Source organism: Frankia umida (assembly GCF_023242945.1).
Taxonomy (GTDB): domain Bacteria; phylum Actinomycetota; class Actinomycetes; order Frankiales; family Frankiaceae; genus Frankia; species Frankia umida.
In genome coordinates this window covers 57,672-115,342 of sequence record NZ_JALKFT010000018.1, presented here as the reverse complement: position 1 = coordinate 115,342, position 57,671 = coordinate 57,672, and the positions used below count along the sequence as shown (strand labels likewise).

General features: G+C 72.1%; 43 protein-coding genes (1 of these 43 only partly in view). 19 read left to right on the top strand and 24 right to left on the bottom strand.

The window, feature by feature from the left end; genetic code table 11:
• The 4 genes from MXD59_RS17710 to MXD59_RS17695 all read right to left on the bottom strand — a co-directional run.
• A protein-coding gene (locus MXD59_RS17710; RefSeq protein WP_248825811.1) for a hypothetical protein crosses the window boundary here: on the bottom strand, positions 1 to 449 show its 5' portion. Its footprint begins 1,423 nt before the window's first position; 449 of the gene's 1,872 nt are visible here — the first part of the coding sequence; it begins with the start codon at positions 447 to 449; its stop codon lies beyond the left edge, outside the window.
• A gap of 3 nt (positions 450 to 452) precedes the next feature.
• On the bottom strand, positions 453 to 1,796 hold the full coding sequence (mshC, locus tag MXD59_RS17705) for a cysteine--1-D-myo-inosityl 2-amino-2-deoxy-alpha-D-glucopyranoside ligase (protein WP_248825798.1): 1,344 nt from the start codon (positions 1,794 to 1,796) through the stop codon (positions 453 to 455).
• Positions 1,797 to 1,889: 93 nt separating this feature from the next.
• On the bottom strand, positions 1,890 to 2,678 hold the full coding sequence (locus MXD59_RS17700; protein WP_248825797.1) for an SCO1664 family protein: 789 nt from the start codon (positions 2,676 to 2,678) through the stop codon (positions 1,890 to 1,892).
• A 61-nt stretch (positions 2,679 to 2,739) separates the two neighbouring features.
• Entirely contained in the window at positions 2,740 to 3,579 is an 840-nt protein-coding gene (locus MXD59_RS17695; protein ID WP_248825796.1) for an MSMEG_4193 family putative phosphomutase, read from the bottom strand.
• Positions 3,580 to 3,665: 86 nt separating this feature from the next.
• Here MXD59_RS17695 and MXD59_RS17690 point away from each other — a divergent pair, with 86 nt between their 5' ends.
• From MXD59_RS17690 to MXD59_RS17660, 7 genes are all read left to right on the top strand, one after another.
• Complete coding sequence (locus tag MXD59_RS17690) at positions 3,666 to 5,999, top strand: ATP-dependent DNA helicase (RefSeq protein WP_248825795.1); 2,334 nt, start codon at positions 3,666 to 3,668, stop codon at positions 5,997 to 5,999.
• Between the two features lie 129 nt (positions 6,000 to 6,128).
• On the top strand, positions 6,129 to 6,788 hold the full coding sequence (locus MXD59_RS17685) for a TetR/AcrR family transcriptional regulator (protein ID WP_248825794.1): 660 nt from the start codon (positions 6,129 to 6,131) through the stop codon (positions 6,786 to 6,788).
• A gap of 107 nt (positions 6,789 to 6,895) precedes the next feature.
• Positions 6,896 to 7,816 carry an SDR family NAD(P)-dependent oxidoreductase gene (locus tag MXD59_RS17680; protein WP_248825793.1) on the top strand — a complete coding sequence of 307 codons (921 nt, stop codon included), beginning with the start codon at positions 6,896 to 6,898 and terminating at the stop codon, positions 7,814 to 7,816.
• A 212-nt stretch (positions 7,817 to 8,028) separates the two neighbouring features.
• Positions 8,029 to 9,972 carry a glycosyltransferase family 39 protein gene (locus MXD59_RS17675; protein WP_248825792.1) on the top strand — a complete coding sequence of 648 codons (1,944 nt, stop codon included), beginning with the start codon at positions 8,029 to 8,031 and terminating at the stop codon, positions 9,970 to 9,972.
• 191 nt (positions 9,973 to 10,163) lie between these two features.
• Complete coding sequence (locus MXD59_RS17670; protein WP_248825791.1) at positions 10,164 to 10,811, top strand: TetR/AcrR family transcriptional regulator; 648 nt, start codon at positions 10,164 to 10,166, stop codon at positions 10,809 to 10,811.
• A gap of 54 nt (positions 10,812 to 10,865) precedes the next feature.
• Positions 10,866 to 11,639: an EthD domain-containing protein gene (locus MXD59_RS17665; RefSeq protein WP_248825790.1), complete on the top strand. Its 774-nt coding sequence runs from the start codon at positions 10,866 to 10,868 to the stop codon at positions 11,637 to 11,639.
• Between the two features lie 122 nt (positions 11,640 to 11,761).
• Complete coding sequence (locus MXD59_RS17660) at positions 11,762 to 12,679, top strand: SDR family NAD(P)-dependent oxidoreductase (RefSeq protein ID WP_248825789.1); 918 nt, start codon at positions 11,762 to 11,764, stop codon at positions 12,677 to 12,679.
• Positions 12,680 to 12,743: 64 nt separating this feature from the next.
• Here MXD59_RS17660 and MXD59_RS17655 read toward each other — a convergent pair whose 3' ends face one another.
• Positions 12,744 to 14,288 carry a glycosyltransferase gene (locus tag MXD59_RS17655; protein ID WP_308301735.1) on the bottom strand — a complete coding sequence of 515 codons (1,545 nt, stop codon included), beginning with the start codon at positions 14,286 to 14,288 and terminating at the stop codon, positions 12,744 to 12,746.
• Between the two features lie 260 nt (positions 14,289 to 14,548).
• Between MXD59_RS17655 and MXD59_RS17650 the strand changes: the two genes are divergently transcribed.
• The 4 genes from MXD59_RS17650 (at position 14,549) to MXD59_RS17635 (ending at position 23,079) form a co-directional block, all read left to right on the top strand.
• Complete coding sequence (locus MXD59_RS17650) at positions 14,549 to 16,030, top strand: NAD(P)/FAD-dependent oxidoreductase (protein ID WP_248815941.1); 1,482 nt, start codon at positions 14,549 to 14,551, stop codon at positions 16,028 to 16,030.
• A gap of 427 nt (positions 16,031 to 16,457) precedes the next feature.
• On the top strand, positions 16,458 to 18,236 hold the full coding sequence (locus MXD59_RS17645) for a glycosyltransferase family 39 protein (protein ID WP_248825788.1): 1,779 nt from the start codon (positions 16,458 to 16,460) through the stop codon (positions 18,234 to 18,236).
• Positions 18,237 to 18,238: 2 nt separating this feature from the next.
• Positions 18,239 to 19,696, top strand: a complete 1,458-nt coding sequence (locus MXD59_RS17640; RefSeq protein ID WP_248825787.1) for a putative hexosyltransferase — start codon at positions 18,239 to 18,241, stop codon at positions 19,694 to 19,696.
• 71 nt (positions 19,697 to 19,767) lie between these two features.
• Positions 19,768 to 23,079 carry a tetratricopeptide repeat protein gene (locus tag MXD59_RS17635; protein WP_248825786.1) on the top strand — a complete coding sequence of 1,104 codons (3,312 nt, stop codon included), beginning with the start codon at positions 19,768 to 19,770 and terminating at the stop codon, positions 23,077 to 23,079.
• A 36-nt stretch (positions 23,080 to 23,115) separates the two neighbouring features.
• On the opposite strand, the gene MXD59_RS17630 is transcribed toward MXD59_RS17635, so the two are convergent.
• Positions 23,116 to 23,619 carry a hypothetical protein gene (locus MXD59_RS17630; RefSeq protein ID WP_248825785.1) on the bottom strand — a complete coding sequence of 168 codons (504 nt, stop codon included), beginning with the start codon at positions 23,617 to 23,619 and terminating at the stop codon, positions 23,116 to 23,118.
• A 289-nt stretch (positions 23,620 to 23,908) separates the two neighbouring features.
• Here MXD59_RS17630 and MXD59_RS17625 point away from each other — a divergent pair, with 289 nt between their 5' ends.
• Positions 23,909 to 24,112, top strand: coding sequence for a DUF5703 family protein (locus MXD59_RS17625; protein ID WP_248815936.1), 204 nt, complete (start codon positions 23,909 to 23,911; stop codon positions 24,110 to 24,112).
• Positions 24,113 to 24,393: 281 nt separating this feature from the next.
• On the opposite strand, the gene MXD59_RS17620 is transcribed toward MXD59_RS17625, so the two are convergent.
• Together MXD59_RS17620 and MXD59_RS17615 are read right to left on the bottom strand one after the other, a co-directional pair.
• A complete protein-coding gene (locus MXD59_RS17620; protein ID WP_248825784.1) occupies positions 24,394 to 24,861 on the bottom strand; it encodes a hypothetical protein in 468 nt (155 codons plus the stop codon).
• A 126-nt stretch (positions 24,862 to 24,987) separates the two neighbouring features.
• Positions 24,988 to 26,400 carry a M20/M25/M40 family metallo-hydrolase gene (locus tag MXD59_RS17615; protein WP_283097069.1) on the bottom strand — a complete coding sequence of 471 codons (1,413 nt, stop codon included), beginning with the start codon at positions 26,398 to 26,400 and terminating at the stop codon, positions 24,988 to 24,990.
• A 264-nt stretch (positions 26,401 to 26,664) separates the two neighbouring features.
• Between MXD59_RS17615 and MXD59_RS17610 the strand changes: the two genes are divergently transcribed.
• Together MXD59_RS17610 and MXD59_RS17605 are read left to right on the top strand one after the other, a co-directional pair.
• Positions 26,665 to 27,015 (top strand): hypothetical protein, encoded by a 351-nt coding sequence (locus tag MXD59_RS17610; protein WP_248825783.1) that lies wholly within the window; start codon positions 26,665 to 26,667, stop codon positions 27,013 to 27,015.
• A 904-nt stretch (positions 27,016 to 27,919) separates the two neighbouring features.
• Complete coding sequence (locus MXD59_RS17605; RefSeq protein WP_248825782.1) at positions 27,920 to 29,032, top strand: enoyl-CoA hydratase/isomerase family protein; 1,113 nt, start codon at positions 27,920 to 27,922, stop codon at positions 29,030 to 29,032.
• Positions 29,033 to 29,166: 134 nt separating this feature from the next.
• Here MXD59_RS17605 and MXD59_RS17600 read toward each other — a convergent pair whose 3' ends face one another.
• From MXD59_RS17600 to MXD59_RS17565, 8 genes are all read right to left on the bottom strand, one after another.
• Positions 29,167 to 30,381 (bottom strand): hypothetical protein, encoded by a 1,215-nt coding sequence (locus MXD59_RS17600; protein ID WP_248825781.1) that lies wholly within the window; start codon positions 30,379 to 30,381, stop codon positions 29,167 to 29,169.
• A 387-nt stretch (positions 30,382 to 30,768) separates the two neighbouring features.
• Positions 30,769 to 31,632 (bottom strand): alpha/beta fold hydrolase, encoded by an 864-nt coding sequence (locus MXD59_RS17595; protein ID WP_248825780.1) that lies wholly within the window; start codon positions 31,630 to 31,632, stop codon positions 30,769 to 30,771.
• A 38-nt stretch (positions 31,633 to 31,670) separates the two neighbouring features.
• Positions 31,671 to 33,194, bottom strand: coding sequence for a CoA-acylating methylmalonate-semialdehyde dehydrogenase (locus tag MXD59_RS17590; RefSeq protein WP_248825779.1), 1,524 nt, complete (start codon positions 33,192 to 33,194; stop codon positions 31,671 to 31,673).
• A 47-nt stretch (positions 33,195 to 33,241) separates the two neighbouring features.
• Positions 33,242 to 34,408, bottom strand: a complete 1,167-nt coding sequence (locus tag MXD59_RS17585) for an amidohydrolase family protein (protein WP_248825778.1) — start codon at positions 34,406 to 34,408, stop codon at positions 33,242 to 33,244.
• Positions 34,409 to 34,629: 221 nt separating this feature from the next.
• Entirely contained in the window at positions 34,630 to 35,484 is an 855-nt protein-coding gene (cobF, locus tag MXD59_RS17580) for a precorrin-6A synthase (deacetylating) (RefSeq protein ID WP_248825777.1), read from the bottom strand.
• Positions 35,485 to 37,176, bottom strand: coding sequence for an FAD-binding oxidoreductase (locus tag MXD59_RS17575; protein ID WP_248825776.1), 1,692 nt, complete (start codon positions 37,174 to 37,176; stop codon positions 35,485 to 35,487). It lies immediately after the preceding gene.
• Positions 37,177 to 37,269: 93 nt separating this feature from the next.
• Positions 37,270 to 38,232, bottom strand: coding sequence for an LLM class F420-dependent oxidoreductase (locus tag MXD59_RS17570; protein ID WP_248816305.1), 963 nt, complete (start codon positions 38,230 to 38,232; stop codon positions 37,270 to 37,272).
• Between the two features lie 236 nt (positions 38,233 to 38,468).
• A complete protein-coding gene (locus MXD59_RS17565) occupies positions 38,469 to 39,236 on the bottom strand; it encodes a peptide deformylase (protein ID WP_248825775.1) in 768 nt (255 codons plus the stop codon).
• Between the two features lie 210 nt (positions 39,237 to 39,446).
• Here MXD59_RS17565 and MXD59_RS17560 point away from each other — a divergent pair, with 210 nt between their 5' ends.
• The 3 genes from MXD59_RS17560 to ureG all read left to right on the top strand — a co-directional run bounded on the left by MXD59_RS17560 (position 39,447) and on the right by ureG (position 41,840).
• Positions 39,447 to 39,917: a Fur family transcriptional regulator gene (locus tag MXD59_RS17560; RefSeq protein ID WP_225438314.1), complete on the top strand. Its 471-nt coding sequence runs from the start codon at positions 39,447 to 39,449 to the stop codon at positions 39,915 to 39,917.
• A 111-nt stretch (positions 39,918 to 40,028) separates the two neighbouring features.
• A complete protein-coding gene (tsaD, locus tag MXD59_RS17555; RefSeq protein ID WP_248816302.1) occupies positions 40,029 to 41,102 on the top strand; it encodes a tRNA (adenosine(37)-N6)-threonylcarbamoyltransferase complex transferase subunit TsaD in 1,074 nt (357 codons plus the stop codon).
• Between the two features lie 18 nt (positions 41,103 to 41,120).
• On the top strand, positions 41,121 to 41,840 hold the full coding sequence (gene ureG, locus MXD59_RS17550) for an urease accessory protein UreG (protein ID WP_283097067.1): 720 nt from the start codon (positions 41,121 to 41,123) through the stop codon (positions 41,838 to 41,840).
• A gap of 79 nt (positions 41,841 to 41,919) precedes the next feature.
• Here ureG and MXD59_RS17545 read toward each other — a convergent pair whose 3' ends face one another.
• The 7 genes from MXD59_RS17545 to MXD59_RS27015 form a co-directional block, all read right to left on the bottom strand.
• On the bottom strand, positions 41,920 to 43,482 hold the full coding sequence (locus MXD59_RS17545; RefSeq protein ID WP_248825774.1) for a lipopolysaccharide biosynthesis protein: 1,563 nt from the start codon (positions 43,480 to 43,482) through the stop codon (positions 41,920 to 41,922).
• A complete protein-coding gene (locus MXD59_RS17540; RefSeq protein ID WP_248825773.1) occupies positions 43,479 to 49,877 on the bottom strand; it encodes an alpha-(1->3)-arabinofuranosyltransferase domain-containing protein in 6,399 nt (2,132 codons plus the stop codon). Before MXD59_RS17540 ends, MXD59_RS17545 begins: the two co-directional genes overlap by 4 nt.
• A 168-nt stretch (positions 49,878 to 50,045) precedes the next feature.
• A complete protein-coding gene (gene folD / locus MXD59_RS17535; protein ID WP_248825772.1) occupies positions 50,046 to 50,912 on the bottom strand; it encodes a bifunctional methylenetetrahydrofolate dehydrogenase/methenyltetrahydrofolate cyclohydrolase FolD in 867 nt (288 codons plus the stop codon).
• 188 nt (positions 50,913 to 51,100) lie between these two features.
• The gene (locus tag MXD59_RS17530) at positions 51,101 to 51,670 is read right to left on the bottom strand and encodes a P-loop NTPase family protein (protein WP_225438549.1); all 570 of its coding nucleotides are present in this window, start codon (positions 51,668 to 51,670) and stop codon (positions 51,101 to 51,103) included.
• A 230-nt stretch (positions 51,671 to 51,900) separates the two neighbouring features.
• Positions 51,901 to 52,851 (bottom strand): LURP-one-related family protein, encoded by a 951-nt coding sequence (locus tag MXD59_RS17525; RefSeq protein WP_248825771.1) that lies wholly within the window; start codon positions 52,849 to 52,851, stop codon positions 51,901 to 51,903.
• A gap of 64 nt (positions 52,852 to 52,915) precedes the next feature.
• Entirely contained in the window at positions 52,916 to 54,559 is a 1,644-nt protein-coding gene (locus MXD59_RS17520; RefSeq protein WP_248825770.1) for an ABC-F family ATP-binding cassette domain-containing protein, read from the bottom strand.
• Between the two features lie 85 nt (positions 54,560 to 54,644).
• On the bottom strand, positions 54,645 to 55,385 hold the full coding sequence (locus tag MXD59_RS27015) for a ribonuclease FAU-1 family protein (protein ID WP_248825769.1): 741 nt from the start codon (positions 55,383 to 55,385) through the stop codon (positions 54,645 to 54,647).
• 284 nt (positions 55,386 to 55,669) lie between these two features.
• On the opposite strand from MXD59_RS27015, the gene MXD59_RS27410 reads away from it, so the two are divergent.
• Together MXD59_RS27410 and MXD59_RS17510 are read left to right on the top strand one after the other, a co-directional pair.
• Positions 55,670 to 55,876 carry a lasso RiPP family leader peptide-containing protein gene (locus tag MXD59_RS27410; RefSeq protein ID WP_372512121.1) on the top strand — a complete coding sequence of 69 codons (207 nt, stop codon included), beginning with the start codon at positions 55,670 to 55,672 and terminating at the stop codon, positions 55,874 to 55,876.
• Between the two features lie 198 nt (positions 55,877 to 56,074).
• Positions 56,075 to 56,386, top strand: a complete 312-nt coding sequence (locus MXD59_RS17510) for a protein kinase family protein (RefSeq protein WP_308301734.1) — start codon at positions 56,075 to 56,077, stop codon at positions 56,384 to 56,386.
• A gap of 64 nt (positions 56,387 to 56,450) precedes the next feature.
• Here MXD59_RS17510 and MXD59_RS17505 read toward each other — a convergent pair whose 3' ends face one another.
• A complete protein-coding gene (locus MXD59_RS17505; protein WP_248825768.1) occupies positions 56,451 to 57,581 on the bottom strand; it encodes an RNA-guided endonuclease TnpB family protein in 1,131 nt (376 codons plus the stop codon).
• Positions 57,582 to 57,671: the final 90 nt, after the last annotated feature.

The window sequence follows — 57,671 nt, the reverse complement described above, 5'->3', positions numbered from 1 at the left end:
ATCGGGTGGTTGGCGCCGGCGTCCTCGATGACCTCTTCGAGGGTCGACTCGGCGATCCGGCGGGCGCCTTCGATGATGTCCTCGGCCTCGCGCTGGGCGATCGCGAGCATCTGGCCGATACGGCTGCCGGCGGAGGAAGTATCCGTACCCGCGCCACCGGCCGCGTCCCCGGCCCCCGAACCAGCGGCACCCGAACCAGCGGCACCCGAACCGCCGGCCGCCGAACCGCCAGCGCCCGGGCCACCGGCGCTCGCCGTGGCCTGACGCTCCCGTTCGTGGCGCAGGGCGCTCTCGGCGGCCGCGGCGCGCGAGGTCACCGAGCTGGCGTAACGCCACAGCGTAAGGAGGTAGTCATCCACCTGACGCGGGTCGTAGCCGTGGGCGACCTCGTCGAAGGAGGGCCGTTCGTCGGCGGATCCGGGCCCGGTACCGCGGTGGTGCGACCCCATCCATCAGCTCCCTGTAGGTGGGACGGGTTCAAGGTCTACACCAAGCAGTGTGTCAACCAGCCGGGAGACCAGTGCGGGCGCCTCCCCTCCCACGCCCGTCATGTCACCAGAAGGCCAAGCGCGCGAGACCCCACCTGCGGCATCACCGCCAAAACGACTCATTTCGGCAACCACCCCGGACGCGGGCCGCCCGTCGGCCAGCGCGGCGTCCGCCCAGGCGTCGACGGCGGCGAGGGCACGGGGGGCGTCCAGGTCGTCGGCGAGCCGCGCACGGACGGCGGCGAGCACGCCCGTGGCGTCCGGGCCTGCGGGCAGGGCCACGGCGGCCCGCCACCGCGTCAGGCGGGCCGTGGCCGCGCTCAGACAGGCGGGGGTCCATTCCCATTCGCTGGTGTGCTGGTGGTCGAGCAGCGCCAGCCGGACGGCGGCCGGGTCCGCGCCCTCGTGTCGCAGACGGGAGACGAACTCCAGGTTGCCCCGCGATTTCGACATCTTGTGGCCGTCCAGGCTGACCAGGGCGGTGTGCACGTAGCTGCGGGCGAACGGACGGGCACCGGCCGCGACCTCGGCGTGGGCGGCGCTGCACTCGTGGTGCGGGAAGGTCAGGTCGGCACCGCCGCCCTGGAGGTCGACGACGCCGCCGAGGTGGTGGCGGGCGATGGCGGCGCACTCGATGTGCCAGCCGGGCCGGCCGGGGCCGAACGGTGAGGGCCACGACGGCTCGCCGGGACGGTGCGCCCGCCACAGCAGCGGGTCGAGCGGGTCCTTCTTGCCGGCACGGTCGGGGTCACCGCCGCGTTCGGCGCACAGGGCGAGCATCTGCGGGCGGGACAGCCGGGAGACCTCCCCGAACCCGGTGGCGGCGGCGACGGAGAAGTACACGTCGTCGTCCACCTGGTAGGCGGCTCCCAGCTCCACCAGTTCGGCGACCATCGTGACGATCAGCTCGATGGCCTCGACGACCCCGATGTAGGCGTCCGGTGCGAGGATGCGCAGGACGGCCATGTCCTCGCGGAACAGCGCGATCTCACGGCTGGCGAGATCACGCCAGTCGATCCCGTCCCGCTCGGCGCGCTCGAGCAGGGGATCGTCCACATCGGTGACGTTCTGCACATATCGGACGTCGTGGCCGGCGTCGCGCAGCACCCGCTGGGCCAGGTCGTAGGTCAGGTAGGTGAAGGCGTGGCCGAGATGCGTCGCGTCATAGGGCGTGATGCCGCAGACGTAGAGATGCGCGGTGGGCCCCGGCGCCAGGGGGCGGATCCGACCGGAGGCGGTATCAAGGATCCTCAACGGCCCGCCACGGCCGGGAAGGGGACGTACCGGGGGAGATGGCCACGCCTGCATGCGTGTCAGCGTAACCGCGAACGGTGGGTCCGGCGGCGGCAAGACGGGTAACCGCGACGTAATCGACCTGCGCAAACATGCCGCGCCGGGAGGTCAGAACGGCGGCCAGGGGATGGGAGGCCAGTCACCGGAGGGCAGCGGGAAGCGACCGGTGTCCAGCAGATCGTCCAGTCGGGCGTCCAGCGCGGTGAGCTCGGTGACGGTCAGCAACGGTTCGAGGCGGCGCCCGAGGTCCCCGGTGAGCTGCTCCGCGAGGCCGCGCAGCAGCGCCGTCTCCTCGGCGGACAGGCGCCGGCCACGCCACGTCCACAGCAGGGTGCGCAGCTTGCCCTCGGCGTGGAACGTCACGCCGTGATCGATGCCGTGGACACGCCCGGACGGCGCGGGCAGCAGGTGGCCGCCCTTGCGGTCGGCATTGTTGATCACCGCGTCGAACAGGGCGATGCGGCGCAGCTGCGGGTCGTCCGAGCGGGTGAGGGCGACGAGGTCGACGGTGACGTCGGTGTCGATCCACAGCTGGACCATGCCCGGGCCGAACGGGCCGTCCCGCATGATCGTCGGTGGCACGATGCCGAGGCCGAGCGCCGCGGACACCTCGTAGGCGGCGAGCTCGCGGGCGGCCAGGGTGCCGTCGGGGAAGTCCCACAGGGCGCGTTCGCCGCGGATCGGCTTGTAGACGCAGCGACCGGAGCTCTCCCCTGCGGCGATCTCGCAGTACAGGGTGGCGTTGCTGGCGTCGGTCATCCGCCCGGTCACGGTGAGTTCGCCCGCGGCCAGCAGGTCGAGGGCGCCGTCGAGTTCGAGACCGCCGCAGTCGAGCGGGTCGAGGGGCTGGCGTCGCCCCGGCCCGAGGTCGGTCGGACCCACCGCGGTATCGCCCATCAGCCCAGTGTGTCCGGCCGATACCCGGACTGTCCCCGACCGGACGATGTGAGCCAGCTCTCTATGCGGGCGGCGGAACCCATGCGCCCGCTCCGCCGCCGATCACCGCGTCCGGGTCCACCTCGTCCGCCCTGACCGGATGCCCGTCGCCCCCCTCGGACGTGCCCGGCCCACCGGCCCCCTCGGACGTCGACGTCCCGCGGGACGCACCGCCGTCCGTGGCCGCGTCGTCCCTGGCCGCGGCGGGGGGCGGGGGGAGCAGGTCGGTGACGTCGCCGCCGACGTCGTTGAGGCGGCGCACCAGCGGCAGCCGCTCCCCATAGCGGATCACCGTCAGTGAGCACGGGTCGATGGTGATCCGGTGGTAGAGATCGAGGTGGATACCGAGGGCGTCCGCGACGATGGTGCGGATGACGTCGCCGTGCGAGCACAGCAGCCAGGTGGCGTCCGGGCCGAGACGCTCGTTCCACTCCCGGACCGCGGCGACCCCGCGCGACTGCGTGTCCCGCAGCGCCTCCCCCTCGGGGCCGGGGAACACCACGGCGCTGGGATGGCTCTGCACCACCTTCCACAGCGGTTCCTTGACCAGTTCGCTGAGCTCCCGACCGGTCCAGTCGCCGTAGTGGACCTCACCGAAGCGTTCGTCGACGGTGACCTCCTGCCGCCCGCCGGGGGTGGCCGGCTCGTCGGGGCGGCGCGCGGCGATGGCCTGCGCGGTCTGGTGGCAGCGGTCCAGCGGGCTGGACACGACCGCCGCCAGCGGCACCGGGGACAGCCGTGTCCCCACCGCCGCGGCCTGCGCGGCGCCGCGCTCGTCCAGGCCCACGCCCGGCGTCCAACCCAGCAGGAGTTTGCCGGTGACGGCGGTCAGGCCGTGCCGGACCAGCAGAACCGTGGTCACGCGTCGTCCCTTTCGCCGGAGGTTGCGCTCACGCTACCGAGTGGGCATCGACCGGTGCCGGACGATCCGTGGTTACGCTTCCCGGCATGCCCGACGCGTACCCGAGCAGCACCGCCGTGGCCCCGGCCCCGCCCGGCGACGAGCAGAGCACCGATCCGCACGCGGTGTTCGCCGCCTTCCACGACGCCGGCCTGTGGCCGGGTCTGGGCCGCACCACCGGCGCCCGGCTGGCCGCCGCCGGCATCAGCCTGCCCGACCATGTCGACGTCGGACGCCTCGGCCAGGTGGAGGGGGTCTCCGGCCCACGGGCCCGCCGGCTGGTCGACAGCTTCCGCTCCGCCGCGGCCACCTACGCCGTCGTCGAGCTGCTCGTCGGGGCGAACCTGCCGGCGCGGCTGGCCCGCGCCGCCGTCGAACGGCTCGGCCCCACCGCCGCCGACGACCTGCGGGCCGACCCGTGGGCGCTGCTCACCGCGGACGCCGAGATCACCCAGGCCGACCGCTTCGCCCGGCTACGCGGCCGCCACCGCGACGATCCGCTGCGCGGCCCGGCGGTGCTCGCCTACCTGCTCAGCCGGGCCGCCGCCCGCTCCGGGGACACCGCCGCCCCCGTCGAGCCGGTGCTCGCCGCCGCCACCCGGGAGGGCGTCGCCGACCCGCGGATCGCCCTGGCCGCCGCCTTCGAGGACGGACGCATCCTCGCTGTCGGCGACCGCATCGCGCTCGAGCGCTACGCGATGGCCGAACAGTCCATCGCCGACGGCATCGAACGCCTCATCGCCACCGCCGAGCCCCTGCGCGCCGACCAGCCACGCGCCCGCCGCCGGCCCGACTCCACCGACGACGACGCGGTGACCCCGGCCGTCCCCGTCCCGCCGCCGGCGACCGAGCTGAGCTTCGACGAGGACAGCGACGACGACGACGCGGGTCTCGACGGCGGCGCGGACGACCAGGTGGGCGCGGACGACCGGGTGGGCGCGGACGACCGGGTGGGCGCGGCCGGCGGCGGTTCCGGCGCGGCCAGGGACGCCGACGACGCCGTGCACGGGCTGGACGAGGTGCAGCTGCGCGCCGCCCACGCGGCGCTGGAGGCGGGAGTGAGCGTGCTCACCGGCGGCCCGGGCACCGGCAAGAGCCGCACCGTCGCGGCCGTGGTCCGGCTGGCCGAGGCGGCCGGCGCCGAGGTGGCGCTCGCCGCACCCACGGGACGGGCCGCCAAGCGTCTCGAGGAGCTCTGCGACGCACCGGCGAGCACCCTGCACCGCCTGCTCGGCGCCCAGGGCCGCGGCGCCGGTTTCGCCCGCGGCGAACACAACCCGATCGACGCCGACCTGGTGGTCGTGGACGAGGCGTCCATGCTCGACGCCGAGCTCGCCGCCGCCCTGCTCGACGCCTGCGCCGACGGCACCCACCTGATGTTCGTCGGTGACCCCGCGCAGCTGCCGAGCATCGGCCCCGGCCAGGTCCTCACCGACCTGCTCGACTATGGCCTGGCCCGCGGCCCCGTCGAGGCCGGCCCGGACGGCCCCGGCCAGGACGGCACCGGCCAGGACGGCACCGACCCCGAGGACGACCCGGCCGACCCGTATCCGCGGGGCGAGGTACCGGTCACGGAACTGCGCCGGCTCTACCGCCAGGTGGACGGCGGGGGTATCGCGACCCTGGCGGCCGCGGTCCGCGGCGGTGAGCTGCCGCCGCCCGCGCCGGACGCCGGCCGGGAGGTCGTCGTCGTGCCCGCGAAGAGCTCCGGCGAGGCCGCCCACCGCACGGTGCAGCTCGTCACCGACTCCATTCCGCGGGCCCTGGGCATCCCGGTCGCCGACATCCAGGTCGTCACGCCCGTGCACGCCGGTCCCGCCGGCACCACGGCGCTGAACACGGCCCTCAAGCGCGTCCTCAATCCCGGTACGTCCGGCCCCGGAGCTGGGGGCGGCGGTGGCTCGACCTCGGCGTTCGACATCGGTGACCGGGTGGTGGCCACGGCGAACCACGTCGACATCGGGTTCGCCAACGGTGAGATCGGCACGGTCGTCGCACTCGGCGATCGCGGCGCGCTGCGGGTCGCCTTCCCCGGCGGGACGGTCGAGGTTCCCGCCGGTCTGCTCGCTGATCTGCGCCTGGGGTGGGCGGTGACGGTGCACCGGGCCCAGGGCAGCGAGTGGCCGGCCGTCGTCGCCGTCTTCCCCCCGGAGGCCGGGCGGATGCTCACCCGCCCGCTGATCTACACGGCCCTGACCCGGGCTGCGAGCCACCTGTCGATCGTGGCGGTCAACGGCCCGGCCGTCCGCCACGCCGTGCGCACCTCCGGCGGACGGCGGCGGGTGACGTCACTCGGCCCGCTGCTGGCCGGCCACGAGGCCGGTGAGTTCGAGGACGACTCCGACGACGACCTCGACGACGACCTCGACGACACCGTCTGACCCCCGCCACCTGCGCCGGGTCGACCTTCGGCAGAAGCCCGACCCGACCCGACCGGGCCGGTGGCCCCACGGCCAGCAGAACTGTACCGTTTCGTTCCCGGACGACAATGGTGACGGTGGGGTGAGGCCATGGCAGACAGTGGTGACGGGGCTCGTCCCGGGAGTACGGCGGCGACGCGGGTGCGGCCGGCGGGCAACCGGCGGCTGAGCGCCGACCGTGTCGGGGAGATCTACGCCGACGTGATCAAGATGCTGATCGAGGTCGGTTACGCAAGCCTGACCATGGACGGGATCGCCGCCCGGTCCCGGGTCAGCAAGGCCACGCTCTACCGGCAGTGGCAGGGCAAGGCCGATCTGGTCGCCGAGGCCCTGCGCCACGACAACCCCCCGCCCGCCCGCATCGACACCGGCAGCCTGCACGGCGACCTGCTGGCGATGACCACGGTCCTCGGTGACGTCGCCCCGACCGACGCACCGTTGCTCGCCAGCCTCGCGCACGCCAGCTATCTCGATCCGGACCTCGGTGCCGCATTACGCCGCCGGCTGTTCGCCCCGTTCCACGCCATCCTGCGCGACATCCTCAACCGCGCGGTGGAACGCGGCGAGATCCCACCCGGTAGCCCGGCCCTCGAGTTCAGCCCGCTCGTCTTCATGGCGATGATGCCCGGCCGGGCCCTGTTCGAGGGTGTCCAGGTCACCCCCGAGTACCTCGCCGGATTCGTCGATCACATCCTGCTGCCGGCGCTGGTCGGATCGTCGCCGACGGCGTCGCCACCGGCCGGGCCGTAGCCGGCACCCTGGACGCCGACGCGCCGCCCTCCCGAGATGCGGATCCCCGGGTCCGTCGACACCACACAGGTTAGCGACAACACACAGGTCAGAAGGGTGATCAGCTCATGGGTCAGCTCGCAGGCGAGGTCGCCGTCGTCACCGGCGGTGGCCGCAACATCGGACGCGCGATCGCGCTGCGCTTCGCCGAGGAGGGCGCGGCGGTCGTGGTCACCGCCCGCCACATCGCGGAGATCGAGGAGACGGTCGCCCTGATCCGGGCCGCCGGCGGGCGGGCCGCGGCCCGTCAGGCCGACGTGACCGACCTGGAGGCGCTCAAGGGCGTCCTGGACTTCGCCCGGTCGGAGTTCGGACCGGTCACCGTGCTGGTGAACAACGCCGGTGGTGGTGGCCGCGGTACGTCGGGCCGGTTCAGCCTGCTGGAGCCCGAGGGCATCCTGCGTGGGGTCAACCTGAACCTGCTCACCCCGATCTACGCCAGCCGTCTGGTGCTGCCCGACATGCTCGAGGCCGGGCACGGGCGGATCATCAACGTGGCCAGCGGCGCCGGCATGATCGGCATGGCCTACCAGGTGCCCTACGGTGTCTCGAAGACGGGCCTCATCCGGTTCTCCGAGATGCTCGCCCTGGAACTGCGGGAACACAACATCTCCGTCTTCTCGATCACGCCCGGCAATGTGCTCAGCAAGCTGACCCAACCCATGTGGCCCCACCGCGACGAGCTCATCAACAACCCGCCGGAGGACTTCCCGAAGGTCTTTCCCGCGGGTCATGCTCTGGAGGACGAGGGCTGGTATCCGGCGGAGCGCTCGGCCGAGCTGTGCCTGTTTCTCGCCTCCGGCAGGGCGGACGCGGCGACCGGACGGTTCTTCTCCGTCCACTACGACGAGCACGAGATCGTCGCGCAGGCCGAGCGGGTGGAACGCGAGGAGCTGTACGCGCTGCGCATTCCGACCCTGAACGGACTGGAGCCCTCGATCGACTACCGCAGGCCCAGCCCGCCGGACGAGGCCGCCGGCAACGGCTGACCGAGAGGTCGCCCACGTTGCCACCCTCGATGTGGCAGGGGTGTGTCCCCGTCTGGGACGGTGGGTCCCCGGGGACAGCCCGGTGGCCGTACGGTGACCGCCGGATGACAAGCTGAGGGTGCGGCGACGAGGGCCGACGTCGCCGCGGTTGGCGCGCCCTGCCCCGGGCGCGTGCGCGCCCCGGGCAGGAGGCAAGATCGTGCGGCGAGAGGATGGGTAGCGTTCCCATCGTGGATGCAGACGCGGCGGGCAGCAGCGAGGCCGCTCCGGGACCGGCGCTGCTGCCCGGCCCCCGCGATCCCGGGCGCCCTCGACCTCCTGAGGGCAGGCTGTCATCCCTGGAGGGCGGCCCACCACCTGCCCACGGCTCGTCGTCCGAGCCGAAGGTGGCCCAGCCGATCCCGGGGACCGGCCCCACCTCGGACACCGAACTGACCCCGAGCACCGGGCTGGCCGGCGAGGTCGCACCGTCCCATGGCACCGGATCGTCCCGTGACACCGGATCGTCCCGTGACACCGGATCGTCCCGTGACACCGGATCGTCCCGTGACACCGGGCCGGCCTGGCGGGGGCTGTGGGGGCTGTGGGGGCTGTGGGGGCTGGTCCGCGGGCATGCCCACGCGCTCCTGATGGTGGCGGTCGGGTTCGCCGTGGCCGTCGGTGCGGTGCTGCGGTTCGCGACACCGAGCCATCTGTGGCTGGACGAGTCGCTGACCGTGGCGATCGCATCACTGCCCGTGTCGGACCTGTTGCACGCGCTGCGCCACGACGGTTCACCGCCGTTGTACTACCTGCTGCTGCACGTCTGGATCGCGGTGTTCGGCGACGGCGATGTGGCGGTGCGGGCGCTGTCCGGTGTGCTGTCGCTGCTCACCCTGCCGCTGGCGTGGCTTGGCGGGCGCCGCGTCGGGCGGATCGCCTCCGGTGCGGGCAACGCCGGGTCGGACGCGCCGACCTGGGTGGCCGTCGCGACGCTGCTGCTGTTCTCCTGCTCGCCCTACGCCATCCGGTACGGCAGCGAGACGCGGATGTACTCGCTGGTCGTGCTGCTGGTGCTGGTGTTCGGGTTCACCGCCGTGCGGGCGCTGGAACGTTCGAGCCTGCCCCGGCTGGGCCTGCTCACGCTCACGACGACCGCGCTGGTCTACACGCACTACTGGACGTTCCTGCTGATCTTCACGGTGGCGGCGTTCCTGCTGTTGCAGGCCCGGCGGCGGCCGTACTACCGGCGGGTGACGCTGCGGGCGTTCGTGGCGATGGCGGCCTCGGCCGTCCTGTTCGCGCCGTGGATGCCGTCGTTCGCCTTCCAGATGCTGCACACCGGTACCCCCTGGGCGCCGAAGGTGCAGGCCCAGGTGCTGCTGGACACGGTGTTCGACTGGGCGGGGCCGCAGTCCACCGGGGCGCTGCTCGGCGTGGTGCTGCTCGGCGGGGCCCTGATCGGGTTCACCGCCCGCCCGGCGGGTGGCCGCGAACTCGCGGTCCGGGTCACCGGACGGGTACCGGGGCGCTATCTCGCGGCGATCTGGCTGGCCCCGCTGGTGCTCGCCTACTTCGTGAACGCGTTCGGCGGCAGTGCCTACGCCGAGCGGTACACCGGTATCGCGCTGCCGGCCTGTCTGATGCTCGCCTCGCTCGGTATCGCGGTGCTGCCCGGGACTCGGGTGCGGGCGATCGTGCTGGTACTGGCGGTGGGCAGCGGGCTGATCGGCGGCTGGCAGTTGGCCCGCACCGAACGCACCCAGGCCGGGGAGATCGCCGGTCGGATCGTGGCGCTGGCCCGCCCCGGCGACGTCGTCGCCTACTGCCCCGACCAGCTCGGCCCTGCGGTGCACCGGGCGCTGAGCCGACACGGCCCGCTGACCGTGCGCGAGATCGTCTACGCGGACTCCTCGGGCCCCTCGCTCGTGGACTGGGTCGACTACCCCGACCGGATGCGCCACGCCAACGGCACGGCGTTCGCCGCCGAGGTCAACGAGCTCGCCGGCCCCGACCACGCCGTGCTGCTGGTGCGCGCCGACGGCTACCGGTTCCTCGAGGGCGCGTGCGCGGTGCTCTCCGACCAGCTCGCCACCCTGCGCGACCGCACGGTGCAGGTCTACCAGCGCGACCTCTACGAGGGCGCCTCCCTGGAACGTTTCTCCACCCTGCGCTAGAAGCGGCCCCGGCCCGCCCTGGACCCCACCACCCGACACGACCTGGGTGGTGGGGTGCTCGAGTGGCGAGGGAGTGACCGGGTCACGCGGACGTCGATCCTCCGTAGTCCCACGAATCTCTTTCGCCCACGCCTTGGGTACAGTACCGTTTCGTTCCCAGGCGGAGCTCGGTGGAACGAAGGGGTGAGACCATGGCGGATGACGGCGATGGGCCTCCTCCCGCGGGGACGGCGCCGACGCGACCCCGGCCGGCGGGCAGCCGCCGGCTCAGCGCCGAACGGGTCGGTGAGATCTACACCAGCGTGATCGCGCTCCTGATCGAGTCCAGCTACGACGGCCTGACCATGGACGGGATCGCCGCCCGGTCCCACGTCAGCAAGGCCACGCTCTACCGGCAGTGGCAGAGCAAGGTCGACCTGGTCGTCGAGGCCCTGCACCACGACAACCCGGGGCCCACCCGGATCAACACCGGCAGCCTGCGCGGCGATCTGCTGGTGATGACCGAGGTCCTGGGCGATGTCGCCCCGACCGACGCCCCGCTGCTGGCCGGGCTCGCCCACGCCAGCCATCTCGATCCGGATCTCGGCGCCGCCCTGCGCCACCGGCTGTTCTCCCCGTTCTACGACACCCTGCGCGACATCCTCGACCAGGCCGTGACGCGCGGCGAGCTCGTCCCCGACACCGCCGCGCTCGAGTTCGGCCCGCTCGCCTTCCTCGCGATGATGCCCGGCCGGGCCCTGTTCGAGGGCATCCAGGTCACCCCCGACTACCTCGCCGGATTCGTCGATCACATCCTGCTGCCGGCGTTGACCTCGGTCCAGCCGGTGGCCACCGGCTAGGGGCCGGACAGCCCCATCCCCGCCAGATCCACTCCGGTATCGCAAGGGAGCGTCATGGAGAAGGTCGTCTTCGTCGCCCACCAGCCGGGGGACACCCCCTCGCCCAGCCCCGCCGACGTCGAGCAGCTCAACCAGCGTCTGCTGGGCGAACTGCCCGCCGAGCGCTATCTCGGGATCAGCCTGCAACTGGAGGACCGCGCGACGACCGACCGGTGGCAGCGTCGCACCGAGCCCGTCGCCCGTCGTTTCGCCGCCACGCTGTCGGTGTGGGTCGAGGCCGGCGAGGACACCGCGGATGCCGCCGCCCTCGTCGACGAGGTGTGGCCGGACCACGTGACCGGTGTGGTGACGGAGGCCGTCGTCAGATGGAACGGCCCCCGGCAGGTCAGCGCCACCCAGCCGCTGCCGGGCCACACCGTGACCGCGCTGCTCTACCGGCCGCCGTCGCTGACCCACGACCAGCTCGTGCGGCACTGGATCGACGTGCACCAGCCGATGTCCCTGCGCATCCACCCGGCGCGCAACTACGTGCGTAACGTGGTCGCCCGCGTGCTGCCGGCGGCGGGCAAGCCGGCCTCCGACGACCCGTTCTCCGACACCACGCAGTTCGACGCGATCAGCGACGAGTACTTCGCCTCGCTCGAGGACATTCTCGATCCGTCCCGTTTCTACGGGAGCGACGTCAGCCAGACGACCTGGCAGCAGAACGCCACCACGATCGGCGACGACGTCGGCCTTTTCCTCGACGGCACCCGCATGGCCGCCGCGATCATGGACGAGTACCTGCTGCGCGACTTCCGCGCCCCCCGCACACCCGGCGTCAGCTGACCCGGATTCGCCCGCGCCACGGGGCGGAGAAAGCCTGGCGGCCGTCCTCGACGGGCCGCCACACGGGAACCGGAATCCCCGGTTCCAGCAACAGCGTTCACATGACGAAAGGTGATTGACCCATGAGTCAGCTCACTGGTGAGGTGGCCGTTGTCACCGGTGCCGGACGTGGCATCGGACGCGCCATCGCCCTGCGCTACGCCGAGGAGGGCGCGGCCGTCGTGGTCTCGGCGCGCTCCACGGACGAGATCGAGGAGACGGCGTCCCTCATCCGGGCGGCGGGCGGGCGGGCGGCGGCGCACACGGCCAACGTGACCGACCTGGCCTCCGTCCAGGCGCTGCTGGACTTCACGACGACCGAGTTCGGTGCGCCGACCATCCTGGTGAACAACGCCGGTGGTGGCGTCCCCGGCACGTCGGGCAGGTTCGAGAACATGGACCCCGAGGCGATCGTCCGCGGTCTGAACCTGAACCTGATCGCCGCGATCCACCTCACCCGCCTGGCGCTGCCGGCCATGCTCGAGGCCGGGCACGGACACATCATCAACGTGGCCAGCGGCGCCGGCATGGTCGGCATGCCCTACCTGGTTCCCTACGGCGTCTCCAAGACGGGAATCATCCGTTTCTCGGAAATGCTCGCGCTCGAGCTGGAAGGCCGCGGCGTCGCGGTCTTCTCGTTCACTCCAGGCAATGTGCTCAGCAAGCTGACCGATCCGATGTGGCCCATCCGTGAGAGCCTCGCGGCGAACCCGCCGGAGAACTTCTCCTGGATCTTCCCGCCCGGCCACGAGCTGGAGGACAAGGGCTGGTACCCGCCGGAGCGGGCCGCGGAGATGGCCACGTTCCTCGCCTCCGGCAAGGCCGACGCGGTCTCCGGGAAGTTCTTCGCCGCCCACTACGACGAGCACGAGATCGTCGCCCAGGCCGAGCGGGTGGGGCGCGAGGAGCTGTACGCGCTGCGCGTCCCGACGCTGGACGGGCTCGAGCCCTCCATCCTCTACGGCGAGCGGGCCCGTAAGCAGGCCGACGCCACCAGCTGATCTCGCTGGACGACCGAGCCGGTGATCCCACCGGTCGATCTGACTGCCAGGGCGGTACCGCGGGTCAACGACGACCTCGTGGTGTCGCCCTGGTCGGCGTGGGCATGGGCGTGGCGAGCAGGACGGCGGTGAGCACGAGCAGACCCATCGGCAACGTGTAGTGATTGAAGAAGGTCTGTTTGTTCATCAGGCTCGCGCCGAGCAGGACGAGCGCGCCGCCGAGGCAGAACCCGCTCGCGTCGCCCCGGGCCCGCCAGGCCAGCGCGTAGGCCGCGACCAGCACGACCAGCGCCGGTCCGAAACCGAGCGTCACACCGAAATGGGACGCCCAGCCCGGCACCGACAGCGAGTGGCCGAGAACCTTGTAACGCAGGTTCGTGACCACCGCGTCGTCGACGAAGTCGCCCGGGCCGGCGAGCAGCCAGGGCGCGACCAGCAGCAGCGCCGTGCCCGCGCTCACCGCCGTGCGCCGCACCCCGAACGCCGGCCAGGCCGCCGCGAGCGGGACCAGCAGCGCCACATGCTGTTTGGACGCCAGCGCCAGCGCGAACGCGACCACCGCCAGCCGGAGATGCCCGTGGCGCACCGCCAGCACCATCCCGGCCAGGCAGGCGATCAGCAGCGGTTCGGTCCACGACTGCTGCAGCGCGTACATCGACTCGGGCAGGATCACCACCAGCAGCGGCAGCATCCCCACCGCCCCTGCGGTGGTGGTGCCCAGCCGGCGGGCGCAGATCGCCGCGACGGCGAGCGCGGCGAGCAGGCCGTAACGGACGTCGCCGAGCAGCAGCCGGGCCGGGGCGAGCAGCACCGACGTCCAGGGCAGGTACGGGTAGACGTCGAACAGGCCGTCGACGCCGTAGGACGCCCGGTCCGGCGCCCACTGCTGGCGGTACAGGTCGGCGCCGTGGACGAGCCCGACCGCGGAGACCTGCAACAGGTGGAACACGTCGATGCGCGGGGTGGGGGCGGCCCGGATGGTGGCCACCCCGGCCGCGCAGGCCAGCGTCAGCACCGTCCAGAACAGCGCCGTGGAGCCGCGGCCAGGACCGACCGGCCGCCATCGTGGCCGTCCACCCGACACGCCCCGACCGCCACCCGGCACGACGGCTTCGCTCTCCGGCGCCTGAGCACCGCCGTCCGGTGCCCGGCGGGGGCCGCCGAGGTGCAGCGCGATGGTGGCAGCGGCCAGCAGGCCGGCGCAGGCCGCGAGGATGTCGGCGACGGTGGCCGGCGTTCCGCTGGCGTAGTAACGGGGATGGCGCACCAGCGGACCGATCCCCACGGTGAGCGCGACGAGCGCCCACGCCAGACGCTGCCCGCCCCACCCGTCCGCGCCGAGCGGGCGGGGGCCGGGGTGGGGGACGGGGTGGGGGCGGGCCCACCAGGTGGCGCAGGTGGCGGCGGTGACGCCGACGCCGATGGCGGCCATCGCCCAGGCGCCGTAGCGGCCGTCCTTGGCCGCGATCCCCCAGGCCAGCGCGCACCAGCTGACCAGGACCGCGGCCAGCACCGGACGGGATCCGCCGGTCACCGGCCCGGCGGCGGGCACGGCCGGGGTGGGGCCCGCGTCCCGCGCCGCACCGCGACGGGGCGTCACGCGCCGCACCGGCGCACCGTACTCACCACCGCACGATCCCAGAGCGGCCGACCACCCCCGTCCCGGGGGATCGGTGCGGGGTCGGGCCGGACGACTCGCGTACCACGGTTGGCTGTCCTGGAACGGCGAGGGGGTGCGGGTGGATCACAGCCGTACACGTGCAACACTCACCCGGTAGCCGGCCCCAGGGTCCGGCGCCCCCATGGTCCGGTGCACCGGCGCCGGCGCGGGAGTGACCATGCAGGTGTGTTGAGGAGAGGTCCGGCACAGTGACCGAAAAGCCAGAGGTAGTCGTCATCGGGGCCGGGCCAGCTGGCCTGACCGCCGGCTGGGAGCTGGTGAAACGGGACGTGCCCGTGACGATTATCGAGGGTGACTCGGTCGTCGGTGGAATCAGTCGTACCGCGCAGCGCGACGGCTGGCGTTTCGACATCGGCGGCCACCGTTTCTTCACGAAGGTCCCCGAGGTCGAGAAGCTCTGGCACGAGATCCTCCCCGACGAGGACTTCCTGATGCGGCCGCGCTCGAGCCGCATCTACTACAACGGCAAGTTCTTCGACTACCCGTTGAAGCCGGCGAACGCGCTGGGCAACCTCGGTGTGGTCGAGGCGGCGCGCTGCATCGCCTCCTACGCCGCGGCCCGGGTGCGCCCGCCGAAGGACCAGAGCAACTACGAGAACTGGCTGGTCGCCCGCTTCGGCTGGCGGCTGTACCGCACCTTCTTCAAGACCTACACGGAGAAGGTCTGGGGAGTGCCGGTCAACGAGATGCCCTCGGACTGGGCGGCGCAGCGCATCAAGAGCCTGTCGATGTTCAACGCCATCGTCAACGCGGTGCTGCCGAAGAAGAACCAGAAGGACATCACGTCCCTCATCGAGGAGTTCCAGTACCCCAAGTACGGCCCCGGCATGATGTGGGAGACCGCCACCGACAAGATCGTCAAGCAGGGTGGGCGGGTCGTCTTCGAGGAGAAGGTCCGTAAGATCCACCACGAGAACGGCCGCGCCACCGGGCTGACCACCGAGGTCATCGGCGGGTACGGGCCGGGCGCGGGTGCGCCCGAGTCGTCGCGCACCGACCTCGGCAGCGAGTACCAGTACACCGGCGACGAGTTCATCTCGTCGATGTCGTTCTCGTCGCTGGTGAAGGTGATGGACCCGCCGGCACCGGCGCACGTGCTCGCCGCGGCGAACGCGCTGAAGTACCGCGACTTCCTCACCGTGGCGCTGGTCGTGCCGGAGTCCGCCGGATTCCCGGACAACTGGATCTACATCCACGCGCCCACGGTGAAGGTCGGCCGCATCCAGAACTTCGCGTCCTGGTCGCCGTATCTCGTCAAGGACGGCAAGACCTGCCTGGGCCTGGAGTACTTCGTCTTCGAGGGCGACGACACCTGGAGCAGCTCGGACGAGGACCTCATCGCACTCGGCACCCGGGAACTGGTCGAACTCGGCCTGATCCGGGCGAGCCAGGTCGAGACGGGCTACGTCGTCCGGATGCCGAAGGCGTACCCGTACTATGACACCGAGTACAAGAAGAACGTGGACATCATTCGGGCCTGGCTGGCCGAGAACACGCCGAACGTGCACCCGGTCGGGCGCAACGGCATGCACCGGTACAACAACCAGGACCATTCGATGCTGACCGCGCTGCTCACCGTCGAGAACATCGTCGACGGCACCCACCACGACGTGTGGGAGGTCAACGTCGACGAGGATTACCACGAAGAGGTCTCCTCCCCCAAGCGCTGACCCGACGTCGGGCACCTGACCCGGCGGCCGGCTCCGCGCCGACCGCCGCCGGTGATTCGACGGCGAACGCGACGAGACAGGGGTGCCGGCCCGCCCCGGAATAGCCGGGGCGGGCCGGCACCGCCAGACTAGGTGCCTGGGTCTGGTCTCCCACCGCTCGGTGATCACACGATCGCCGGACGGTCGGTGGCCCATGCCCGGCGGCACCCGCGGCCTGCCCCCCGCACCCGTCCGGACCCGCGGGCGCGTGGGCCCGCCAGACGTAACCAGCCCGTACGACGGGACCAGCCCGGATGCGGGGCGGCCCGTCCGAAGGGCCAGCCCGCACGATTCCAGCACTGCGGGTGCGGGCCTGCCCGGCCGGTCGAGGACACGCCGGCCTGGCTGACCCGCCGCACCGCGGACCACGTGGACGGAAGGAACTACCGTGACGGACGTCGCGGTGCGCCCGGCGGAGCGCAAGCCCGAACCGGTCGACCAGGTCGGCAACGCCTCCGACCGCGCGGGGCGGGCGTTCACCATCGTGGTGGGCGCGCTCGTCGCCGCCGCGGTGATCGTACGGTTCACCGCCACCCAGGCCCTGTGGCTGGACGAGGCGCAGAGCGTGGCGATCGCCCGCCTGCCCCTGTCCGGATCCGGTACCACCATGTGGGACGGCCTGCTTCAGGACGGTTCGCCGCCGCTCTACTACCTGTTGCTGCACGGCTGGATCGCCGTCGTCGGCGAGAGCACCCTGGCGGTGCGATCACTGTCGGCGTTGGTCAACATCGCGGCGGCCTGGCCGTTGTACCTGCTCGCGCGGCGGGTGATCGGTGAGCGTGGCGCGCGGGTCAGCGTGGTGCTGTACCTGACCTCGCCGTTCGCGTTGTACTTCGGCACCGAGACCCGCATGTACAGCCTGATCGTGCTGCTCACCGCGCTGGGCGGGGTGGCGCTCGAACGGGTGCTGCGGGCACCCTCGGCGAAGTCGGTGATCGGCCTGGCGCTGGCCGCCGGCGGCCTGGCCCTGACCCACTACTGGTGTCTGTACCTGCTGGTCACCGTCGGCGTGTGGCTGCTCGGGCTGCTGATCGTCCGCCCCTGGTATCGCGCCCGGCGCGCCCGTCGCGGTGACCCGGCCGGCACGCCGGTGCCACGGGCCGCGGGGGTTTCGGGCAGTACGTCCACCGGTTCGACGGGACGTTCGGGGGGCGGCAGCCACCGCTCGGGGGGGCGTGGCACCTCGGGCGCGACGTCCGCGTCCGCCGCGGGGGGCATGTCGTCGGCCGCGGCCGCGCGGCGGGGGCCGATCCACGCGCTGATCGGGCTGGTCGGCGGCGGGCTGGTGTTCGCGCCGTGGCTGCCGAGCTTCTTCGACCAGCTCGCCCACACCGGCACCCCGTGGGGTGAGCCGGCCAGCTACGCGGCGATCTCCCACGCCTACGGCCAGTGGGCCGGCGGTCCGACGACCCTCGGGCGGCTGCTGCTGTTCCTGATCACCGGTCTGGCCGCGGCCGGTCTCGCCGGGCAGTCCACCGGCGGCCGGTTCCTGCTCATCGACCTGCGCGGACGGGAACCCGGCCGCACCCTGTTCTTCCTGGCCACCGGCACCCTGTTCGTCGCGGTCACCGCCGGCAAGCTGGTCGGCAACGCCTGGGCTGACCGCTACACCGCGACCGCGTTCGTCCCGTTCCTGCTGGTCCTGGGCCTGGGCTCGACCGTCATCGGGGACCGCCGGATCTTCCAGGGCGTCATCGCCGTCGCCGCGGCCATCGGTCTGCTCGCGGGCACCACCGACCTGCACCGGGAACGGTCGCAGGCCGCCGAGGCCGCCGGTGTGCTGGAACGGCTGGCCCATCCCGGCGATGTGATGCTGATCTGCCCCGACCAGATCGGCCCGGGTCTGGCCCGCACCATCCCGCCGTGGCTGAAGGTGCACGTCGTCCCGACGTACGACGCACCGGACCGGGTCAACTGGGTCGACTACGAACAGCGCAACGAGAACGCCGACGGACGTGAGATCGCCCGGCGCGCCCTGGCCGAAGCCGGCCCCGAACACACCGTGTTCCTCGCCGGTTCCGGGGCGTACCGCACCTACGAGGAGCTGTGCACCGAGGTGCAGACCACGTTGGCGCAGGCCCGTCCGCACGCCGACCAGGTGATGAAGCAGGGCCTGCCGGCGAAGGTCTACGAGAACTACGCTCTGCTGCGCTTCCAGGCGTCCTGACGATGACCGCCGCCCCGCCGACCCCCGCGTCCGCCGTCGTCGTGGACGAACGACGCGGGACGCGGCGGGACGGCCGGCGCGACGGTGGACGCCACACCGGGGCACGCAGGCGGCCGGACCCGTGGCGCTGGCGTGAGGTGCTGCTCGCCTGGCTGGCCGCCCGGGTCGTCGTCGGCGCGGCCCTGGCCATGACCCGTTTCATCGCCGACCAGGCCCAGGGCGACCAGAACCTCACTCTCCGCACCACGGGCCTGCTCGGCTGGGACGCCGGCTGGTACCGCACGATCGCCGAGTCCGGTTACGGCGGCGCCGGGGCGGAAAGCCGCCGTTTCTTCCCGCTGCTGCCGATGGCGGTGCGGGGTCTGGCGCAGGTGCCGGGCGCGGCCGGGCGTGAGGGCCCGATCCTGCTGGTGATCGTCAACGTGTGCGCGTTGGGCCTGGCGCTGGCGCTGGTGCGCCTGGCCACCGTCGAGGGCCTCGGCGAGGATGCCACCTCCCGTCTGATCTGGTTCACCGCGCTCGCCCCGCCGGCGTTCGTGCTGGTCATGGGCTACGCCGAGGCCGTCGCCGGACTGCTCGCCGTCGCGGTGTTCCTCGGCGCCCGCACCCGCCGCTTCGAACTCGCCGCGCTCGCCGGCCTGCTCGGCGGGCTGTGCCGTCCACTCGGGGTGCTGCTCGTCGTCCCGCTCGCGATCGAGGCCACCCGCGGTTCCCGGCTCGCCGCGCTCCCGCTGCTCCGCCGTCTGGGCGCGCCGCCTCTGTCCACCGCGTCGGTGCCCCGCTCCCCCACGACCACACCCTCGTCCTCGCCCTCGCACCGCACCGCTGCCGCGGCGCTCACCGGCCCGTCGTCGCCGTCCGCGTTCTCGGACCCGTCCACGGCCGCGTCCGCCCTGCCGTCCGCGTCCCCGTCCCCGGTGACGGCCGGCCCGCCCGGCGATCTGTGGCGACCGGATGGACGCCGCCGCGGCGCGGCCCTGGGCTGGCGGGTGGTGGCGGTGTTCGCCCCGCTGGTCGGCGCCGGGATCTACGTGGCCTGGTCGGCGCACACCTACGGGGACGGCCTGGCGCCCTTCACGATGCAGCGGGACGCCGCCCGCCACGGCGCCACCAGCAACCCGCTCTCGGTGCTGTGGCAGGCCGCCACCGGCGCGTTCCACGGTGAACTCGGCACCGCCCTGCACGTCCCGTGGATTCTGCTGGCCGTCGTCGGCCTGATCGTGATGTACCGCCTGCTCCCGGTGTCGTACGCGCTGTGGAGCACCCTGGTGCTCGTCGCCGTCCTCACCGGCAGCAACCTCGACTCCGGCGAGCGCTACCTCTACGGCGCCTTCCCGTTCCTGCTGGTCGCGGCCCTGGTGACCACCCGCCGCGAGATCTTCACCGCGGCCCTGGTCGCCTCCACCGCCGCGATGACCCTCTACGCCACCCTCGCCTTCACCCTCGCCTACGTCCCCTGACCCCACCTCCACGGCCGGCGACGACTGCCCACGTGTGAGCATGTGGGCACGGTACGACATAATGGTGCATCGTGGAGCAGGGCCGTCACGATGGGTTCACCTGGGACTTCTTCGTGTCCTACACCAGCGCCGATGCGGCGTGGGCCACGTGGATCGCCTGGCATCTGGAGGAGAACGACTACACGGTCCTGATCCAGGCCTGGGACTCCACACCCGGCACGAACTGGCGCTACCAGATGGAACAGGGCATGATCCACGCCGCGCGCACGATCGCGGTGCTGTCCCCCGCGTACATGCGGTCCAGGTTCGGCCTGGAGGAGATGCGCAGCGCCTGGGCCGCGGACCCGCAGGGAACGCTGCGCAAGCTCATACCCGTTCGCGTCGAGGAGTTCCGCCCCGTCGGGGTGCTGAGCAGGATCGTCTCCCTCGACCTGTTCGGCCTGTCGGAGCCGGAGGCCCGTGAACGCCTGCGCACCGACATCAGGGCGACGTTGGACGGCCGGGAGAAGCCGCCAGCCTCACCGGACTTCCCCGCTCCGATCGTCGAGGCGCGGGCCGGTCAGGCACCTCCCCCCGGGCCGCGGTCCACGGATCGGCCGCTGCTGGTGGGCCAGCCCCGGCCCATGCCGATGTTCCCCACGGAACTGCCAAAAATCTGGAACGTGCCGGAGCCGACCGCGCGGTTCGTCGACCGCCCGGAGCTCGACCAGCTGACCGAGGCCATGGCCGGTGACCGCCCGCTGGTCGCCCTCACGGGAACCGCCGGGATCGGCAAGACCAGCCTGGCCCTGGAGTACGTCCGCGCGCACCGGGCCGACTTCGACGCGGTCTGGTGGGTCCCCGCCGGCCGCACCGATCAGATCGCCAACCAGGTCAGCGCGGCCGCACCCCTGCTGGGCCTGCCCGCCGAGACCTCGGCGGCCGCGGTCCTCGCCCAGTTGGACGCCGGCCACCGCCGCTGGCTGCTCGTCGTCGACGCCTCCACCAGCCGGGACGCCCTACCCGACTGGTTACCGACCACCTCCGGTGACGGCCGCATCCTCGTCACCTCCCGTGACGACCGCTGGGATGCCCACGGCCAGGTCATCCACGCCGAGGCGCTGGACCGCGCCCACGCCGTGGAGCTGCTCGCCGACCGCCTCCCCGCCATCGACCGGACCGCCGCCGGCGAGATCGCCGACCGCTTCGGCGGTCTCCCCCAGGCGCTGGACCAGGCGGCGCACCTGATGATCAGCGAAAGCCTCCAGGCCCGCCACTACCTCGACGAACTGCGCGCCGACCCGCTGGCCCTGCTCGCCGAAGGCGAAGCCCCGGGACGCCCCGGCATCACCGCCGTCACCCTGTCGGACGCGTCGATCCGCCTCGTCGACGCGAACGCCCCCACCGCCGGCGAACTGCTCCGCCTGGCCGCGCACGCCGACACCGCCACCCCCTTCCCCCTCTGGCTCCTACGCGACCACCCAGACGCCCTCAGCCTGGACGCCCCCAGCCCAGACGCCTCCAGCCCGGACGCACCCTGGTCGGCCGCACCCTGGTCGGCGGCCGCCGAGGGGCTACGCGCGGCGACGGCCAGACCCCGGGTTCTCGCCCGCGCCGTCAGCGACCTCCAAAGCCACGGCCTGGTCCGCTACCAGGGCGACGAGCTGCACCTACCGTCGGTCCTGGGCACCGTCCTACGTGGACGCACCACCCCGGACCACGCCGCCCACCTGAACGCGAGCATCGGCCGCCTCCTGCACGCCGCGCTGCCGGAGAACGTCGTCGGCGACCCGGAGACCTGGCAGGCCTGGCACACGCTGCTCCCCCACGCCCTGGCCGTGCTGGAGAACACCAGCCCCGACCGGGACACCCCCGAAACCGCCTGGCTCGCCGAACACGCCGCCGCCTACCGCCTCGAACGCGGCCAGCCCGCCGAAGCCGAACTGCTCGCGACCCGCGCCACCCAGGCCCGCGAACGCCTCGACGGCCCCGACCACCCCGACACGCTCGCCGCCCGCCACATCTACCTGCGCGCCGCCCTCAACAACGACAACTTCGCCGAGGCCGGCCCCCTGGCCGAACGCAACGCCGACGACCGCGAACGCCTCCTCGGCCCCGACCACCGCGACACCCTGGCCAGCCGCGAAACCCTCGCCCGCGTCTACCAGAAAGCCGGCCACCTCGACAACGCCGAGGCCCTGTTCACCCAGAACCTCGCCGACCGCCAAGCCACCCTCGGCGACCGAGACCCCGACACCCTCGAAAGCCGCCACAACCTCGGCGCCGTGATGGCTCAGGGCGGCCGCCGCCTGGAAGCGACCGAGATCCTGCTCCCCACCCACAGCGCCCAGGTCACCGTTCTCGGCCCCCAGCATCCGCACACCCTCGACACCGCTCACCGGATCGCCGTCACCTACCGCGGCATGGGCGCCACCACCGCCGCCCTCGGCTACGCCGAACCCGTAGCCGAGGCCCGCGAAGAGGTACTCGGCCCCCTGCACCCCGCGACCCTCGACAGCCACCACAGTCTCGGCCTCACCTACCGACAGGCCGGCCGCTACCACGACGCCATCCGCGAACTCGACCAGGCCTTCAACGGACGCGACAAAGCCCTCGGCCCCAACCATGTGCACACCCTCGAAAGCGCCCAGGCACTCGGACGGTCCTATCTCGACAGCGGCCAGCCCGAACGAGCGACCCCCGCCCTCGAACATGCTCTAACCGGCCGCGAAAAAACCCTCGGACCAGATCACCCAACCACCATCCAAAGCTGTAAAAGACTCGCCGACGCTTTCATCGAAAATGGATCACCAGGAAAAGCCACTCCACATCTTCATCGCAGCCTTCTCCACTACGAAAATTTCAATGGCGAAGCCCATCCACGCACCATGCAGGCACGAGAGGACCTCGTATCAAACTATGAAGAGGTTGACCATCTGGACGGAGCTTATCTTCACCTTGAGCGCCATCTGATAATCCAGGAAGGCGCAGCTGAAACTCCTCGCGAGAAAATTCTAACGACTGCGGACCAACTGGCCAGGGTGAGCTATCAGACTGGCCGTTTTCCACGAGCAGTCGAACTCGGCGAACGCGTGCATGCCGAGCGCGTGCGCACCCTCGGGCCCGACCACCCTGATACCCGGACCATCCATGCGCGCATGGAATCCTACCGGCAGGCAAGCCGCTCCGCCGAACCTGCACCTTCCGACCGATCCGTCCTAGTCGATCGTGAGGATGAAGGCTGGGACGAGCCTGGCCTCGGCGACGGCCTCAGCCCTGCGAGGCCCCTCGCCGATTCATCAAGACCCCACAGGACCGAGTCTTCACAACCGACAGAAATCGATCATTCCCGATCCCCTGACACCCCACCTCGCACACCCGAACGACACCACTTCAGCCCCTGACGCAGGGGGTCGAGGTGAGCCGCAACATAAAATTTCTCATTCCGCACCGGAAGACCCGTCACCGCCACTGCGCGGAGAAGCATCTTCGTCCTCAAACACGCGGCCAAGACCTTCCAGCTTAGCCCACAGGCGCGCCCTCGGATCATCTACTTCCTTCGCTCGCCTAGCCGCTTCCTTTTCCTTCGCGATCTGCGTATCAAACTCCGCGTCAGCACGTTCCCGCAGCCGCTCGACCCTTTCCACGCTTCGCCTGTCCAGATCCTCCTGTTCAGACTCGGCTTCGTACTGCGCGGAAAGCTCGTTCACGGCGTCACGCTCGTCGCGGGAGTTCCAGGTGCTGGAGAAGTCGCCGTTCCAGTCGACTGGGCGTAGCGAGGGGCGTTCATACGGGCGTGGGAGGTCCCGGGTCTCGTCGTCGGCCGCCGTCGTGGGTTCGGCGGCCGAACCCGGGTCGCGCTCTGGGTCAGGGTCGGACGGGGCGTGCGGCACGAGGCGTCCTCTCGTCGGATCGTGCTTGCCGTTGGTGCTGCCGGTAATCATCCCACTGCTCCGGGTTCGTCAACCAGGCACGGCCGGAAGCGGTTCCGCGGAACCGTCCGGGTGGGGTGGACGGCGGAGGTTCCGCGGAACCTCCAGGGTGGGACGGCCGGGGCCGCGGGGTGGATCGGCGGATATCTGGTTGGAAACGGGCCAGCATCCCTTGCGGCAGGTAGCGGGACGGTTAACGTGGTGGGACCGCACGGTGGTCGGCGGCGTCGCCGTACCGTCGGGCGCCTGCCGTGGTTCGCCGTCGTCCCGCCGTCCGCTCGTCGTACAAGGTCAGGTCGCGTTGGCTGGAGTCGAGCTCGAGTACCAGAAGCTGTACATGCCGCCGGGCACGGACCGCCGGGCCGCGGTGCAGATCCTCACGATGCACGCCGAGTTCGGGGACTGGGAGCTCGACCGACTCCGGCTGTTCCCGGACGGTTCCCGCCGAGCCGTCCTACGTCGCCGCCGACGTCCCGGTGGGCTGCCCGGTTACCTTCCCACCTAGGCGTTTCCTCGTGGATCCGCGGACGGGCGCCGACCAGGGTCCGAAGTGTGGCCGCTGGGCACCCCGCACTCGCCGGCGATCGACGGTCGATACGTCAGGCCGAGGCCGGATGCCGAGGGTTATGCGGCCGCATGCCGAGGGCTACTTGGAAAATCGGTACCGGAATCCTCGAACAACCCTCGGCGTCTCATGATCACAACCCTGAACGGGGCGGGAGCGGAGCGGAGCGGGACGGGAGCGGGGCGGGACGGGAGCGGGGCGGGAGCGGGGCGGGACGTGGGTCAGTGGGGGGTGCGGAGCGGGGTGGGGTCGCCGTCGATCTCGTGGCGGACCTGGGCGGGTGTGCGGATCTCGACGGCGTCGGGGGGGACGCCCCGGGAGAGCAGGTGGCGCCCGGACAAGGCGATCGCCGTCAGGTCGACGCTCCTCGTCGAGGGGTCGTGACCGTTGCGGGGCGCGGCGGTGTCGAGGGACCAGACATCGATGCGGAACCACATGCGGTGGCGGTGCGGGTCGCCGTCCGCGCGGACCTGGAGGAAGCGGCGTTGTAGCACGCGGCGGGCGACCTCCGTCGCGTTGGACGCGGCGGTGTCGGGCTCGAAGCCGCCGGAGGGTTCGGTCCAGTCGGCGTTCCAACGGGTGCCGTCCGCGCTGACCTGGACCAGATAGGCGTAGGTGCGGTTGGGGACGGCCCAGCGGTCCCCGGTCGGCCGGGCCAGGCCGAGGGCCGCCAGTGCGTCGTCCGTCACATATCCATGATGTCACAACGAGCCGACTATCCATCCACAGGCAGTGATGTTCCCGTGGTCGCCGTGTCCGACGGCGGGACCGTCCGCAGGCGCGGAGGAAACCGTCAGCGGACGTGGAGGAAACCGTCAGCAGGCGTGGAGGAAGCGGTCGAGGACGCGGACGCCGAAACGCAGCGATTCGAGCGGGACACGCTCGTCCACGCCGTGGAACATGCCGGAGAAGTCCAGGTCAGCGGGCAGAAGCAGCGGGGAGAAGCCGAAGCAGCGGATGCCCAGGCGGGAGAAGGACTTCGCGTCGGTGCCGCCGGAGAGCATGTAGGGGACGGGGCGGGCGATCGGGTCCTCGGCGCGCAGGGCACCGGCCATCGCGTCGACGAGCGGGCCGTCGAAGCTGGTCTCGACGGCGTCGTCGAGGACGACCCACTCCCGGCGGATGTCGGGGCCGAGGATCTCGTCGAGCTGGCGCAGGAACTCGTCGCGCTGGCCGGGCAGGTAGCGGCCGTCCACGTAGGCGACGGCCTCGCCGGGGATGACGTTGACCTTCTCCCCCGCGGCGAGCTGGGTGGGGTTGACGGTGTTGCGCAGCGTCGCGCCGATCATGCGGGCGACCGGGCCGAGCTTGGCGACGGTGGCGTCCAGATCGTCAAGGTCGAACTGCATGCCGATCGCGTCGCCGAGTTCACCGAGGAACCGGCGCACCGTGTCGGTGAGCACGAGGGGGAACTCGTGGCGGCCCAGGCGCGCCACCGCATCGCACAACGCCGTGACCGCGTTGTCGTCGCTGATCATCGAGCCGTGCCCGGCGCGGCCGGTGGCGGTGAGCTTCATCCACGCCAGGCCCTTCTCCGCCGTCTCGATCAGGTAGAGCCGCAGGTCGTCGGAGACGGTGTAGGAGAAGCCGCCGACCTCGCCGATCGCCTCGGTGCAGTCGGCGACATGCTGCGGATGGTTGTCGACGAGCCACCGGGCCCCCAGCACACCGCCGGCCTCCTCGTCCGCCAGGAACGCCACCACCAGGTCCCGGGACGGCTTACGCCCGCTGCGCACCAGGTCACGGACGGTGGCCAGGGTCATCGCGACCATGTCGAGCATGTCGACGGCGCCGCGCCCCCACAGGCAGCCGTCAAGCTCCTCACCGGAGAACGGCCCGACCCGCCACTGGCTGGCATCGGCGGGCACCACATCCAGATGGGAGTGGATAAGCAGCGGCGGCCGGCTCGAATCCGCCCCCTCGATCCGCGCGATCACACTGGTACGCCCCGGCTCGGACTCGAGGATCGTCGGTTCGATCCCCACCTCGGCGAGCCTGCTCGCCACGTACTCCGCGGCCGGCCGCTCCCGCCCGTTACCGTCACCCCAGTTCACCGACTCGAACCGCAGCAGCTCCGAGCACAGCTCGACCACCTCGGCCTCGGCGTTCGGCGCCGTCACCGCCAACCGCAGCCCGCCCGGCCCCGCGGACACCGACTGTGCGGACACCGGCTGTGCGGACAGCGACTGTGCGGACGAGGTGGACGACGGCGGCGGTGTGGTCGACATACCTCCAGTCTGCTCCGCTCCGACCCACCGCACCGACCACGCCGCGCCTGCGGCAACACTTCAGCAGCTCGCCCGTAACATCCCTTGGCGTTCCTTATGTCCCGCTCCACCTGTCCCGTTCCACCGCGCCGATGGTCACCCGGCCTCTCGTCGACGATCCTCCCGCTCCCGCCCCGCGATCACCCCACCTCGTGGCGTGGAACGACTGGTGCGGATGCCTGCCCTGAGCTGCGGGTATGCCGTCCTCGACGGAGGGAGCCCGACGTGACGACCTACCCGTGCCCACGCACCGACCTCGACTGCGCCGCCGCCTTCACCAGCCCCGGCGACCTCGACTGGCACTTCCGGATGGCCCACGGCTACCGCCGCCTCTACCGCATCTGGACGAGCCTGCGCCCACCCCAGCCGATCGGCCCGCCCCCCGAACGCCACGTCCCCGACGGCCTGGTCGAAGGCCCCGGCACCCGCACCCTCGCCGAACGCCACGCCGACCAGGCCACCGAGGGTTCAGCACCGGATGCGGGCGTGTTCGCTGGTCTGCGCCCGTCGGCCACCCACGGCGCGACAGCCGCCCACCGTCGGAAGTCGAAGCGTCACGCCCGCTCGTCCCACTGACCCGACCGCTCGTCCCGCTGGCCCGCCAGGCCATCCCGCATTGGATCATGGATTTCAGGTAGTCCTATATATACCAAATGCGAGGTTTCTGGGCTGCAGTGGCGGGGTTTCGGGCCGCTTGGCACCCCCGGATAGTGGCCGAGATCGGGCGAGATCATGACATGCCGAGGGGTGTTCAAGGATGAGGGCCCCCGAAAACCGAACAGCCCTCGGCATGGCACCGAATAGCCCTCGGCATCCACCCCCGACCCGGCGAATCGGCCGCCAACAGCTACCGAGCCGGCGAATCGGCCAGCCAACAGCCCCCGGGCCAGCGAACCGGTTACCAACAGACGCCGACGACGACGGAAGGTAGCGGATGGGGTCGTGTGGATCTGGGATGTCCGCAGAGGCCGAGAGAGCGTTCGGATGGTGTTCGCCGCGCAGAGGCGGGCGGCGTTGTGGCCGCATGGGCCGTCTTTGGCGTCGGGAGAGGTGGGCGGGTCGCGTGGCGAGTGGTAGCGGCCTGACTCGCCACGAAATCTGCCGATCTGGACCGATCGGCGCCGGCCAATCCAGTAGCCAGTGCATCACCCGACGCTTGGGCAAGTGCCCGAGATCATGCGCTTCGAGTGAGACGGCCATCCGCATCCGTAGAACTAAAGAGGCGAATCGTCAGAATATAGTCACGGATTACGTAGGGATGGTGACGCTCATCTAGGCGCAGGCCGGATCACTACCGTCTGGCGGGTCGGGCCGTCAGGATGTACGGAATCCGTCCGTGCGGCCGGCCGTCAGCTTCGGCCATGCTCCGCGGTTCACGACCGACCACCGCGTCCCGACGACCGGGTCATCCGACCGTGATCCCACGGCCGGGGGCCACGGCGGCGGCCGCGGACCGCGACCCGAAGGGTGGGCACACGAGATGTCTGCACTCTCCGCATCGTCCGCACAGCCGGAGGTACTGGTCAGCCGGGAGGGCGTCGGCGGCGCCCTCGGCCGGCTCACCCTCAACCGGCCCCGGGCCATCAACGCGCTGACGTCCACCATGGTGGAGGCGCTGGACGAGGCGCTCGCCGACTGGGCGAACGATCCGGGCGTCGCCGTCGTCCTGCTCGACGGGGCCGGGGAGCGGGGGCTGTGCGCGGGCGGTGACATGCGGGCCGTGCGTGACGCCATCGTCGCCGGTCGGCCGGAGGACGCGCTGGCGTTCTGGTCGTCGGAGTACCGGCTCAACGCCCGCATCCGCCGTTTCCCCAAGCCCTACATCGCGATCATGGACGGGATCGTGATGGGCGGCGGACTCGGCCTGTCCGCCCACGGAGACGTGCGGATCGTCACGGAGCGTTCGCTGCTCGCGATGCCGGAGGTCACCCTCGGGTTCGTGCCGGACGTCGGCGGCACCTGGCTGCTCTCGCACGCCCCCGGTCAGCTCGGCACCCACCTCGCCCTCACCGGACGCCACATCGGCCCCGCCGACGCGATCACCGCGGGCCTGGCCGACCACTACCTGCCGTCCGCGCGGATCCCCGCGCTGCTCGAGGTGCTGCGCACCGCCGCGGACCCGGCCGAGGCCATCGCCGCCTACGACTTCTCCGCGCACACCCCGCCGCCGGGTGAACTCGCCGCGCAGCGGGAGTGGATCGACGACCTCTACCGCGGCGACAACCTGACCCGCATCCTCAGCCTGCTCACCCACAGTGTGAAGCCCGCCGCCCGGGACGCCGGCGCCGAGATCGCCACCAAGTCCCCCACCGCGCTGGCCGTCACCCTGCGTGCCCTGCGCGCGGCGACGACGATGGACTGCCTCGAGGAAGCGCTCGACCAGGAGTACCGCATCGCCAACGCCGCGCTGTCCACCCCGGACCTGGTCGAAGGCATCCGCGCCGCCCTCGTCGACAAGGACCGCACCCCCCGCTGGTCCCCGTCCCGCCTGGCGGACGTCACCGACGCCGAGGTCGACCGTTTCTTCGCCCCGGCCCCCACCGACCTGGGCCTGGGCCTGGCCGCCGCCCTCGGCGAGGTCCACGACCTCTAACCCGCCGTCCACGACTGCGGCGTTAGGGACAACGCCGCAGTCACAGGCCGTCATCACGGGACATCATCACGGGCCATCGTCACCGCTGGCGGCCCGGCGGAGCGGGTGGGCCCTTCTGCGGGGACGAAACGGATCTAGGGCTGGATCGGGCGGAGGCCGTCGGCGAGGGCGAGGATCTCCGCGGGACCACGGCCGCGAATCCAGATCCGGGTGCCCGCGCGGGTGAGGTGCAGGTCGACCTGGTCCGGGTCGGCGGCTGGTGACCAGCGGTGGGCCGGCGTCCCGTCGGCCAGCGTGATCGGGTCCCAGCCGGTGGTGTCGGGCATGCCGGCCCCGCGGGACTGCTCGAACCACACCGTCCGGCCGGCAGGACGCCCCCCGGACGGATGCGCCACCACCACCGGCCCGGCACCCTCGCGCAGGACGCCGGCGAAGGACTCGTCCTGCGGTGCGAGCAGCGTGAAGTCGACCTGGGCGGCGAGCCGGGCGAGCGGGACGGCCCGGCGGAACGGTTCCTTCACGTCCCGCGGGATGCCGACGGCGTCCAGGTCGAAGGGCTCCGGGCCCGTCGTCCCTGCCTCGTCCACGGTGGTCGGGTTGGACGGGTCGTCGACGCGCAGGTCGTGCAGTTCCCAGCGTTCGACCTCGCCGCCGTCCCAGTGAGCGACCAGTTCGACGAGGATGCCGGTCGCGTCGTCCACGGCCAGGTCGAAGGTGTCGCCGGGAGGCAGGCCGTGGAACTGGCGCAGCATGCCCAGCGGGCCGCCGCGGGCCGTGCCCCGCAGGCGGATGATGTCACGGCCCTGCCGCACCGACCGCTCGAGTGCGCTCAGCCGCAGATGGGACAACAGCAGCCAGGGACGCAGCGGGCCGATCTCCGGCACGAACAGGGTCAGCACCGAGCTTGCCCGTTCCGCCGGCCGCGAGCCGGTGACCTGCCCATCGGCACCACGCCGACGCCACTGCTCCCCCCGCACGACCGTCACCTCGCCCACCTCACCCACCTCACCGTCGGTGGCATCGGTATCGGCGGTACCGGTATCGGCGGTACCGCCAGGGGTGCTCGCGGCGGCATCCGCGCGGTGCCAGTCGATGCGCAGGGCATCCCCGGCGGCAAGCAGGGTTCCCCATCGATCATGGACGGCATCGGCCCCGGCATTGGCCCCGGCGCCGCGGTACGGGGCCCCGGGCGGCTTGACCAGCGCGGGAAAGCCACGAGCGGCCTGCTCCGCGTTCCGGGCCGCCGTCGCACGAACATGATCCGTGCGGCGGTGGATGCGGGCGTGCACGCCGCCCCAGCGGCGGTCACTGGTGGACAGTGCCTCGAGCGCATCGCCAAGCAGGCCCATACCATCATGGTCACACAGACCGGACGCACGGTGACCCGAACCGTCCGCCCAGTGTTCCGCGGAACCGGCCGCACCACGACCACCGGCCGCCCGACCCCGCCATCCGCCCACGATCACACCTATGGCCACGGTCCGTGACGCCGCCGCCGAGGGTTGCGGGTGTGCGGGATGCACGCGGGTCGCCGTGGGGGCATTCGTGTCCGATATGCCCCCCACGACGACCCGCGTAGGCGGATCTTGCCCTGGGGGCGGCCGCGGGGTGTGGCGGAGCGTGGTGGGGGTGGGGTCCGTGTGGGGTGGGATGCTTTTGGATGCGGAGGGTGATCGGGGGGGTGGACGGGCGGGGGGTGGTTAGTGCTGCAACGGCACTTGTGCTGGTTGTGGGTACTAGTCGAGGCCGGACTCGCGTGCCCAGGCGAGCAGTTGCGGGGCGAGCAGCGGCCAGCGGACGAACAGGCCGCCCGCCGCCTCGGCGGACGACCGCCGGTCGTTCCATTCGGTGTCCGGCCACGGCGGCTCGACCAGGCGCGCCCGCGGCAGGGTCGCGGCGACCCGTTCGGTGGTCTCCCGCCGGTGGTGGGGGTCGCTGGCGCCGCTGCGAAACACCAGGGTGGGGAGGTCGAGCGCGCGGGCGTCGGCGTCGGGTAGGCCGGGGACGGCCTCGTCGGCCCGGGGGCAGTACACCGCCAGCCAGCGTTCCATCGTGGCGAGGAACTCGTCCCGGTCCTGGTCGAGGATCCGCGCCCGGTTGCCGGGGTTGCGTTCCAGGGACTGCGCCCACTCGGGCAGCGCGGCGACCCCGGCCATCCCAGCGTCCCAGGCCGCCTCGAACGATCCGCCGCAGTAGTGCACGCCGATACTCAGCAGGCCGTGCACCCCGCCGCTGATCCACCACAGGGCGAGACCGGCGGCGACCTTGGGATGGCGGGCGGCGGTCAGCAGCGACACCCGGGAGCCCCCCGAACCACCGATGATCACCGCGGGGGCCAGGTCGAGCTGGGTGAGCAGGCCGGCCAGCGCGTCGGCCTGCATCGCCGACTCCGACTCCCCGGTGAAGCAGACGTCCGACGCGCCGGTGTTCGGCCGGTCCCAGAGGAGCACCTGGTTGCCGGCGGCCGCAAGCTCCTCGGCGAGCTGGCGGACACCGGGGGTGTCCTTGCTGAAGCGGCCACCCGGAGTGATCACCCAGGGCCGACCCGAGCCGATGATCTCATAAGAGATCGATAGACCGTTCACCGTTGCCACGGCCACAGCGCACCACCCTTACCTGACGTTTCGGGACCGCCTCGTCAGCGGTTCATGGGAAAACCGAGGTCGATCGCCTCGGGGGTGGGATCGGGCCAGCGGGAGGTGACCACCTGGGGCCGGGTGTAGAAGCGGATACCTTCCGGGCCGTAGATGGGCGAGTCACCGAACAGGGACGCCTTCCAGCCGCCGAACGAATGCCAGGCGACGGGCACCGGGATCGCCACGTTGATGCCGACCATGCCCACCTGGATGTCGCGTTGGAACTGGCGGGCCGCGCCGCCGTCCCGGGTGAACAGGGCGACGCCGTTGCCGTACGGGTTCGCGTTGACGAGCGCCACGGCCTCGTCGTAGGTGTCCACCCGCACGACGGCGAGAACCGGCCCGAAGATCTCGTCGTCGTAGACCCGCATGCCCGGGCGGACCCGGTCGACGAGCGAGCAGCCGAGGAAGAAACCGCCCGCGTCCCCACCGCCGGGCGCCACGACGGCGGGTGCCACGACGGCGGCCGGCGGCCGGGAACCGTCAACCACCACGGTGGCTCCCTCGCCCGCGGCGCCCGCCACGTAGGACCGCACCCGGTCGCGGTGTTCCGCGGTGATGAGCGGCCCCATCATCGACGTCTGCTGGTCGCCCGGCCCGATGACGACGTCCGGGATCCGGGCGGCGATCGCGTCGACCAGCGGGTCGGCGACGGACCCGACCGCCACCACCACCGAGATCGCCATGCACCGCTCCCCCGCCGAGCCGTAGCCGGCGTTGATCGCGGCGTTGGCGGCGGCGCCGAGGTCCGCGTCCGGCAGGACCACCATGTGGTTCTTCGCGCCGCCGAGGGCCTGCACCCGCTTGCCCGCGCGGGTGCCGGTCTCGTAGATGTGGCGGGCGACCGGGGTGCTGCCCACAAACGACACGGCGGCCACGTCGGGGTGCTCCACCAGGCCCGTCACCGCCGACGCATCGCCCTGGAGCACGTTGACCACACCCTCGGGGAAGCCCGCGCGCGCGACCAGCTCGGCGAGCAGCAGCGACGCCGAGGGGTCCTTCTCCGACGGTTTGAGGATGAAGGTGTTGCCGCAGGCGACGGCGTTGGCCAGCATCCACAGCGGGACCATGACGGGAAAGTTGAACGGGGTGATCCCCGCCACCACGCCGAGGGGCCGGGCCACCGTGTGCACGTCGATCCCACGGGACGCCTCGGCGCTGTACTCCCCGCGCAGCAGGGTCGGGATGGCGCAGGCGAACTCCACGCACTCCAGGCCCCGGGCCACCTCGCCCAGCGCGTCGGAGCGGACCTTGCCGTGCTCGCGGGTGATGAGCGCGGCCAGCTCCGACTGGTGGCCGCTGACCAGTTCCCGCAGCCGGAACATCAGTCCGGCCCGCCGCGCGAGCGACGTCCGCGACCAGTCGGTGGCGGCGGCGGACGCGACGCGGACCGCGTCGGCCACCTCCGCCTCGGTCGCCAGCGTCACCTCGGCGGTGCGCCGCCCCGTGGCCGGGTTGTACACGGGGCTGACGCGGCCGCCGCCGGTGACCGGTTTCCCACCGATCCAGTGTCCGATTGTCTCCATGCCGTCCTGTCGGTCAGAGGTCGTGTGGCCGGCGCCGCGCGGGACGGTCAGAGCCGGTAGAGGGCCTTCCCGTTACCACCCATGATCTTGTTACGGGTGGTTTCGGGAAGCGTGGCCATCTTGTCGGCGACGGACCGCAACGGGTCCGGGTAGAGGCAGGTCGGGTGCGGGAAGTCCGTCTCGAACAGGATGTTGTCCTCGCCGACGGACTCGATCAGGTCGGCCAGCCTGTTGCCGCCCCGTTCGAACCAGAAGGTGGCGTAGATGTTGGTGCGGAAGTACTCCGACGGCCTGCGCTTGAGCTTCGCGAGATCCGCCTGGGCGTTCTCCGCCATCTCGTAGTCGAGGGTCTCCAGGATGAACGGGATCCAGCCCACCCCGCTCTCGACGGAGACGGTACGAAGCTCCGGGTGCCGGTCGAAGATGCCCGCGAGGATCAGGTTCGTGACCACCCGGGCGTTGCCGATGAACAGCAGGCCGCCGCCGATCGCGAGCTTGGTGCTCTCCGTCTGCGACGCCCACGGGTACTTCCCGTAGAACGTCATCGCGGTGACGCTGGCGCCGATGTGGAAGTGCACCGGCAGCCGGTGCTCGGCGCACGCCGCCCAGAAGGGGTCCCACTCGCGGCTGGCGAGGTCCGGGGCACCGAGATCCTGCGGGTCGGAGGTCATGTTGACGCCGCGCGCGCCGAGCTCGGCCACCCGGGCGACCTCCCGCACGCAGGACCTGATGTCCCACGCCGGCATGAGCGGCAGCGGCAGCAGCCGGTTGCCGGACTCCCGTTGGATGTCGGCCATCCCGTCGTTGTAGACCTCGACGGCGAGGCGGGCCAGGGACTGGTCCGCGGTGGCGAGGTCCTGGCCGCCCAGCCCGATCGTGGACGGGAAGATGACCTGGGCGTCGATGCCGGCCTCGTCCAGAACCCTGAGCCGCTCGACGGGGTCGTGGGCGCCGACGTGGACGTCGTCGACGGTCCATTCGTGCAGCACCGTGGCCGACGCCGACTTCTGGCCGTCACGGCCGATCACCGCCCCGGCGATGAAGGCGCCCATCGGCTTCCCGTCGAAGATCCACTGACGGACGCCGTCCACCTCCACGACCCTCGGCAGACGGTCCCGGTAGGCCTCCGGGGCACGGCTGCTGAACAGATCAGCGGGCTCGGACCAGTGGGAGTCGGCATCCAGCACGTAGGGCGCGACAGGTGTTGGGCACATGCCCAAAAGGTGACGCAGGACTGTGACGCACGCAACCCCCAACTGTCTCTCGCCGGTCGAAGATGCGGACGATCGCCGGTTCTGTCGCACACCAGGCCGGCCAGATGCCACCACGGCCGTCGGCCATGCGGCAGGCGGACGTCCACCATCCAGCAGGCGATCAGGGCTTCGGGGGCGGCGGCGGTCGGCGAGGGCGAGCTCGAATCTTGCCCCGGGGCCCGTTACGGGGCGTGACGATGGCGGGGGGTGCGGCGCAGGAGGTAGATGTCCATGATCCAACCCTTGCGGTGGCGGGCGTCGGCGCGGGTGCGGGTGATGGTGGCGGCGACGTCGGGCAGGGGGCCGTGGATGAGCAGTTCGTCGTCGGTGCCGAGGTAGGCGCCCCAGTAGATGTGGATGTCGGCCCCGGCACCGGCACCGACCCCGGCGACGGTGCTGGTGCTGGTGCTGGTGCTGGCAAGGGTGGTGAAGGCGGTGTCACCGTCGAGCATGACGACGAGGTCGTCGACGTCCGGGGGGAAGCCGGCTTCGGCCAGGCGGCGACCGGTGGTGATGGTCACCGGGGTGCCGATGCCGTTGAGTACCAGGCGGTGGGCGGCGGCGAGGGCCTGCACGCTGGAGATACCGGGGATCACCTGGTGTTCGAAGGCGACCTTGCCGCGGGCGGCGACGCGTTCGAGGATGCGCAGGGTGCTGTCGTAGAGCGACGGGTCGCCCCAGACCAGGAACGCGCCGGTGCCCTCGTCGTCCAGTTCGTCGAGGAACATCGCCTCGTACAGGGCGGCGCGCCGGGCATGCCAGTCGTCGACGGCGGCGGCGTAGGCGGCGCGGCCGGCGGTGCTGCGGTCGTCGGAGGGGGTGCGGTCACGCGGCGGGTCGGGGGCTTCGACGAGACGGTAGGTGCCCTCGCCGAGGTGACGGTCGAGGATCTCGCGGCGCAGTGCGGTCAGGTCGCCGGCGGCGGGACCCTTGTCGAGGACGAAGAAGACGTCCGTGCGTTCCAGGGCCCGCACCGCCTGCAACGTGAGCTGGTCGGGATCCCCCGCGCCGATCCCGACCACCAGCAGCGTGCGCATCTAGTCGGCGGCCGGTCCGGGAACGACAGACGGGATGATCTTGCCGGGGTTGAGGTTGTGGCCGGGGTCGATGCCGTCGAACAGGGCCGCGACCAGCGAGACGCCGGCCGGGGAGATGTCGTCGGCGAGCCAGGGAGCGTGCTCGAGGCCGACGGCGTGGTGGTGCGACAGGGTGCCGCCGAGGTCGATGAAGCCCTGCTGGATCGCGGACTTCACCGCGTCGTAGCGTTCGAGGCCGTCCAGGGTCACCGGGGAGGCGAAGGCGAAGGTGAAGTAGAGGCAGGCGCCGGAGTGGTACGAGTGGGACAGGTGCGCCATGATCCAGCCCTGGACGCCGATCTCGTCGAACGTCTTGTGGGCCCGGGCGACCACCCCGGTGTAGAGGGAGGCGAGCTGCGACCAGCTGGTGGCGGTCTCCGAGACGTCCGCGAGGGCGCCCTGGCCGAGCAGGAAGTCGCGGATGTAGGGGGTGTCGAACTTCTTCTGGTCGTAGAGCTGCCCGGGGCCGGTGCCGACACACACCCCGCCGTGGCGCTTGACGATGTCACCGACGAGCTTGCGCTGGGTGCGCACATGGCCGGATGAGCCCTCGAAGCCGATGAACGACAGGCACATCCGCTCGAGGTCGAAGTGCTTCACCCGGGCCAGGTACTGCTTGAGTCCCCTGGAGACCAGCGCCGTGACCGCCGAACCCTTCTTGCTGGTCGCCAGCGAGAAACGGGTCTCGCCGGGGTCGGCGACACGGGTGACGCTCGGGGCCGCCTCGCTCTCGGCGATCTCGCGCATGGCGAGCAGCGCCTCGTCCCAGGTGGGGAAGAAGTAGCCGAGGATGGTGCGTTCCTCGGGCACCCGGTGGACCTGCACGGTGGCCTCGGTGATGATGCCGAGTCGACCCTCGCTGCCGAGGATCATCTCCCGCACGCTCGGTCCGGTGGACTGGCTCGGCACCGCCCGGGTCGCGAGCACACCCGCGGGGGTGACGACCCGCACGGCCTTGGTGATGTCCGCGATGTCGCCGTACTTGTCCGACTGCATGCCGGACGAGCGGGTCGCGATCCAGCCGCCGAGGGTGGAGTGGCTGAAGCTGTCGGGGAAGTGGCCGAGTGTCCAGCCCAGGGCGTTCAGCTGCGCTTCGAGGTCCGGACCGAGCGCACCGGCCTGGATGCGGGCCAGCCGCGCGTCGGTGTCGATGTCCAGGACGCGGTCGAGGCGTCCGAGGTCCACGGACAGCACCGGGCGGATCTCACCGCGCGGAGCCTCCAGGCTGCCGGAGATGTTCGTCCCGCCGCCGAACGGGATGACGACCGCGTCGGCGTCGATCGCGGCGGTGAGCACCGCGCGCACCTCGTCCTCGCCACCCGGGTAGACCACCGCGTCGGGGAGGCGTCCGAGGTCACCGCCGCGGACCCGGACCAGGTCACGCAGGCTTTTGCCGTAGGCGTGCACGACCCGTTCGAGGGTCTCGGTGTGCACGTGCTCGGCGCCGACGGCGGCCGTCAGCGCGTCGCGCAGGGCGTCCGGCAGGATCGGGTCGGCGATGTCGAGGTCGGCGAACGCCGGGGCCTGCGCGGGCGGGCGGGTCACGTCCAGCCCGATGTGCTTGCGGATGAACGGTGCCAGCGCCGGCTTGTCGGCGGGCGAGAACGACACGCTCTCCCGGCCCCAGCCCCACCACTTCATGTGCTCGACCAACGGTGACTCCTCGACAGACAACGGAGGGACAGGCTCTGCGGGGTTCGGGTGCTGCGGGGTTCGGGTGCTGCGGGGTTCGGGTGGTACGGGGGTTCAGGTGCCGGCGAGGCGGGCGACGACGGGGGTGAGGGCGTCCAGGGCGTCGAGGGCGACGCCGATGGTGCTGATACCGAAACGTTCACGCCGTTCGACGAGGGCGTCGCAGATCTCGTCGACCGACCCGCACAGCGCGTGCGGTGTGGTCAGGGCCTGCTCGGTGGTCAGGCCGAAACCCGAGGCCAGCAGCGCGGCGACCGACTCCCGATCCTCGGTCACCACCACCATGTGCACGCGGACCTGCAACGTCAGCTCGTCCCAGCGCGCGCCGGCCGCCTCACGAATCCAGCCGACCTTCTCCTCGGTGGCGTCCGTCGTCGCGTTCGCCCCGAGCGAGGAGTCGATCACCCCGCTGGCCATGTTCATGTTCAGACCGATGATGTCGGCCTCGCGGGCGGCCAGCGTCAGCATCCGCCGCCCGCCACCCCCGATGACGATCGGCGGGTGGGGACGCTGCACCGGCTTCGGCGTGCCGTTGAGCCCGTTCACCTGGTAGAACGTGCCGGTGTGGGTGAGCGGGGCGTCGGCGAACATCCCCTTGATGACGGTGAGCGCCTCGGCCAACCGTGCGATCCGCACACCCGGCGGGTCGAGGGTGAGCCCCGCGCGCTGGTAGTCGGACGTCATCCAGCCGGCGCCCAGGCCCAGCTCGAACCGCCCGCCGGACAGCGCGTCGAGAGTCGCCGCCTCCTTCGCGAGCACCACCGGATGCCGGTAGTCATTACTGAAAACCATCGACCCGATGCGCAGTGTGGTCGTGGCGTCGGCGGCCGCCATCAGCGACGCGATCGGCGCGACCTGCTCGTCCAGATGGTCGGACACGGTGAGCGTCGCGAAGCCCAGGTCCTCCACCCGCCGTGCCAGCGCCGCCCACGACCGGGCATCCACCTGCTCCGGCGACGAACACTGGATGTTGAACCGGAACGGCCGCTTGTACGGCCCGCCGGAGATGTCGCTCACCGCGGCCACTCCCGTCTGACTCGGAACCTGGTGACTCTGACTCGGAACCTGGTGACTCTGACTCTGGCTCGTGCGTGACTCGTCCATCCAGCATTCCCATAACTTCTGCCGTGGCCGACCAGGATGTCATGACCGGGCGAACCCCGTCGCCCCTCGCCCTCCCCGGACACGGCAGCACCCCACCATCACGAGCGGACGGCACCACCCCACGAACACCGCGGACGGACGGTGCTGGCTCACGATCGGCCGAACGCGGACGCCCCCTGCGCAGCCTGCGCGGACGCGGACCCCGCGGACTGCCCGTCACCTCGAGCCGGCAACGCCTCCCGCAGCGCACGCACCGCCGCGACCCGCGCCGCACCGGTCAGCCGACTCAGATAGAGAATCCCGTCGAGGTGGTCGCACTCATGCTGGAAACAGCGGGCGGCCAGCCCCTGCCCGGTGTACTCCACCGACTCCCCCGACACATCCACCCCGCGCACCGTCGCCCGCCAGGCCCGTGGCGTCGGGAAGTACAGCCCCGGCACCGACAGACAGCCCTCGGCAACCCCCCGCTCGGCATCCTCAGCGTCCTCGGCCCCACCGGTGTCGTCGGCCCCGCCGGTGCCATCAGCCCCGCCGACGTCCTCGGCCCTGCCCTCGCCCGTCCCCTCGCCGGCGGACGTCTCCTCGCCGGCGGACGTCTCCTCGCCGAGGGGTGTCTCCTCGTCGAGGGGTGTCTCCTCGCCGAGGGGTGTCTCCTCGTCGAGGGTGAGGACGGGGTTGACGACCACGCGCGGGTGCCGCGGCACAGCTGGATCACCCGGGCTGTAGCCGACGTCGTAGACGAAGACCCGTAGCCCGACACCGACCTGCGGCGCCGCGAGTCCCACGCCCGGCGCCGCGTACATGGTCTCGATCATGTCCTCGACCAGGCGTGCCAGCGCCGCATCGAACGTCGTGACAGGCACCGCCGGAGTGCGCAGCACCGGGTCACCGACGGTGCGGATCGGAAGCACGGCCATGTGGACACTGTGTCACAACACAACCCACAACCAGGAAGTGGCCATCGACCACCGACGCCAGATGATCATGTCCCCCGTCGACATGCCGAGGCATGTTCGGGATTCGACCGGCCCGAACACCCAACAACCCTCGGCATGCCACCGCACAACCCTCGGCACGCGCCCACCCGGCCCCGAACGTCCCACCCGGCCACTCGTAGGGTGGTAAAGGTGGACGCGGCGGAGGCGGGAGTGGCGCGGCTGCGGGTGCTGGGTGAGCGGGTGACACCGGCGCGGCGTGCGGTGCTGCGGGTGCTGGCGGAGACAGCCGATCATCTGTGCGTCGAGGATGTGCTGGCCAGGGCGGATCTGATCGTCCCGGGGCTGCACCGCACGACCGTCTACCGGGCGGTGGAGACCCTGGGTGAGCTGGGGCTCGTGACGCATGTCCATCCGGCGCACGGGCCGGTGGTCTATCACCTGGCAGCGGGGTTGACCGGTGAGACGCATCTGCATGTGCGCTGCCGGCGCTGCGGCGCGATCCAGGACGTCCCGGCTGATCTGCTGGACGAGGTCGCCGACCGGCTCGCCCGCACCACCGGTTTCCAGCTGCAACCGGATCACGCGGCGCTGACGGGAGTGTGCCGGACCTGCGGCGACCGGCCGAACGCGGGTACGGGCGCGGCCATCCGACCGGCGTAGGCTGAAAGCTGAAAAGCGGCGGCGTCGGCGCGCGGTGGGCACGTCCCGTGCGAGCGTTGCGCGCGCGAAAGGCGCGGTGGCGAGTCAGGGGTAAGAAGGAGGCCGCGGGAGATGCCTGCGCAGCAGGGCCCGGTGGTCCTGGGAATTGAGACGTCGTGCGACGAGACCGGGGTTGGTCTGGTGCGGGACGGGGTGCTGCTGGGTGAGGCGCTGTCGACGAGCATGGATGAGCACGCCCGCTATGGCGGGGTGGTGCCGGAGATAGCGGCGCGGGCGCATGTGCAGGCGATCGTGCCGTGTGTGCGGGCGGCGTTGGCATCGGCGGGGATGGCGGCGTCCGATATCGGGGCGGTGGCGGTGACGGCGGGGCCGGGGTTGGCCACCGCGTTGCATGTGGGGGTTTCCGCGGCGAAGGCGTATGCGACGGCGTTGGGCGTGCCGTTGTACGGGGTGCATCATCTCGCCGGGCATCTGGCGGCGGATCTGGTGGATGGGCAGCCGTTGCCGAATCCGCTGATCGCGTTGATCGTCTCGGGTGGGCATACGTCGTTGTTGCAGGTCGGGGACTTGGCGCGCGATCCGATCGTCCATCTTGGGGACACGTTGGATGACGCGGCGGGTGAGTGTTTCGACAAGGTCGCGCGGGTACTGGGGCTGTCCTATCCGGGGGGGCCTGCGGTCGACCGGGGGGCGGCCGGGCATGATCCGACGGCGCTGGCGTTTCCCCGTCCGTTGCTGGGGCGAAACGATGCGCCGTACACGTTCTCGTTCTCCGGGTTGAAGACAGCGGTGGCACGCTGGGCCGAATCGCATCCGGATTCGGGGGTGGCGTCCGGGGATGTGATCGCGTCGTTTCAGGAGGCGGTGGTCGACGTGCTCACCGCGAAGGCGATCCGGGCGTGCCGTGACCGGGGCATCGCCGATCTGCTGATCGTCGGTGGGGTGGCGGCGAACAGCCGGCTGCGGGAGGTCGCCGCGTCCCGCTGTGCGGCGGCGGGGATTCGGCTGCGGGTACCGGCCCGGCGTCGCTGCACCGACAACGGGGTGATGATCGCCGCGCTCGGCGACCTGCTGGTGCGGGCGGGTGCGCCGCCGTCCCCGCCGGATCTGGCCGCGATGCCCGGCGCCTATCTTGAGCGGGCGCAGCTCGGCGTCCCGGTGACCCTGACCCCGACCGCGGCCTGAATCGGGAGGACCCCCAGGATGCATCTCGGCCACGATCACAGCGACGCTCTGCCCGCCGGCAGCCCAGCCGGTGTCGGTGTCGGTGTCGGTTCCAGCGCTCGGCCGGGGTCGGTGGACGCGGGTCGCGCGCCGCGGATCGGGATCGGCGGGCCGGTCGGCAGCGGTAAGACGGCGCTGGTCGCGGCGCTGTGCCGGGCGCTGTCGGGGAGCCTGCGCCTCGGCGTGGTCACCAACGACATCTACACCACCGAGGACGCGGACTTCCTGCGGCGGGCGGGTGTGCTCGACCCCGGGCGCATCCGGGCGGTGGAGACCGGCTGCTGCCCGCACACCGCGATCCGCGACGACATCAGCGCGAACCTCGACACCGTCGAGGATCTCGAGGCCGAGACCGGTCCGCTCGATCTGGTGCTGGTGGAATCCGGCGGCGACAACCTGACCGCCACGTTCAGCTACGGTCTGATCGACCGGCAGATCTTCGTCGTGGACGTCGCCGGCGGCGACAAGGTGCCGCGCAAGGGCGGTCCGGGTGTGACCAGCAGCGACCTGCTCGTCATCAACAAGACCGATCTCGCTCCGCTGGTCGGCGCCGACCTTGGTGTGATGGCCCGTGACGCCGCCGTCGCCCGCGGCACCCGTCCGGTCCTGTTCACCTCCCTGGCCACCGATCCCACCGCCACCGACGTGACGGCCTGGGTCCGCGTCCAGCTCGCCGAACTCGTCCCCGCCGCCCACTAGACCACGCACCCGCCGGGCATCCGCGCACCCGCTGGGCATCCGCGCAACAGTGCCATCGCGCGGCCACATGCGGCACCGCTCAGGGTAGGTGCGGTTCCCGCGGCTGACCGGACGGCTCAGCGACCAGGGAGCGTCCCCGGAGAGCAGGGGGCCTGGGCGTGTCCGACGGATAGGTTCGCAGCGAGCTCGGGGCCCGGCGGCGACGGCGGGGCGAGGCGGGCCGGTGCACCCGGGCGACCAGGGTGCCGGCGAGGAGAGCGATGCCGGCCTGGCAGCCGAGCAGGGCGAGGACCGTCGAGGTGATCTCGTCGGCGAAGACGGCCACGACCACGGTGGACGTCGGCGTGCACACCGCCAGCACCCAGACGATCCCCCGGTCACCGACACCGAGCAGATAGGTCGCGAACAGCAGGGTCGCGGCGAGGAACGTCGTCGCCAGCGCCAGCACCCACAGGACCCCGGACGCCGCCGCCAACCGGGACCCGAACAACAACGACAGCAGCGGACGCCCCGCCACCGCACCCACCGCGGACAGCAGCAGCCCCGGCACCACCACGATGATCATCGCCAGGGCCAGCGCCGCGTAGGCCGTCCGTCCCTCCCGGCGCCGCCGGGCCGCCTCCGCCAGCAGGTAGTTCGCCACCGCCAACCCGACGAACACCGGGATCTTGCAGGCCGTGGAGATCGCCGCGTAGCTGCCCGCCGCCTCCGGATCGCGCCATCCGACCAGGACGACATCGACGTTCTGGAGCAGCGCCAACGGCATCAGGGTCGCCAGCGCCACCGACGAGTCCGCCAGCAGCACCCGGCGCGTGCGCCGCCCCTGTACCTCGGAGCGCACATGACCGGACCAGGCGTGATCGGGCGCGGCGTGGGTGTCCGAGGTGCGGGCCGCCGCCGAGGTGCGGGAGACCGAGGTGTGGGAGACCGAGGTGTGGGCGTCCACCGAGGTGCGGGAGGTCGAGGTGCGGGAGGTCGAGGTGCGGGAGACCGTGGTGCGGGCGGCGGAGGTGGCGGCGAGGGCGCCGACGAGCAGTCCGAGGCCGGCGCCGTCCACGCCGAGGCCCGCGCAGGCCGCGACGATGATGACGGCGACCCGCAGGACCGTTTCGTACACCATGTTCCAGGCGAGCCCCGGATAGTTCCCGCGCGCCTGGAGCAGGCCCCGCTCCACGCAGACCGCCAGCCACAGTCCGGCGGCCACACCGGCCTCGGCGATCGCGACCGGATGCGGGTAGGACAGCAGCGCCGCGACCGGCCGGCAGGCCACGACCGCGATCCCCGCCGCGACCAGTGCCATGGACGCGGTCGCCGCCCGCAACCGTCGAATCCAGGCGATGCGGGCCCGTCCGGGAATGCTGCTGGGGGCCAGATCCCGGCGCACGACCGCGGTGAGCACGGCGGTGCCCACCACCGCCAGCACGAGGTAGATGTTCGTCTGCACGACCACGGCGCCATAGCCGGACGGGTCGAGCACCCGGGCGAGCACCAGGTTCATCACCAGGTTGAGCCCGTTGGCCACCCCACCCGCGACCGCCAGCAGCATCGGCCCGCGCAGCAGCTCGACCACCAGTTCCCGCCGCGCCGGCCGCGCCGGTCGCGCCGGCTGTGCTGGCTGTGCTGGCTGTGCTGGCTGTGTCATCGGCCGGAGGTCCTGCTGTCCGCCAGGGGCGGCGAGCCGCCAGGGCCATCCGAGATGGACGGGAGGTCTGGGGCCCCGGGCGGGAACGGGGCCCGCACGGTGGTGGGGTACGGGGCGGTTCGGGGGGTGGCCGTGGCCGGGTGGGTGAGGTCGAGGACGGCGGCGCGGAACAGGCCGGCGAAGGTGTGGGCGGCGGTGTCGTCCCACAGTTCGCGGGCATGGCTGAACGTCAGATGGATCTGGTCGCCCATGCGCACGACGTGGATGGCCAGGCCCTGAGGCATCCGGGCGGGGGCGGCCAGGTGCAGGTCGAGCAGTCGTGGGCCGTCCGGGCCGACGGTGAGGTCGGTGCCGACACGTCCGATGTTGCTGACCGCGGCGCTGGGCATCAGCGCCGCTCGTGACGCCGAGACGGCCAGCCGCAGCAGGGCCGGCCGCCCCCGGTCGGGCGACACGGCGGACAGCGCGTTCGACAGTGCCATGGTCAGCGACGCGACGGCGGGACGGGTGGCCCCGCCGACCAGGGCGGCATCGGAGCCGGACGGCGCCGACGTGGAGGTGCTCGCGACCCGGGTCTTGGCGGTCGAGGTCCGGTCGATCACGGTGGCGAGCAGCCGCATCGGTGTGGCGCGGGCGTCGGCGTCACTGGAGATGATCGTGAAGCGGCTGGACAGGCCGCCCAGCACGGTCGGGGCCCCCGAGGTCAGTGCCATCCGGACGCGCAGGACGTCGTCGGCGCGGCCCCGGCCGGCGTTCCAGCGTCCGATGGCCAGATGGGCGGCGGTGATCAGCACGTCGTTGACGGTCGGTAGCCGCCCGTCGGGCAGGCGAGGCGGCCGGGGTACCGGGATCACCTGCGGTACCAGGCCGAAGCCGTGTTCTCCCGGCCTGCCCATCGGCTCGATGAACCGTGACCGTCGCGTCCGCCGCCGCGTCCGCGGTGAGACGCGTCCGCTCACCGTCGCTTCCACCGACCCGGGCGGCCCCGGAAGCGGGGCCGGCACCGGGGACGGGCCCGTTTCCGGGGCATCGTGGATGGCCTGGGGGTGGTCGGCGGTGAGCTCGGCGGGTGGGCCGGGCAGGCGCGTCGGGTGGGCAGCGGGGTAGCCGGCCAGGGTCTCGGTCAGGATGGCCAGCAGGCTTCGGCCGTCCAGGGCGAGGTGGTGCCCGACCAGGCCGATCCAGTCGCCGCCGGGATGGTGGACGACGAGCAGGCGGGCCAGGGGGGCGCGGCTCAGGTCGATGCCGCCGCCCATCAGCCGGGCCAGTGCCTGCCAGGCCTCGCCGCTGGTGGCCGCCTCGGTCTCGTGGACCGGTGCGGGTCGGGGCAGCGGGCGAATCCGCCATCCGCCGTGTCCGGCCGGGTCGGCGAGTTCCGACCGGGTGATCGGATGGCGGGCGAACACGTCGACGGTCGCGGCGGCCAGGCGGTGGGCGTCCACGTGGCCGTCGGTGCGCCCGAACAGGGCGATGACGATCGGTGTGTCGGCGCGGTCGGAGGCCAGCAGCACCTGTTCGGCCAGGCTCAACGGACGGCTGACCAGGCCGGCCGTCACCGATGTCAGATCCGAGGTGAGATCCGGGTTGAGATACGGATAGAGATCCGGATAGAGGTCCGAAGTGAGGTCCGGGGTCGGCGGCGACTGCGGCGGGGAGGCCGCCAGCGCGGCGAGGACCGCCGCGAACGCGACCGTGCCGGCCGCCTGGGCCCATCCCCCGAACGCACCAGCACCTGATCGCGGTGGCAGGCCGGGCTGCATGACGACGGCGATGCCCGCGACGGCGATGCCGCAGGCGGCGATCCACGGCGGCGCCAGCGGACGACGGCGGGCGACCACCGCCAGCAGTGGGACGATCAGTGCCAACGGCCCGGCCGCCAGGGCCACGATCAGGGTGGCCAGTCCCACCGCGCCCCACCGGTCAGGCAGCCACCCACCCCGACCAAGCCAACCAAGCCGGCCGAACCGGCCGTCGAGCCTGGAGCCGGCACCGTCCGAACGGGCCATTGGTAGGGGGGATGGACGCGGTCGACGCCGTCCGGGAACCAACGCGCCGGCGAGCAGGGCCAGGGCGCACGCCAGGCCGACGAGCAGGCAGGTGCGGTAGAACTCGCCGGGTCGGTTCGTCAGGACGATCGTGCCGCCGGCGCCGGCCGGCAGGATCCAGCCCTGCTGCCAGCCGTCCAGGCGGACCGGGGCCAGGGCCACGCCGTTGAGCGACGCTGTCCAGGAGATGTTCGCGTTCTCGCGCACGGCGAAGAACGACTGGCCGCCGGGGCCGACCGTGACGGTGCGCCGCTGCGCCGTCCACTGCCCGACCGACGTCGACCGCACCTTCTCACCAGCCGTCCCCGCGGTCCCAGCCACAGGCACGGTCCTGGACCCGCTCCCAGCCACGGTCCCGGTCCCGATCCCGGGGTCGGGGTCGGGGTTGGCACCGCCGACCAGGGTGATCGTGTCGACGAGCAGCGGCAGGGAGTCGTCGCGGACCACGCGCAGCAGATGGGCGCCGGCGGTCAGCGGCACGGTTCCGTCCGGGGTGCAGACGGTGAGGCGCAGCGGTCGGCCGTCGGCGACGTCGGAGGTGGCGCCCTCGACCCGCAGCGGGTAGCGGACGCCGTCCAGGTCCAGGGCCGGGCCCTGGCCGCACTCCCAGCCGCGCCGGGCGGCGGCGGGTCTGGGCGCCGTGGCCGGACTAGGCAGGGCGGTGACGGTGCCGTCCAGGGTGAACGACATCGCCCGGGGCACGCTGAAGCGTCGGATGATCAGCTGCTCCTCCGACACGCTGAACGGCTCGGTGATGTTCTCCCGGGTTCGGTCGAAGGCCACCAGCACGGGACCAGCCGGAACCGTCCGGCCGATGGGGTCGGTCGAGGGGTCCGCCGCGAACAGGGCGGTGGCGTCGGTGGGCGCCTGCGCGTAGTGGACGAAACCCTGCCCGGGAACGGCCAGTTCGCGGATGCCGGCGCCCAGAAGCTCACCATCACCGCGGGTCACGTCGCGCAGGGTCACCTGATACCAGGAGCTCGGCCCGGCGGGCACCGCCAGGTACTGCGGATGGTCGGTGGTGGCCACCGACGTGTCCACCGAGCCCGCGGCGGAGGTCACCGTGATCGTGCGGGCCACCGGACGGCGCGGTGTCTCGGCGAGCAGCGCGACCACCAGGTAGGGCACGCGCAGCGGCGTGCCGACATCGACGCGCAGCCAGGCGCCCTCCGACCCGGTGCGCGGGTCCGGCCGGGCCGTCCACCCGGTGTGGGGCAGGCCGTCGACGGCGCTGGCCGGGCCGAGTTCGGGGGCCGCCCGCAGCAGATAGCCGTACGACGACGCGGTGACGGATTTTCCGTCGAGGTAGCCCCCGACGGTCTGATGGCCGGCGGGTGGACGGTCGGTCCACTCGCGGGGCGCCCGGGTGGCGCCGGCGGCCCACTCGTCCGGTCCGAGCAGGTAGGACGGTGAGCTGTGGACCACGCCGAAGCTCTGGTCACGGCGGGTGAACGTGTCGGTGATGGCGAGGCCGGTGGTCGCGGACAGGACCGTGGCCGGCGGGGTGAGCGGGGCGGAGGCGACCACCGTGCCCGGCTTCCCGCTGCTCGCGGCACGCGGATCCCCGAGGTCCTCGGCCAGGATCATGGCCCGGTCGGGGGGTAGCAGGCCGTGTGCGGCGAGCGTGACCGCCGCCTCCGGACCCCCGGCGACGACCAGCGCGTCACCGGCCGGATAGGCCTGCACCTGACGCGCCCCGCCGGGCACCGTCCACACCTCCAGCGCCGGTGCCTGGCCGATCGGGCGTCGCCGGTTCACCGGCAGCACCCGCTCATGGTTCCCGGCCCGCCCGGCCACCAGCGGTCCGAACGTCGCCGCCGGACGCAGCCCCCCGGCCACCAGCGCCTGGTGGATCTCGTCGGTGGACGGGGGGACGTCCCAGTTGCTGTCGGCGAGATCGTTGCGGACGAGGACCTGCCCGACCCCCGCCCGGGCCAGTGCCACGCCCAGGCCGCGGCCGTCACCGGACAGGGACGTCTCGACGGCGTCCAACCAGCGGGTGAGGCCGACGCCACCGAGCGGGATGAGGCTGCGTTCCCCCCACGGGGTGGACGACAGCCAGCGCATCGGCTCGTCGAGGGGCCGACCCCAGTCGTACTGGGCGAACGGCGCGCCCGGCAGCAGCAGTGTGCGGCCGTTGTCCGGATGGTCCGTCAGCCAGTCGGCCGCCTGCTCCCAGTAGGCGGGCACGGCCCGAAACGATCCCGGCTGCAACACCTGCCCGCGTAACACCGGCAACGTGCTCGCCACCAGCGCCGTCACCGTCAGCACCAGCAGCGCCGCGGCCGGTCGCGGACTGGCACTGGCACTAACGCTGGGGCTGGGGCTGGGGCTGGGGCTGGGGCTGGGGCTGGGGCTGGGGCTGGGGCTGAACCAGGATCGGGGGCCGCGGTGGGATCGGGAGCTCAGGCGGCGGCCGGCGGCGGTGGTCAGGCCGGCGGCGTGGGTCAGGCCGAGGGCCATCGGGAGGTGGGTGACGGCCTGGAACTTCGCGATGTTGCGCAGCGGGCTGAGCTGGCCGTCGAGCAGCGCCCGCACATCGGCGGACACCGGCCCGCCCAGCGCACCCGGATAGCCCGCGACGATCACCACGGTGCCCAGCGCGAAGCAGAGCACGAGAAAACGCCGGGCGGGCAGGTCACGCCGGGACAGCCCCCACACCCCGATCGCGGTGAGCGCGTATGTCCCGGCGATGACCACCCGGGAGCCGGCGTAGTCGGCGGCCGAGGGCAGCCAGACGCTGGGAACCCGCAGGTAGGCCATCCAGTCGGTGGCCGCGCGCAGCGCTTCGGGCAGTGAGGCCGAGGCGGTGGTCAGATCGGCGGTCTCGGTGAACGGGACGAAGTTCAGCCCGTACCGGCCGACCGCGAGCAGACCCAGCGCCCACCAGGCGATCGCGGCGCCCACCGCGGCGACCCACCAGCCGCGCACCGCCCAGGCCCGCCGGGACCCACCGGCGAGCAGCAGCAGCATCGCCGGCACCACCAGCACATCCACCGCGACGCTGGCGTTGATGCCACCGACGCACAGCACCGCCAGGCCCGACCGGGCGGCCGCGCGCCGAGGTGAGAGCCATCCATCCGCGTACAGCGCGCGGACCAGCGGTGTCACGATCCACGGCAGCATCGCCGCCCCCAGGACCGCGGCCGACGTCGCCCCGATCTTGCCGAGGAACATCGGCGACAGCGCGTAGCCGAGCCCACCGAGGACCCGTCCGGTCGGCGCGCCGATGCCCAGCGCGTCCGCGAGCCGCACCACCCCCCAGGCGGCCACGGTCAGCAGCAGCGCCATCCACAGACGTTGGACCAGCCACACCGGCAGTCCGGTGAGATGACCGGCGAGGAAGAACGGTCCCATCGGGAACAGGTAGCCGTAGGCCTGGTTGGGGACGGCCCCGAAGTCCGCGGTGGAGTCCCACATCCGGGTGGCCGCGGCCAGGAACCGGGCCGGGCTGACGGCCAGGGGAAGCTTCGTGTCCGCGGTCAGCCGTCCCGGCGCCTGCGACACGAACAGCAGGACATGTCCCAGTGCGATCCACAGCAACGCCCGACGGGACGTGCGCGACGGCGCGGCCGGGACGAAGGAGCGCGCGGGGGCCGGCGAGGTGCGGGTGGCGCTGGCCGCGGCGGCCATCTCGCGGCCCGCGCGCCGGACGTGGCGGCGGACCCGGGTCAGCTCGACCAGCATCATCGGGGTGTGTGTCAGGGCGTGGAACCGGCCGCCGGGCTGCTCGACCCAGCGCACCGGGACCTCGGCCATCCGGTAGCCCAGTGCGCGGGCGAGCGCCAGGACCTCCACGTCGAACGCGAACCCGGTGAGCCGGGTGCGGGCGAACAGGAGCTTCGCCTCGGCGTGGCGGAACGCCTTGAAACCGCACTGGGTGTCGGCGACGTCCAACCGCAGCAGCAGCCGCACGACCAGGTGGAACAGCCAGCTGCCGAGGCGCCGGACGGGGGCCCGTTCGGCGCTGTTCGCAAGCCGGCGGGAGCCGAGGGCCACCTCGGCGTTCCCTAACGCGTTCAGTAATCGGGGCAGGTCGTCGACGTCCGAGGCGAGGTCGGCGTCCATGAAGGCGATCACGTCGCCGGTGGCCGCGGCGACCCCGGCGCGCACCGCCGCGCCCTTGCCCTGGTTGACCGGCAGGCGCAGGACCCGCCGGTTCGGTGCGTCGCCGAGCAGTCGCGCGGCCAGCCGGGCGGTGTCGTCCACACTGCCGTCGTCGACAACGATCACCTCGGCGTCGGCCAGGTGATGACGGCGCAGCGCCCCCACCAGGACGGGCAGTGATCGTGGCAGCCGGGCCGCCTCGTTGAACGCGGGAACCACGATGCTGACGGAGGCCTGACGCACACCACACCCCTAGCCGCGCCGGCTCGCGAGTTCCGCGGGTCACCAGCCGTCGCGCGTCGCTGTCCTCAGCGGAGCTCGCGAGGGCGACGATGACAGGAAAAAGTGCGATGTGCCCTGTTTAGTCAGGCCCGAATGGCCCGTTTGGGTGACTTCCTGGTGCGCTTCCGGTCAGCTGTTGACACCCTGGCCGGCGGCGGCGCGGGCGGCCAGCAGGGTGTTGCGCAGCAGCATCGCGATCGTCATCGGACCCACACCGCCGGGGACGGGCGTCAGCTTCCCGGCGACCTCACGCACCGCGTCGAAGTCGACGTCGCCGCGCAGACCCGCCTCGGTGCGGTGCATGCCGACGTCGATGACGGTCGCACCGGGCTTCACCGCGTCCGCGCCGATGATGGCCTGCTTGCCGGCGGCGACGACGAGCACGTCCGCGCCCCGGCAGACCGCGGCGAGGTCCCGCGTGCGCGAATGGCAGATGGTGACGGTGGCGTTGCGGTCGACCAGCAGCTGCGCGACGGGCCGCCCGACCAGCTCCGAACGTCCGACCACGACCGCGGACGCCCCCTCCAACGTCACCTCGTAGGCGTCCAGCAGTTCGAGGATGCCCGACGGCGTACACGGGCGCAGCCCCGGCTCGCCACGCGAGAGCAGACCGACGCTCGCCGTGGTCAGACCGTCGACGTCCTTACCCGGCGGGATTCGCCCGACCAGCGCCGAACCGTCCAGCCCCCTGGGGACGGGCAGCTGCAGCAGGATGCCGGAGACGGCCGGGTCGGCGGCGAGGGAGTCCAGCAGGGCCGCGACCTCGTCCTGGGCGGTGTCGGCGGGCAGGTGCTGGTGCAGGTCGGCCATGCCGGCCTCGACGCACGCCTTGCGCTTACCGCCGATGTAGACCGCGGACGCCGGGTCGTCACCGACGAGCACGGTCGCGAGCCCCGGCTGCAGCCCCGTCGCCGCACGGAACTCGGCGACGTCCCGGGCGACGTCCGCCCGGACCCGCGCGGCCACGGCCTTACCATCGATGATCACTGCGCTCATGTCGGCCTTTCGCCTTGACGATCTCGCCGGATGACGGTGCCGCCCGCCGCCCGCCGTCGTAGCGTGGCCCGCAGGGCGACCTCCGTGAACGTCGACCGTATCGCCCACCACCATGACGCGACCCGCGGCGGCGAGCAACGACGAGGAACGTGGCCGCCGGACGTCCGCCGTAGCAGTGTTACGGGAGGTCAGGTGCCGACGTGACCGGCGGACAGGGAGCGCATCCGGGGCAGGCCCGGCGCCGCCGCGCCGCCCAGCCAGGCCCGCACCTCACGGGGATTGCACAGGCGCACCACCCGGGCCGCGGCACCGTGCGCGTCCAGTGCCTGCAGCAGCCGGTCGCGGCTGTCCCGCGGGTAGGTCCACATCCACCGCAGGAACGACACGTCCATCTTCTCGGGGCAGCCCGCGCCCATGTCCGGACGGGTACGCCCATGCCAGCGCGCCCAGCGCCGCACCGCCCGGATGATCGCGACCCGCCGCGGCAGATCGAGGAACACGATCAGCTCGGCCGCGGGTATCCGCAGGTCCAGCGTGCCACCGTAGTTGCCGTCCATCACCCACGCCGGCCGCGCGACGAGCCCCGCGACAACCGCGCGCCACTCCTCCACGGGGGTGGCGACCCAACCCGGCTGCCAGAAGTACCGGTCCAGATGGATCACCGGCAGGCCGGCCCGGCGGGCGATCTCCCGCGCCAGCGTGCTCTTGCCCGCACCACCACTGCCGACGACCAGCACCCGCTGAATGTCCGGGGTCATCGACGGCGGGCCCTCCGGGCACGTCCCGTGCGCATTCACGGTTCCAGTCTCGCACCACGACCCACCACAGGAACCCCGAACACCCTCCTCGGCGTGCCCTTCCCACCCGCCGGGTCGCGCACCGCACCCCGACGTGATCGGAGCACGGCCTTCGGGATGACCGGTCCCTGCCGAACCGGGATCAGCCGGCTGCGGTGGTGGGGCGCCGGGAACTCCGGCGCCGACGGCGATCAGCCGAGCCCGCGGGAGTCCTGCTTGAGGGCGGTGTCGATCGTGAGGGCCGAGGCGACGACCATGCTCAGCAGCGGCTGCGGCAGCGGACGGTGGAGCTGGACGACGTAGTTGTCGGCGCTGGTGAAGACGTTGCGCATCAGGCCCTCCCAGGTCTTGGTGACCCGGGCGACCTCGGTCTCGGTGTGGTCGACGATGGAGAAGTTCCAGGCCCGCCAGTTCTCGGCCCTGATGGATCCGATCGTGGCGCCACCGGACTGCAGGTCGAAGCGGATCTTACCGAAGACGTTCTGCTGAACGATCACGCCGAGTTCGGTGCCGTCAGGAGTCGAGACGATCACCTTCGACTTGAACACCTTCGCGGGCCGAACGAGCATCAGCTGCGGCACACCGGCGGCATCACGGACCTCCAGCCGGTGTGTGAAGAACTGGTCCCAGGAGGAGAGCACCCGGACGGCCTTCTTCAGCGCGTTCTGCCCGACCTCCACCACCGAGCCGATCTGGCGGCCCTGCTGGTCGAAGACGGCGTACTCGTTCGTCACTTCGATGATCTTGGTCTTCTGGTTGACGACGAGAACAGGCTCGCTGAACAGGCCCCCGCCACCCGGCCCGCCGGGGGCAAGTCCGGCCTGTTCGCGGACCTGGCGCTGCACCTGCTCAGGGGTGCGGTTGGTCAGCACCGACGCACCACCCTGCGGCGTTCCCCAGCTCACCGCACCCGACCCGCCGCCCTGCCCCTGGGGATAGCCCTGACCCTGGCCATGTTCCTGGCCGTAACCCTGGGGATAGATCTGCCCCTGGCTCTGGCTCTGGCTCTGGCCCTGGCCCTGGCCCTGGCCGGGAGGTGAGCCGGCCTGGGTGTGGTCGGTCCACTGGGTGCCGTCCCACCATCGAGAGCCCTGCTGCCCGCTCGGATCCGGGTACCAGCCAGGCGGGACGGTCTGCGTCATGCCGCCACTTTCGCATCTGGAACTGGCCGACCGCCAGGGTGGGTCCGCGTCGGCCATCTGACGCTCAGACGGTCTGCTCGTGGACCGTGCCCTCGGCGACGTGGAGCCGACGGGTGACCGACACGGCGTCGAGCATCCGCCGGTCGTGGGTGACCAGCAGCAGGGTGCCCGCGTAGTCGGCGAGGGCCTGCTCCAACTGGTCGATGGCGGGGAGGTCCAGGTGGTTGGTGGGCTCGTCGAGCACCAGGCAGTTGACGCCGACGGCCTGCAGCAACGCGAGACCGGCCCGGGTCCGCTCCCCCGGGGACAGCGACGCCGCCGGCCGGGTCGCCTGGTCGGCGCCGAGACCGAACTTGGCGAACAGGGTCCGCACCTGCCCGGCCGCCCATCCGGTGGCCTCCTCGGCGACGGAGACGCAGGTCTGCTCGCCGCGGAAACGTTCGCGGGCCTGGTCGATCTCACCGAGGCGCACCCCGGAACCCAGCGACTGACCGCCGCTGTCGAGCGGGACGCGGCCCAGCAGCGCGCCGAGCAGCGTCGACTTGCCACCACCGTTCGGCCCGGTGATCACTATCCGGTCCGCCCAGGCGACGCTGAGGTCGACCGGCCCGAGGGCGAAACCACCGCGGCGCACGGTGGCGGCGGTCAGCGTCGCGACGACGTCACCGGAGCGCGGCGCGGTGGCGATCGACATCCTCAGCTGCCATTCCTTACGCGGCTCCTCGACCGCCTCGAGCCGGCCGAGGCGGCTCTCGATCGAGCGGACCCTGGCGGCGCTCTTGGTCGCGGCCTCGATCCGCGCGCCGCGGGCGGCCCGGTCGCCGTCAGGCGCACGCCGCTTGGCCCGCACCGCCCCGCGTACCGACTGCTCACGCTGGCGCTGCGCCTGGGCGACCAGGTCGGAACGCTCGTCGGCGAAGTCCTCGTAGCGTTCACGGGCCTGCTGGCGGGCGAGCTCGCGGGCCTCCAGATAAGCAGACCAGCCACCGGCGAACAGAGCGAGGCTGTGCTGGTGCGGATCGATCTCGGCGACCGTGTCGATCGCCCGGTCGAGGAACTCCCGGTCGTGGCTGACGACGACGAGCGCCCCGGAGACCTGGTGGACGAACCGTTCGAGCCGGTCGAGACCGTCGAAGTCGAGGTCGTTGGTGGGCTCGTCCAGCAGGGTGATGTCGAACCGGGACAGCAGCACGCTGGCGAGCGACCCGCGGGCGGCCTGACCGCCGGAGAGGGTCGTCGTCTCGCTGTCGAGCGCGCCGGCGGGCAACCCGAGGTCGGCGCAGACCTCCTCGGCGCGGGCGTCCAGATCGGCGGCGCCCAGGGCGAGCCAGCGTTCGAGCGCCACGCTGTAACGGTCGTCCACACCGGGGCCGCCGCAGGCGAGGGCCTCGGCCGCGTCGTCCAGCTCCCGCTGGGCGGACGCGACCCCGGTGCGCCGATGCACGAAGGCGCGCAGGGTCTCCCCGGGCGACCGGTCGGGTTCCTGGGGCAGCAGGCCGACGCCGGCGCTCGGCGGCGCCAGGTCAAGACGGCCCGAGTCGAGGGGCACCAGGCCGGCGAGGGCGCGCAGCAACGTCGACTTGCCAACGCCGTTGGGCCCGACCACACCGAGACGATCGCCGGGCGCCACGGTGAGGGAGATCCCGTCCAGGACGGTTGCCCCACCGCGGGTGACGGTGAGGCCGGAGGCGATGAGCGTGGCGGACATCCCACGAGTCTCGCGTATGCCCGGACGGCACCGCGGACGTACCCGCCCAGCACGGCCAGACCCGCATCATGGCGGGCGCGGGTGTTCAGGCGCGGGGGCGATCCCAGCCGGGGGGCAGGCTCGTCGGGGTCTGCCAGGACGGATCGGGTTGGAAGTCCGTCCAGGTGCCGTCGAACGGGAAGGCGCCGGATTCGACCAGGCGCAGCAGGCGTTCGCCTTCGGCCCGCACCGCGTCCGGATCGCTCACCCAGTAGTGCTCGGGGAAGGCCAGGCGCTCGGCGAGTTCGTGTTCGTCCTTCCACTCCCAGGTGCGGGCGGGGGTGACCCACACGTCGAGGTCGTGGTCGGTGGTGTCGACGCCGACGAGGCCGTCGCGGCGCCAGGCGACCGCCGGCTCCTCCAGGTTGATGTACCAGCGGACGAAGCGGCCCTGCCAGTCCCAGAACCACCAGACCGAATGGGCGCCCCGCGTCGGGATCAGCATGAAGATGTTCGGGCCGCGCCAGATCGAGGTCGTCATCACCGTCGGCTGGCGGACCCACTCGGCGAAGGGCATGTCCCGCAGGCCACGGCCGTCCGCGCTGAGTTCCACCGCCATCGGGCAGCCATGCGGAATCCACAGCCGCAGGCCACGTTCGTCGTGGTCGATGACATGCCCGGTACGGACGAAGACCAGCCGTTTGGTCGTGAACGACCGGTGCACGACGATCTCACCAGGCGTGTAGGGCGCGCCGGCGCCGGGCCCGCCGCCCGCCGACGTGGGCACCGGTACCGACGACGACACGGGGCCGGGTTCGTCGCGCGCGGGGCTGTCCGGCTTGGTCACGGCCTGACTGTACGACCAGCCGCGGCACGCGCCATCCCCCAGCCACCCGGGAATCCCGCCGAACCTCGACCGGAACGCCCGGGAGGTTCGCGCGCCCTCCGCGCTCGCCTCGCGGGGCGGACGGCCTCCTCGGCACCCGCCCTGCTCGCCGCGGCCAGCGCCGCCTTCCTGGTGCGCGGTCCGCGACTGAACCGACGCTGAACATCCCCCGCCTAGGATGGTGACATGGCCGTGACAATCGGTTACGACCGCGTCCGGACAGGACGGGAACGGAGGAACAACTCATGATGGCGCAGTACGAAGCACCGGCTCTGCGTGCGCAGGGATCGTTCCAGGCCGTGACCCACGGATTCTTCATCGCCGGTTTCGGCGGCGGTGGCGGCTGGGGCTGGCGTCGCGGTTGGGGTGGCGGCGGCTGGGGCGGCGGCGGCTGGGGCGGTAACGGATGGGGCTGCGGAGGCGGCGGATGGGGCCGCGGAGGCGGCTGGTAGACCGTCCACTGATCTCCACTGACTCCACGTAGATTCTCGCATCGGGCCCGGGTGGGCCGGCAACGGCCACCCGGGCCCTCGCACGTCCACCGCGGACCGGGATGGCCCGCGGTGCGGGACGATCCGCATACTGGTGGACATCGGACGTGACGCCGGGCGCTGCGGCGGCGAGGGTGAGGACGGGAGCGGACGGGGACGGTGAGGGCGGATCTGCCAGCCGGTGTCGAGCCGCTCGACGACGGCGACCCGACCCAGGCAGGTCCCTACCTGCTGACCGGGCGCATCGGTGTCGGCGGGATGGGCAGCGTCTACTACGGCCAGGCGCCCGGCGGGGCACCGGTCGCGGTCAAGGTGATCCGGCGGGAGTACGCCCGCGAACCCGAGTTCCGCACCCGGTTCCTGCGGGAGGCGCAGGCGGCGCGCCGGGTCGCCCGTTTCTGCACCGCCGAGGTCCTCGACGTCGACACCGACCGGACCGAGCCCTACCTGTTGACATCCTCCCCGGCCTGAAGACCGGGGATTCCCACCCTCGCGGGCAGGTTTTCCTGTTTCACCAACAGACGCCTCCCCACTGCTAGGAGCGGGGTGGTCTCACTCCGTCTCCGCAGGCGATCACGGCGAGCCCCGCCGCGAGAACATTCCGTGCCGCGTTCACATCCCGATCGTGGACCACACCGCACCGGCAGACCCATTCCCGGATGTTCAGCGACAGTTTCTCGACGAGCGTCCCGCAGGACGAGCAGGTCTTCGAGCTGGGATACCAGCGGTCGACAGCGACCACGTCGCGTCCGTACCAGCCGGCCTTGTATTCCAGCATGGTCCGCAGATCCCGCCAGCCCGCCTCCGAAATCGCACGGGCAAGACTGTGGTTGCGGACCATGTTCCGTACGGTGAGATCCTCGACGACGATCGTCTGGTTTTCGCGAACGAGTCGAGTCGACAGCTTGTGCAGGTGATCCCGCCGGCGGTCGGCGATCCGACCGTGGATCCTCGCGACCTTCAGCCGGGCCTTCGCCCGGTTCGCGGAGCCCTTCTTCTTCCGGGACAGTTCCCGCTGCGCCCGGACCAGCCGGGCCCGGTCGGTCCGCTCGTGCCGCGGGTTGGCGATCTTCTCCCCGGTGGACAGCGTGACCAGCGACGTGATGCCCGCGTCCACCCCGACCTGCCCGTCCGCCGCCGGCAGCGCCTCGATCGGGCAGTCCACCAGGATCGACACGTGATACTGGCCCCGGCTGTTCCGGGACACCGTCACCTGCGACGGCACCGCGCCTTCCGGGAGCGGACGGGACCAGACGATCCGCAGCGGCGCGGCCTGCTTCGCCAGCCTCAGCTGCCCGTCCCGGAACGTGAAGCAGTTCCGGAAGTAGGTCGCCGCATCGTTCGTCTTCCCCTTCCGCTTGAACATCGGGTAGCCGGCCCGTTTTCCCCAAAAGTTCACATAGGCGGTTTGGAGATTCCGCAGCGCGGCCTGCAGCGGGCCTTTCGACGGCTCGGCCAACCACAGAGTGTCCGGGTCCCGTTTCCACCCGGTGAGCATCAGATCGGTTTCCCCGTGGCTGATCCGCCGCTGTTCCTGGGACCACGCCCGGTGCCGCTCGGCAAGTGCCCGGTTGTAGACGTAGCGGACACAGCCGAACGTTTTCGCGAGGTTCTCCACCTGGTCGGGGGTCGGGTAGAAACGGTAGCGGTACGCCCGCTTCACCACCCGACTTCCCACACCTGACAGAATACGCGATTCCCCGGTCATTCTGGCAGCCGAGTTGACGCGCAGGCCCCGCCCTGAAGGACGGGGCCC

Excerpts from the sequence above, each read along its gene's own strand:
- MXD59_RS17685 (WP_248825794.1), top strand. The coding sequence starts at position 6,129 with ATGGCAGACAGTGGTGACGGGGCTCGTCCCGGGAGTACGGCGGCGACG.
- MXD59_RS17605 (WP_248825782.1), top strand. The coding sequence starts at position 27,920 with ATGTCTGCACTCTCCGCATCGTCCGCACAGCCGGAGGTACTGGTCAGC.
- MXD59_RS17690 (WP_248825795.1), top strand. The coding sequence starts at position 3,666 with ATGCCCGACGCGTACCCGAGCAGCACCGCCGTGGCCCCGGCCCCGCCC.
- MXD59_RS17680 (WP_248825793.1), top strand. The coding sequence starts at position 6,896 with ATGGGTCAGCTCGCAGGCGAGGTCGCCGTCGTCACCGGCGGTGGCCGC.
- folD (WP_248825772.1), bottom strand. The coding sequence starts at position 50,912 with ATGAGCGCAGTGATCATCGATGGTAAGGCCGTGGCCGCGCGGGTCCGG.
- tsaD (WP_248816302.1), top strand. The coding sequence starts at position 40,029 with ATGCCTGCGCAGCAGGGCCCGGTGGTCCTGGGAATTGAGACGTCGTGC.
- MXD59_RS17615 (WP_283097069.1), bottom strand. The coding sequence starts at position 26,400 with ATGTCGACCACACCGCCGCCGTCGTCCACCTCGTCCGCACAGTCGCTG.
- MXD59_RS27410 (WP_372512121.1), top strand. The coding sequence starts at position 55,670 with ATGATGGCGCAGTACGAAGCACCGGCTCTGCGTGCGCAGGGATCGTTC.
- MXD59_RS17585 (WP_248825778.1), bottom strand. The coding sequence starts at position 34,408 with ATGTGCCCAACACCTGTCGCGCCCTACGTGCTGGATGCCGACTCCCAC.
- MXD59_RS17660 (WP_248825789.1), top strand. The coding sequence starts at position 11,762 with ATGAGTCAGCTCACTGGTGAGGTGGCCGTTGTCACCGGTGCCGGACGT.
- MXD59_RS17665 (WP_248825790.1), top strand. The coding sequence starts at position 10,866 with ATGGAGAAGGTCGTCTTCGTCGCCCACCAGCCGGGGGACACCCCCTCG.
- mshC (WP_248825798.1), bottom strand. The coding sequence starts at position 1,796 with ATGCAGGCGTGGCCATCTCCCCCGGTACGTCCCCTTCCCGGCCGTGGC.
- MXD59_RS17670 (WP_248825791.1), top strand. The coding sequence starts at position 10,164 with ATGGCGGATGACGGCGATGGGCCTCCTCCCGCGGGGACGGCGCCGACG.
- ureG (WP_283097067.1), top strand. The coding sequence starts at position 41,121 with ATGCATCTCGGCCACGATCACAGCGACGCTCTGCCCGCCGGCAGCCCA.
- MXD59_RS17640 (WP_248825787.1), top strand. The coding sequence starts at position 18,239 with ATGACCGCCGCCCCGCCGACCCCCGCGTCCGCCGTCGTCGTGGACGAA.
- cobF (WP_248825777.1), bottom strand. The coding sequence starts at position 35,484 with ATGCGCACGCTGCTGGTGGTCGGGATCGGCGCGGGGGATCCCGACCAG.
- MXD59_RS17700 (WP_248825797.1), bottom strand. The coding sequence starts at position 2,678 with ATGGGCGATACCGCGGTGGGTCCGACCGACCTCGGGCCGGGGCGACGC.
- MXD59_RS17675 (WP_248825792.1), top strand. The coding sequence starts at position 8,029 with ATGGGTAGCGTTCCCATCGTGGATGCAGACGCGGCGGGCAGCAGCGAG.
- MXD59_RS17565 (WP_248825775.1), bottom strand. The coding sequence starts at position 39,236 with ATGGCCGTGCTTCCGATCCGCACCGTCGGTGACCCGGTGCTGCGCACT.
- MXD59_RS17590 (WP_248825779.1), bottom strand. The coding sequence starts at position 33,194 with ATGGAGACAATCGGACACTGGATCGGTGGGAAACCGGTCACCGGCGGC.
- MXD59_RS17600 (WP_248825781.1), bottom strand. The coding sequence starts at position 30,381 with ATGGGCCTGCTTGGCGATGCGCTCGAGGCACTGTCCACCAGTGACCGC.
- MXD59_RS17630 (WP_248825785.1), bottom strand. The coding sequence starts at position 23,619 with ATGATTACCGGCAGCACCAACGGCAAGCACGATCCGACGAGAGGACGC.
- MXD59_RS17530 (WP_225438549.1), bottom strand. The coding sequence starts at position 51,670 with ATGACCCCGGACATTCAGCGGGTGCTGGTCGTCGGCAGTGGTGGTGCG.
- MXD59_RS17525 (WP_248825771.1), bottom strand. The coding sequence starts at position 52,851 with ATGACGCAGACCGTCCCGCCTGGCTGGTACCCGGATCCGAGCGGGCAG.
- MXD59_RS17545 (WP_248825774.1), bottom strand. The coding sequence starts at position 43,482 with ATGACACAGCCAGCACAGCCAGCACAGCCAGCACAGCCGGCGCGACCG.
- MXD59_RS17520 (WP_248825770.1), bottom strand. The coding sequence starts at position 54,559 with ATGTCCGCCACGCTCATCGCCTCCGGCCTCACCGTCACCCGCGGTGGG.